At 41.9% G+C, this 50,460-nt stretch carries 45 protein-coding genes and 5 pseudogenes; 24 read left to right on the top strand and 26 right to left on the bottom strand.

Annotated features, from left to right (window positions below):
• The first annotated feature begins 382 nt into the window (after positions 1-382).
• Positions 383-2,485 (top strand): NAD(P)H-quinone oxidoreductase subunit 5, encoded by a 2,103-nt coding sequence (locus tag V7K97_RS07715; RefSeq protein ID WP_334800246.1) that lies wholly within the window; start codon positions 383-385, stop codon positions 2,483-2,485.
• Between the two features lie 370 nt (positions 2,486-2,855).
• Here the strand turns inward: V7K97_RS07715 and V7K97_RS07710 are convergent, their stop codons facing one another.
• Positions 2,856-5,984 carry an NACHT domain-containing protein gene (locus tag V7K97_RS07710; protein WP_334800243.1) on the bottom strand — a complete coding sequence of 1,043 codons (3,129 nt, stop codon included), beginning with the start codon at positions 5,982-5,984 and terminating at the stop codon, positions 2,856-2,858.
• 119 nt (positions 5,985-6,103) lie between these two features.
• On the opposite strand from V7K97_RS07710, the gene V7K97_RS07705 reads away from it, so the two are divergent.
• A complete protein-coding gene (locus V7K97_RS07705) occupies positions 6,104-7,246 on the top strand; it encodes an IS4 family transposase (RefSeq protein ID WP_334800253.1) in 1,143 nt (380 codons plus the stop codon).
• Here the strand turns inward: V7K97_RS07705 and V7K97_RS07700 are convergent.
• Positions 7,211-8,014, bottom strand: a complete 804-nt coding sequence (locus tag V7K97_RS07700; RefSeq protein WP_334800242.1) for a hypothetical protein — start codon at positions 8,012-8,014, stop codon at positions 7,211-7,213. The two genes, V7K97_RS07705 and V7K97_RS07700, sit on opposite strands and share 36 nt — an antisense overlap.
• 88 nt (positions 8,015-8,102) lie before the next feature.
• Entirely contained in the window at positions 8,103-8,360 is a 258-nt protein-coding gene (locus V7K97_RS07695) for a hypothetical protein (protein WP_334800240.1), read from the bottom strand.
• Positions 8,361-8,726: 366 nt separating this feature from the next.
• On the opposite strand from V7K97_RS07695, the gene V7K97_RS07690 reads away from it, so the two are divergent.
• Entirely contained in the window at positions 8,727-10,304 is a 1,578-nt protein-coding gene (locus V7K97_RS07690; protein ID WP_334800239.1) for an NAD(P)H-quinone oxidoreductase subunit 4, read from the top strand.
• A 74-nt stretch (positions 10,305-10,378) separates the two neighbouring features.
• Here V7K97_RS07690 and V7K97_RS07685 read toward each other — a convergent pair.
• From V7K97_RS07685 to V7K97_RS07675, 3 genes and pseudogenes are all read right to left on the bottom strand, one after another.
• Positions 10,379-10,621 (bottom strand): annotated as a pseudogene (locus tag V7K97_RS07685) (DUF4351 domain-containing protein); the annotation flags it as partial.
• 197 nt (positions 10,622-10,818) lie between these two features.
• Positions 10,819-11,784: a DUF4351 domain-containing protein gene (locus tag V7K97_RS07680; protein WP_334800252.1), complete on the bottom strand. Its 966-nt coding sequence runs from the start codon at positions 11,782-11,784 to the stop codon at positions 10,819-10,821.
• Positions 11,785-11,811: 27 nt separating this feature from the next.
• On the bottom strand, positions 11,812-13,749 hold the full coding sequence (locus V7K97_RS07675; protein WP_334800238.1) for a GAF domain-containing sensor histidine kinase: 1,938 nt from the start codon (positions 13,747-13,749) through the stop codon (positions 11,812-11,814).
• A 40-nt stretch (positions 13,750-13,789) separates the two neighbouring features.
• On the opposite strand from V7K97_RS07675, the gene V7K97_RS07670 reads away from it, so the two are divergent.
• From V7K97_RS07670 to V7K97_RS07660, 3 genes are all read left to right on the top strand, one after another.
• A complete protein-coding gene (locus V7K97_RS07670) occupies positions 13,790-13,990 on the top strand; it encodes a hypothetical protein (RefSeq protein ID WP_334800236.1) in 201 nt (66 codons plus the stop codon).
• A gap of 244 nt (positions 13,991-14,234) precedes the next feature.
• Entirely contained in the window at positions 14,235-14,957 is a 723-nt protein-coding gene (locus V7K97_RS07665) for a Uma2 family endonuclease (RefSeq protein WP_334800234.1), read from the top strand.
• 151 nt (positions 14,958-15,108) lie between these two features.
• A complete protein-coding gene (locus tag V7K97_RS07660; RefSeq protein ID WP_334800249.1) occupies positions 15,109-15,831 on the top strand; it encodes a hypothetical protein in 723 nt (240 codons plus the stop codon).
• Positions 15,832-15,868: 37 nt separating this feature from the next.
• Here V7K97_RS07660 and V7K97_RS07655 read toward each other — a convergent pair whose 3' ends face one another.
• The 5 genes and pseudogenes from V7K97_RS07655 to V7K97_RS31955 all read right to left on the bottom strand — a co-directional run bounded on the left by V7K97_RS07655 (position 15,869) and on the right by V7K97_RS31955 (position 17,049).
• On the bottom strand, positions 15,869-16,027 hold the full coding sequence (locus tag V7K97_RS07655; RefSeq protein ID WP_334800232.1) for a type II toxin-antitoxin system HicA family toxin: 159 nt from the start codon (positions 16,025-16,027) through the stop codon (positions 15,869-15,871).
• A gap of 46 nt (positions 16,028-16,073) precedes the next feature.
• Positions 16,074-16,274, bottom strand: a complete 201-nt coding sequence (locus V7K97_RS07650) for a type II toxin-antitoxin system HicB family antitoxin (RefSeq protein ID WP_114084373.1) — start codon at positions 16,272-16,274, stop codon at positions 16,074-16,076.
• A 139-nt stretch (positions 16,275-16,413) separates the two neighbouring features.
• Positions 16,414-16,623, bottom strand: coding sequence for a ParE family toxin-like protein (locus tag V7K97_RS31960; protein ID WP_442936884.1), 210 nt, complete (start codon positions 16,621-16,623; stop codon positions 16,414-16,416).
• Complete coding sequence (locus tag V7K97_RS07645) at positions 16,613-16,834, bottom strand: hypothetical protein (RefSeq protein WP_334800231.1); 222 nt, start codon at positions 16,832-16,834, stop codon at positions 16,613-16,615. Before V7K97_RS07645 ends, V7K97_RS31960 begins: the two co-directional genes overlap by 11 nt.
• Positions 16,831-17,049: pseudogene (locus V7K97_RS31955) on the bottom strand (hypothetical protein). The gene V7K97_RS07645 and the pseudogene V7K97_RS31955 overlap by 4 nt, the downstream one beginning before the upstream one ends.
• A gap of 268 nt (positions 17,050-17,317) precedes the next feature.
• Between V7K97_RS31955 and V7K97_RS07640 the strand changes: the two are divergent.
• The 4 genes from V7K97_RS07640 to V7K97_RS07625 all read left to right on the top strand — a co-directional run bounded on the left by V7K97_RS07640 (position 17,318) and on the right by V7K97_RS07625 (position 19,390).
• The gene (locus V7K97_RS07640; RefSeq protein WP_334800229.1) at positions 17,318-18,280 is read left to right on the top strand and encodes a hypothetical protein; all 963 of its coding nucleotides are present in this window, start codon (positions 17,318-17,320) and stop codon (positions 18,278-18,280) included.
• An 11-nt stretch (positions 18,281-18,291) separates the two neighbouring features.
• Positions 18,292-18,696, top strand: a complete 405-nt coding sequence (locus V7K97_RS07635) for a hypothetical protein (RefSeq protein ID WP_334800226.1) — start codon at positions 18,292-18,294, stop codon at positions 18,694-18,696.
• A 183-nt stretch (positions 18,697-18,879) separates the two neighbouring features.
• Positions 18,880-19,122 carry a CopG family ribbon-helix-helix protein gene (locus V7K97_RS07630; RefSeq protein WP_334800225.1) on the top strand — a complete coding sequence of 81 codons (243 nt, stop codon included), beginning with the start codon at positions 18,880-18,882 and terminating at the stop codon, positions 19,120-19,122.
• Positions 19,112-19,390, top strand: a complete 279-nt coding sequence (locus V7K97_RS07625) for a type II toxin-antitoxin system RelE/ParE family toxin (protein WP_334800224.1) — start codon at positions 19,112-19,114, stop codon at positions 19,388-19,390. The genes V7K97_RS07630 and V7K97_RS07625 overlap by 11 nt, the downstream gene beginning before the upstream one ends.
• Positions 19,391-19,422: 32 nt before the next feature.
• On the opposite strand, the gene V7K97_RS07620 is transcribed toward V7K97_RS07625, so the two are convergent.
• From V7K97_RS07620 to V7K97_RS07585, 8 genes and pseudogenes are all read right to left on the bottom strand, one after another.
• Positions 19,423-19,500: a hypothetical protein gene (locus V7K97_RS07620; protein ID WP_334800248.1), complete on the bottom strand. Its 78-nt coding sequence runs from the start codon at positions 19,498-19,500 to the stop codon at positions 19,423-19,425.
• Positions 19,501-19,576: 76 nt separating this feature from the next.
• Positions 19,577-20,416 (bottom strand): annotated as a pseudogene (locus tag V7K97_RS07615) (RNA-guided endonuclease InsQ/TnpB family protein); the annotation flags it as partial.
• Positions 20,417-20,851: 435 nt separating this feature from the next.
• On the bottom strand, positions 20,852-21,226 hold the full coding sequence (locus tag V7K97_RS07610) for a hypothetical protein (protein ID WP_334800223.1): 375 nt from the start codon (positions 21,224-21,226) through the stop codon (positions 20,852-20,854).
• Between the two features lie 268 nt (positions 21,227-21,494).
• A complete protein-coding gene (locus V7K97_RS07605; protein ID WP_334800222.1) occupies positions 21,495-21,713 on the bottom strand; it encodes a BrnA antitoxin family protein in 219 nt (72 codons plus the stop codon).
• A gap of 11 nt (positions 21,714-21,724) precedes the next feature.
• On the bottom strand, positions 21,725-22,057 hold the full coding sequence (locus tag V7K97_RS07600; protein ID WP_334800221.1) for a DUF5615 family PIN-like protein: 333 nt from the start codon (positions 22,055-22,057) through the stop codon (positions 21,725-21,727).
• Complete coding sequence (locus V7K97_RS07595) at positions 22,054-22,278, bottom strand: DUF433 domain-containing protein (protein WP_334800220.1); 225 nt, start codon at positions 22,276-22,278, stop codon at positions 22,054-22,056. The genes V7K97_RS07600 and V7K97_RS07595 overlap by 4 nt, the downstream gene beginning before the upstream one ends.
• Positions 22,279-22,291: 13 nt before the next feature.
• On the bottom strand, positions 22,292-22,570 hold the full coding sequence (locus tag V7K97_RS07590; protein ID WP_334800219.1) for a LapA family protein: 279 nt from the start codon (positions 22,568-22,570) through the stop codon (positions 22,292-22,294).
• 58 nt (positions 22,571-22,628) lie between these two features.
• Positions 22,629-24,068 (bottom strand): phosphoglucomutase/phosphomannomutase family protein, encoded by a 1,440-nt coding sequence (locus V7K97_RS07585; protein WP_334800217.1) that lies wholly within the window; start codon positions 24,066-24,068, stop codon positions 22,629-22,631.
• A gap of 147 nt (positions 24,069-24,215) precedes the next feature.
• On the opposite strand from V7K97_RS07585, the gene V7K97_RS07580 reads away from it, so the two are divergent.
• Entirely contained in the window at positions 24,216-25,070 is an 855-nt protein-coding gene (locus V7K97_RS07580; protein WP_334800216.1) for a PD-(D/E)XK nuclease family protein, read from the top strand.
• An 805-nt stretch (positions 25,071-25,875) separates the two neighbouring features.
• Here the strand turns inward: V7K97_RS07580 and V7K97_RS07575 are convergent.
• On the bottom strand, positions 25,876-27,645 hold the full coding sequence (locus V7K97_RS07575) for a WD40 repeat domain-containing protein (protein ID WP_334800214.1): 1,770 nt from the start codon (positions 27,643-27,645) through the stop codon (positions 25,876-25,878).
• A gap of 377 nt (positions 27,646-28,022) precedes the next feature.
• Entirely contained in the window at positions 28,023-28,418 is a 396-nt protein-coding gene (locus tag V7K97_RS07570) for a hypothetical protein (protein WP_334800212.1), read from the bottom strand.
• A gap of 376 nt (positions 28,419-28,794) precedes the next feature.
• On the opposite strand from V7K97_RS07570, the gene V7K97_RS07565 reads away from it, so the two are divergent.
• Positions 28,795-29,208 (top strand): hypothetical protein, encoded by a 414-nt coding sequence (locus V7K97_RS07565; protein WP_334800254.1) that lies wholly within the window; start codon positions 28,795-28,797, stop codon positions 29,206-29,208.
• Positions 29,120-29,380, top strand: a pseudogene (locus V7K97_RS07560) (NAD(P)H-binding protein); the annotation flags it as partial. The gene V7K97_RS07565 and the pseudogene V7K97_RS07560, both read left to right, overlap by 89 nt.
• Before the next feature lies 1 nt (position 29,381).
• On the opposite strand, the gene V7K97_RS07555 reads toward V7K97_RS07560, so the two are convergent.
• On the bottom strand, positions 29,382-30,455 hold the full coding sequence (locus tag V7K97_RS07555; RefSeq protein WP_334800210.1) for an aromatic ring-hydroxylating dioxygenase subunit alpha: 1,074 nt from the start codon (positions 30,453-30,455) through the stop codon (positions 29,382-29,384).
• 134 nt (positions 30,456-30,589) lie between these two features.
• Positions 30,590-31,783 carry a pyridoxal phosphate-dependent aminotransferase gene (locus tag V7K97_RS07550; RefSeq protein WP_334800209.1) on the bottom strand — a complete coding sequence of 398 codons (1,194 nt, stop codon included), beginning with the start codon at positions 31,781-31,783 and terminating at the stop codon, positions 30,590-30,592.
• Between the two features lie 522 nt (positions 31,784-32,305).
• Here V7K97_RS07550 and V7K97_RS07545 point away from each other — a divergent pair.
• Positions 32,306-32,818 (top strand): hypothetical protein, encoded by a 513-nt coding sequence (locus V7K97_RS07545; protein WP_334800208.1) that lies wholly within the window; start codon positions 32,306-32,308, stop codon positions 32,816-32,818.
• A 592-nt stretch (positions 32,819-33,410) separates the two neighbouring features.
• Entirely contained in the window at positions 33,411-33,665 is a 255-nt protein-coding gene (locus V7K97_RS07540) for a hypothetical protein (protein ID WP_334800207.1), read from the top strand.
• 41 nt (positions 33,666-33,706) lie between these two features.
• On the opposite strand, the gene nrdJ is transcribed toward V7K97_RS07540, so the two are convergent.
• Positions 33,707-36,976 (bottom strand): ribonucleoside-triphosphate reductase, adenosylcobalamin-dependent, encoded by a 3,270-nt coding sequence (nrdJ, locus tag V7K97_RS07535; protein WP_334800205.1) that lies wholly within the window; start codon positions 36,974-36,976, stop codon positions 33,707-33,709.
• Between the two features lie 190 nt (positions 36,977-37,166).
• Positions 37,167-37,298 (bottom strand): hypothetical protein, encoded by a 132-nt coding sequence (locus tag V7K97_RS07530; RefSeq protein WP_334800204.1) that lies wholly within the window; start codon positions 37,296-37,298, stop codon positions 37,167-37,169.
• A gap of 198 nt (positions 37,299-37,496) precedes the next feature.
• On the opposite strand from V7K97_RS07530, the gene V7K97_RS07525 reads away from it, so the two are divergent.
• The 4 genes and pseudogenes from V7K97_RS07525 (at position 37,497) to V7K97_RS07510 (ending at position 39,585) form a co-directional block, all read left to right on the top strand.
• On the top strand, positions 37,497-37,838 hold the full coding sequence (locus V7K97_RS07525) for a KGK domain-containing protein (RefSeq protein ID WP_334800203.1): 342 nt from the start codon (positions 37,497-37,499) through the stop codon (positions 37,836-37,838).
• Between the two features lie 68 nt (positions 37,839-37,906).
• Positions 37,907-38,965, top strand: coding sequence for a tRNA lysidine(34) synthetase TilS (tilS, locus tag V7K97_RS07520; protein ID WP_334800201.1), 1,059 nt, complete (start codon positions 37,907-37,909; stop codon positions 38,963-38,965).
• 55 nt (positions 38,966-39,020) lie between these two features.
• Positions 39,021-39,200: pseudogene (locus V7K97_RS07515) on the top strand (type II toxin-antitoxin system HigB family toxin); the annotation flags it as partial.
• On the top strand, positions 39,184-39,585 hold the full coding sequence (locus V7K97_RS07510; protein ID WP_334800198.1) for a helix-turn-helix domain-containing protein: 402 nt from the start codon (positions 39,184-39,186) through the stop codon (positions 39,583-39,585). The pseudogene V7K97_RS07515 and the gene V7K97_RS07510, both read left to right, overlap by 17 nt.
• Before the next feature lie 257 nt (positions 39,586-39,842).
• Here V7K97_RS07510 and hmpF read toward each other — a convergent pair whose 3' ends face one another.
• Positions 39,843-41,591 carry a pilus motility taxis protein HmpF gene (gene hmpF / locus V7K97_RS07505; RefSeq protein ID WP_334800197.1) on the bottom strand — a complete coding sequence of 583 codons (1,749 nt, stop codon included), beginning with the start codon at positions 41,589-41,591 and terminating at the stop codon, positions 39,843-39,845.
• Positions 41,592-41,976: 385 nt separating this feature from the next.
• Here hmpF and V7K97_RS07500 point away from each other — a divergent pair, with 385 nt between their 5' ends.
• The 5 genes from V7K97_RS07500 to V7K97_RS07480 all read left to right on the top strand — a co-directional run.
• A complete protein-coding gene (locus V7K97_RS07500; RefSeq protein ID WP_334800196.1) occupies positions 41,977-43,155 on the top strand; it encodes a response regulator in 1,179 nt (392 codons plus the stop codon).
• Between the two features lie 423 nt (positions 43,156-43,578).
• Positions 43,579-43,944 carry a response regulator transcription factor gene (locus V7K97_RS07495; RefSeq protein WP_069073698.1) on the top strand — a complete coding sequence of 122 codons (366 nt, stop codon included), beginning with the start codon at positions 43,579-43,581 and terminating at the stop codon, positions 43,942-43,944.
• Between the two features lie 13 nt (positions 43,945-43,957).
• A complete protein-coding gene (locus V7K97_RS07490; RefSeq protein WP_334800194.1) occupies positions 43,958-44,488 on the top strand; it encodes a chemotaxis protein CheW in 531 nt (176 codons plus the stop codon).
• A 14-nt stretch (positions 44,489-44,502) separates the two neighbouring features.
• Positions 44,503-47,445 (top strand): methyl-accepting chemotaxis protein, encoded by a 2,943-nt coding sequence (locus tag V7K97_RS07485; RefSeq protein WP_334800193.1) that lies wholly within the window; start codon positions 44,503-44,505, stop codon positions 47,443-47,445.
• A 143-nt stretch (positions 47,446-47,588) separates the two neighbouring features.
• Positions 47,589-50,460 (top strand): Hpt domain-containing protein (locus V7K97_RS07480; protein WP_334800192.1); only part of this gene is annotated, 2,872 nt, incomplete at its 3' end.

Genomic DNA, 50,460 nt, shown 5'->3' with positions numbered 1-50,460 from the left:
ATGACCAGTGACCAAATCTAAAACCATGCTTAACACCCCACCCAAAGACCTTTGGGTGGGTTATTTTATCCTAAAGGGTGTGTGTCACAATTATTTAACTGGTTCCCAGCCTGGAGGCTGGGAAACCATTCTGGGGGGCTGCCGCCTCCTCTTTCTTGACCAGAGGCAGCAGCCCCTGGGAATGAGGTGATGGTGTATGTGGCATTGGACTAATGACAAATGACCAATGATCAATGACAAATGACCAGTGACCAAATCTAAAACCATGCTTAACACCCCACCCAAAGACCTTTGGGTGGGTTATTTTATCCTAAAGGGTGTGTGTCACAATTATTAACAGTTTCGACACGCTAATCAAGAATTCTAAAAGTAGGCGTCAGTGATGGAAGTAATCTATCAGTATGCCTGGCTGATTCCGGTGTTCCCTCTTTTTGGGGCAATGCTGGTCGGTCTAGGGTTAATCTCGTTGAATCAGGTGACAAACCGCCTCCGCCAGCTTAACGCTGTGGTGATTATCTCCATGATGGCAGCAGCTATGGGGCTGTCCTTTGCCTTGCTATGGAGTCAAATTCAAGGACACGCGGCTTATATTCGCACCTTTGAGTGGGCGGCAGCAGGTAATTTTCACCTGAGCATGGGCTACACTATTGACCACCTAACAGCCCTAATGCTGGTGATTGTCACAACGGTAGCCTGCTTAGTCATGCTTTACACCGATGGCTACATGGCTCACGATCCCAGTTACGTGAGGTTTTACGCCTATCTCAGTTTATTTGGCTCCTCAATGTTAGGTTTGGTGGTCAGTCCCAACCTAGTACAGATTTATATCTTCTGGGAACTGGTGGGGATGTGTTCTTACTTGCTGGTCGGCTTTTGGTACGATCGCAAGTCAGCAGCCGATGCCGCGCAAAAAGCATTTGTCACCAACCGCGTGGGCGACTTTGGTTTGTTACTCGGCATTTTGGGGCTGTTCTGGGCAACGGGAAGCTTTGATTTTAATATCATGGGCGATCGCCTCGCCCAACTCGTAGAATCAGGTTCGATCAGCAATTTTCTCGCTGTCCTGTTGGCGATTTTAGTTTTCTTAGGGCCAGTGGCGAAATCAGCCCAATTCCCCCTCCACGTCTGGCTACCAGATGCGATGGAAGGCCCCACTCCCATTTCTGCCTTGATTCACGCAGCAACAATGGTGGCGGCGGGTGTTTTCCTCATTGCCCGGATGTACCCAGTATTTGAAGACGTTCCAGCCGCAATGAATGTCATTGCCTTTACTGGGGCGTTTACGGCGTTTTTGGGGGCAACTATTGCCATTACCCAAAACGACATCAAAAAGGGCTTGGCTTATTCCACCATTTCCCAACTCGGTTACATGGTGATGGCAATGGGAATAGGTTCCTACAGTGCTGGACTATTCCACCTGATGACCCACGCCTATTTCAAGGCGATGCTGTTCTTGGGTTCCGGTTCAGTAATTCACGGCATGGAAGGAGTTGTCGGTCACGATCCCGCCTTAGCGCAAGATATGCGCTTGATGGGTGGATTGCGAAAGTATATGCCCGTCACATCAATTACCTTTTTGATTGGTTGCTTGGCAATTTCTGGTATTCCGCCCTTTGCTGGCTTCTGGTCAAAAGATGAAATTCTGGGGAAAGCTTTTGAAGCTAACCCATTCCTCTGGTTGATTGGCTGGCTAACTGCCGGGATTACTGCTTTTTATATGTTCAGAATGTATTTCTCGACATTTGAAGGCGAATTCCGGGGTAATGACGAGAAAATCAAGCAAAAACTCAAAAAGGCGACAGCGACAATTGTCCTGGAATTAGAGTCACAAGAACCAGCCCCGAATTTTGGGCCTGGGGCGATGAAGAAAGGAGAATTGGCCGCAACTAGTCAGCATCATGACTCCCATGACTCCCACGGGCATCACAGCGACTCACCTCACGAATCGCCGTGGACAATGACCCTGCCGTTGGCACTGCTAGCAGTGCCTTCGATTTTGATTGGTTTGGTGGGAACTCCTTACGCCAATTATTTTGAAGAGTTTATCTTTCCTCCTAGTGAAACTCTCTCCGAAGTTATAGAAAAGGCTTCCGAGTTCAATCCGACAGAATTCTACATCATGGCGGGTGCCTCAGTGGGAATTTCTTTGGTTGCGATTACCTTAGCTTCGTTAATGTATTTGCGCCGTAAAATTGACCCGGCGGCGATCGCTGCTAAAATCCAACCACTTTACGAGTTATCCCTCAACAAGTGGTACTTTGATGACATTTACCATCGGGTTTTTGTCCTCGGCTTGCGTCGCCTAGCTAGACAAGTTATGGAAGTTGACTTCCGCGTTGTCGATGGTGCTGTTAACCTCACAGGCTTTTTCACCCTTGTTAGCGGTGAAGGTCTGAAGTACCTAGAAAACGGTCGCGCTCAATTCTATGCCTTGATTGTATTTGGGGCTGTTTTGGGCTTAGTGATTGTCTTTGGTGTTACCTGATTTTAATCGGGGTGGGCGAATGTCCGCCCCTACATTATTTCTTGATTTCCTGGTTTGGTTGCCAGATGCCCGCATTAGGGAATAATTTATTTTATAGATTACTGCAATTAACTTTTATTTCTACAACATCCAAACTCTCTTCTTGAGCTAGTGACAAGTTATTTACAAAATATAGTGACTTTAAATTTAATAAATTGCATTTTGGGTTGTGTGCAATGGCTAGAAGCAACCCAGGCATCGCATTTATTTTTTTGGACATACTCAGATATAAGTATCCTAAAGGAATAATAAAGATGGTTGAGCAACGGATCAATACCAGTCTTTATTCAGCGTATAGAGACAGTATACTCAAGCCTTGTAATTGTCTATTCTAGATTGAAAACCATTTATCCCTACGTGCTATCTCCCCTACAGCAATCGTTTGAGATGCCACAACATCCTTACATATAGCTTCCGCTGCTGCAACCAAAAATCCAGGATAACGATCAGGGTGTTCAGCAATCTCCTCAGCAAGATCAATTGGCAAAGACGTTTTTTCTGCTCTTCTAGCAATGCGATGTGCAAACCAGTAGGAAGCATATTCCTCTGATATTGATCCTTTAGCATAACTTTGAGCAATCACTTCCAAAACAGGATGCCAATCAGTTTCATTTGTTTGAAGAAGATCAAGAGCCAACTCTTGGCGGAATTTTAGTACTAATGGATCACATCCAGCATACGCACTAAGATATGAACTGTAGAACTTTATTTTACTTTGATCTCTCGCACGTAGAGCAAGTAAAGTAACTGTCTTTGCATCCAAATTTATTGGCATTGAGTCAACGTTAAAGTGGATAATTCGATTACCTAAGTCTTCTGTTAAAAGAACAGCATTTTCTACGGAATAATATAACCTCTGCCAATTTTTAGAGGATAATTTTCTAATGTAAGGATCAATAAAATTAACCAGACTTCCTAATGTTGTTGAACTACCCCAGGTTACAAGAACTAATGTAATAAACATGGCATCCATTTCGTCAACCACTTTTTCCAATTGTTGTTGCCACCAAATTGGTCTACCAGCTTGCAACCTTGCATAACGTGTTCGTCGGCATAGGGATTTTGAGTGTTCAAGAAGTTCAGGGAAATCTTTGCATGTTTCACTTTTAGATTTAATTCCACTACCTAGGTTTGCGAGATCAAAAAAAGACCAGTTATCACCCCAAACTTTGCGACACATTTCAACAAGATTGTCCCAAGGGGTAATATCAGTTGCCCATTCTTGTACACTACGCTGCGATTCGTGTTCGGCTGTTTCTAAAATCTCATAACAATTAGCAATTTCTTGAAATTCAAGTATCGATTTAACATACTTTCTACTCAGAATAGGGTGAAAGAAAACTCTTCCATGATTGACTATGTGAATGTCATGTTCCCAAAATTGAGATAATTTAATGTTAAAAGTTCTTGCTTTAAAAGCTAATGCATATCGGCTTACGTCAATAGAGTGACAGAATAGCTCTATGATGCTATTTATCTTGATATTTCGGCGATTATCAACTACAATATTTCTTTGTAAAATTTCCTGTATAGTTAAAATAAAATTTTCTTTAGTCATTTCACAATAATCAAATCGCCTAATCTTAAAAAGAATAGACAAGCATTTTGAGCGATTAAAATCATCTGAAAAAATTATTTTTAAGTCAGCTAAACTAATTTTATTTAAAATACCTAAATAGTATCCATACTCAAGCCAATCACCTTGTTGAATATTATTCAGATTACAAAAATATCTTTTCCATAGAGTTAAAATTTCATCTACTGTGGCATTTACTCTGATTAAATCTATTATTTCTAAAGCATAGTCTTTAGGAGGAATTTTCTGCAGGCTTTTGAAGCAATGACTGATTAGTTCTTCTTGTCCACAATCTTTTGGAAGTATGAGAGGGTTTCCTAAACCAAGGCGGCGGCTATTGGAGGGTAATACATATCGCAATCCAATCCCATCCAGTATCAGTTCAACAACAGCTTTAACAGATTTAGGATGTTGCTTAAATACCCAGTCAGAAAGTAGAGTAGCTGCTAATATCCTTGGATGACTAATTAGTCGATATCCTTCCTGTTCAATTAAATCTTGTAACCTGTCAATCAGTGAAGGTAGTTCACCTTTGGTATAGCAGCCAGCATAAAATCTCGTAACGTTGAACCAGTAAAAATTACGTGCTATGGCATCAAAACGATCAGGCAATGTCCCCGTTTTTTCATTTCCAGTTGGAGAATAAGGAGCAGTATCATAAAGGTATCGCGCCGTGAAGTACTCTCGCAGTGGTTGAACTTCAAATTCATACATACCTTCAACACGTTGTACAAGTGCCATTATGCGTTCTACCATGCCCCTAAATAATTCATCTAATAATGATTTAGAATGACCTTCATCATCAAGATATTTTGAAAGAAGTTCATAAAGTTTGTCTTTAGAGATGCTTCCATTGCCTCCCTGCTCTGCTTCTGTATGAAGTATCCAAGCAAAATATCTTTGAACATTTATTAAAAGTTCTCGGTGGTCACGAACTATAGGGGTCTTTGCTGCTTCACGATCTAGAAAATGCTTTATATAATCATCGTAAAGAGCCGTTCTTTTTTCTGGAAGCGATAAACCTTGACTACGAATAAGGCTTAGTAATATTGTCAACTGCATTGGATTTTTAGATAAATCGCGCAGATGTGGTTGATTTAGCTTTTCTTTTATAACCTTTCTAATTTCCGCAGCTTCTTTATTATCAAGCTTTCGTGCCTTAATCCAATTGGTTGTATATTCGTCAATCAGAGTACGAGTTAGGGAATCAAGCTGATAGTGTGGAAACTTATCCTGTGGAAGACCAGGCGAATTAGCAAATGCTGCTGGGCGACTTGTTACAACAACTTGAAGTGATTCAGCTATTGTTTCAAGACGATTTACACCAATAACAATCTCATTAACAACTTCCTGCCTTTTGAAGATATCAGCAACTTCATCAAGCCCATCAAAAATAAGTAGTACTGGACTGAGTTTCATTACAGCACGCAGATCACTGACATCAAACTCACCACCGCCTGAATCATGCCGTACTAAAGCGGCAAGAAATGATTCTAAAGATTTTTGCCAATTATAAGGAAGTTCTTCTTCTTCATCAAGTGAAAAAGGATTTTTTTTATCAAGCCAAGTTGCCAAATCTCTCAAATCAATTTTGAATGGTAGACGAACTGGAGAGTATCTATGTATAGGAGGCAATTTTTCTAACGTTTCATCCTTATAATCTGTCGATAAAGAACGTAATACTTCATCATTGCCCAATACTCGCATTCGATGTACTTGGCACACATATTGAGCTATTGTCGATTTACCTTGTCCAGGCGCACCCTCGATAACTATTATAGGGATATTTTTTTGAACCAAGATATGGAGTAGAAATGTTGCTGCGCCAACTATTTCCCGTTCTTCTGATCTAATATTATTAGAGTACAAATTAACATCACTCAAAGTAGTATGTACCTGACGGGGCGACAAACAAGACTGAAAACAAGACCGTGTAAAGAATGTAACGATGTATGGTAAAAAAAGATAGGTCAGATATTGTCAATAAGACCTATCTAATGAAAATGATACCTTTATTCTATCAAAAGCACTTAAAAAGTCAATTGAGTCTAGCAGAATACCTGTTTCTCCAAATTTTGGTGAACATCTTACAGTCAATTAAAAATGTGAATTTAGAAAGGTTAGCGAATGGGATACCTTTGCCAATTAAATTTGAGAGTAGAAGAAAAAGAATACAAAGATTTCTCTCATTACCAAATTTAACAATTGAAAAAATTTGGTTTCCCATTATAAAAGAATGGTTATCAATATATTTTACTAATGAAAAAATAATTTATGTAGCAATTGATAGAACTAACTGGAGTCGAATAAATTTGTTTATGGTGAGTGTCATTTGGGATAAAAGAGCATTTCCAATCTATTTTAAATTATTGCCCAAATTAGGGAGTAGTAACATAGATGAGCAACAAAAACTATTGTCTCAAGTAAGTCCCCTTTTTCACAACTATAAAATATGTGTATTAGGTGATAGAGAATTTTGTTCTGTAAAACTCGCTAAGTACCTTCAATCATTGGGTGTATACTTTTGCTTGCGATTAAAAAAGAACGAATTTGTAGAGGTTGAAAAAGATATTTTTCAGGAATTAAACAGTCTGGGATTAGAACCAGGAGTATCATTTTTTATTCAAGGTGTAAAGGTAACAAAGACTCGCGGTTTTATGAGCTTTAACGTTGCTTGTAAATGGAAACGTAAAATTAACGGAGTAGCACCGAAAGAAGGATGGTTTATCTTAACGAATTTTGAGGCGTTAAAATTGGCTATTTCTGCCTATAAACAAAGATTTGATATTGAAGAAATGTTTAGAGATTTCAAGAAGGGAGGCTATAATTTAGAGGATACAAATGTAACTGGTGAACGCTTTATTTCTCTAGTTTTATTGATAGCAATTGCTTACTCTTCTGCAACAATTCAGGGTCAACAAATCAAACGTAAAGGAATACAAAAATATATTGCTCGGATCAAAGAACATGGTCGAACGGAACGGAGACATAGTAGTTTTTATATCGGCTTATATGGTCAAACTTGGGTCAATTTCAAGGATGTTTGTATGGATTTAGTCACGGAATTAATGAAATTAAATCGCAATAAATATAAGTATTATCAACAAGGTCTAAGAGCTATGAAGCTTATAGAGTCTGTCTTGTAGCTGATTTTGTCCCCCCTTCAGAGTATGTACTTGAGTATTTCTATTTCTTTCAATATTTGAAGCAACATGATGATATATTCTATATGACTTAATTGATTTCTTGCTATTTGTATCTATTTGCGGAGGAGAAATTGGAACATCTATAAATAAATCTAACAGCCTATTTTGCAGTTCTACTTGCCTGAATTTAACCTCTTGCTCTTGACAAAATTGATGTTTGACAAAAGAACGAATTGCATCAGACCTGCGCTCACTATTTTCTGAAAGCCTAGACTCAATAACTGATCTAATTAAGTCTGGGCCTGTCATCAACTCAGGATATACCCACTTTAAATCCCAAGAGCTATCCAGTCTGCGGTTTAAATCATCAAGCCACCAGCACATGGATGGTACACCAAGCTTATTAAGTAGTTGATTAGCTTTATCTATGGAGCCTGAGTCAGGATGTGCAGTTCCCGGAACATTAGTAATCAAGATAAATTGAGTTGCTCCCTTAGGAATTTGCTTCTTAAGTTTTGGTGCTTCCTCCTCTAATATTTTTACCAACCATTTATGAGGATCAGGTAAAGCAAACGGTCGTTTTACCAACTTGATTTGGTACATTATAAAACTGCGGTCAGAATCCATTCCTAAATAGGCCACCGCATCTCGTCCCCCATCCGGTTGTGCAACCGGAAAACATTGGACGTTGGGATATTCTTTTGTCAGTAGTGCTTGGCAGAACTGCTGAAACTTTTCTGGGTCAAGATTATGAAATGGGTAATCCATGTATCGATAACACTAAATAGTTGTTTAGTCAGAATTTTGAGACAGCGTTTGAAGCGATATGTAAAACGAACGAACTTCTGCCATAAATCTAGGCTTTGATATCGTCCCAAAGCTCTGAAACTGGGAAAGTTTGTCCTACTGCTGCTTGTCGCACAGACTCTTGCAGGTCGGCTAATATTTGTGCTTTTGGCTCTTGTTCATCAATCCAAGTTAAACTACTGACATTATCAGAATTTATCAAACTTATAAGCTGTTGCCAAAGTTCTAGAGGGACGAGTACATCTGTTGTTTCTCCATTTACGTTGGTGACATAACGAATTTGACTTTCAATTTGTGCGATCATCATCTGGTTATTTCTCCTGTTATGCTTTTTTTGCATCAAATCGCTTTTTTCAACAACCACCAAACAGCATAGTGTATTTTTAGCGATGGGTTGGATTACGCGTAGACGCGGAGCGGCTTGTCGTAGACATCGCACATTCCTTAAATTCTAGTTCAGCGGCTTTTGTTAGGGTAAATTTTTGACTTGATTACCAGTATTTAAACTGATATTCTGCATTCCCTCAAGTCAAAATAGACTCCTCGGATACCAAATGGGGGATTGCCAATTTAATTAAATCAACCTAACAATGAAGGAAAAATTGCTAAAAAGCTGTTAGTTAATAACTAGTGACTTTTTGCCAAACATGATTTTGATAGCAGATTGATTGTGATGAATATAGCTAATTTCCCCTGGCTGACGACGATTATTCTGTTTCCGATAGCGGCGTCGCTACTTCTTCCCATCATCCCTGACAAAGAAGGCAAAACAGTGCGCTGGTACTCCCTCATCGTCGGGCTGATAGATTTTGCACTAATTGTTTACGCTTTTTATACTGGGTATGATTTCTCCAATCCAGATTTGCAGTTGGTGGAGAGTTACCCCTGGGTACCCCAATTGGGTTTGAATTGGTCAGTAGGGGCAGATGGCTTGTCCATGCCCCTAATTATTTTGACTGGATTCATTACCACGCTGGCGATTTTAGCAGCTTGGCCTGTTACCTTCAAGCCCAAGCTATTTTTCTTCTTGATTTTGGCGATGTATGGCGGTCAAATTGCCGTGTTCGCTGTCCAGGATATGCTGTTGTTTTTCCTGGTGTGGGAACTGGAACTAGTACCGATATACTTTTTGCTGTCGATTTGGGGAGGCAAAAGACGACAATATGCAGCGACTAAATTTATTTTATACACCGCCGGCGGGTCGCTGTTTATTTTGTTGTCTGCCCTGACAATGGCATTTTACGGCGATACGGTGACGTTCGACATGCGATCGCTCGCCCTCAAAGATTTCGCCCTCAATTTGCAACTTGCCCTCTATGCTGGCTTCCTCATTGCCTACGCCGTCAAGTTGCCGATTATTCCCTTGCACACCTGGCTACCTGATGCCCACGGTGAAGCTACAGCGCCCGTACACATGTTATTGGCAGGTATTCTGCTGAAAATGGGCGGTTATGCCTTAGTTCGGATGAATGCCCAAATGCTCCCCGATGCCCACGCTTTCTTTGCACCAGTATTGGTGGTTTTGGGGGTAGTTAATATCATCTACGCTGCCTTGACATCCTTTGCCCAGCGCAACCTGAAGCGAAAAATTGCCTACTCCTCAATTTCCCACATGGGCTTTGTCATGATTGGTATTGCCTCCTTCACCGATTTGGGATTGAGTGGGGCAGTTTTGCAAATGGTTTCCCACGGGTTAATTGGGGCGAGTTTGTTCTTCCTAGTGGGCGCAACTTACGATCGCACCCACACCCTAATGTTGGATGAAATGGGCGGTGTCGCTAAGAGAATGCCGAAGATTTTCGCTATGTTCACTACCTGTTCAATGGCTTCTTTAGCATTGCCAGGGATGAGCGGTTTCGTAGCAGAATTGATGGTATTTGTGGGCTTTGCTACTAGTGATGCTTATAGCTCTACCTTCAAAGTCATTGTGGTGTTTTTGATGGCAGTTGGAGTGATTTTAACTCCAATTTATCTGTTGTCCATGTTGCGAGAAATTTTCTACGGAGAGGAGAACAAAGAATTAGTTTCTCACCAAGCTTTGATAGATGCCGAACCCCGTGAAGTATTTATCATTGCCTGTTTGTTAATTCCAATTATTGGTGTTGGTTTCTATCCAAAATTGCTGACTCAGATGTACGACGCTACAACTGTACAATTGACGGCAAGATTGCGTGATTCCGTGCCGACATTAGCACAGCAAAAACAAGAAACACTAAAGGTTTCTTTGAGTGCGCCGTCAATTGGTAATTAAGTTGCGATCGCTAGTTTAGTTTAGTTTAAATACTGATTACTTTGAGGGCGGGTTTTCTACCTGCCCTTTTTATTTTAAGCTGATTTATTTGTTTGCAACCAGTTAAATAAATCTTCCATAACAGTAAAATCTAACAAAGCTTCGCCAAGGTTTTCTAACTGATTTAAAGAAAGAGATTGGATGCGCTCTTGCAATTGTGGTGATAATTCTCCCACTCGTCTTTGTAATAACCTTAAAATCAGCCATTGTTCACCTTCTTGTTTACCGCGCTCGTAGCCGATGCGCTCACCTGTAGTTACGTACCTCATAGTCCACTCCCAATACGGTTCGGATAAGGTTACTCCCAATACGGTTCGGATAAGGTTTTTTGATGACACGCCGCTAATCGCAAAGACGCGATAAATCGCCGTCTTTACAATAATCAGTCCTTTGTCAAGACGGCGATTTATCGCGTCTCTTGCCTTAACCGAACCGTATTGAGTCCACTCCTGCTAAAATTTCATAAAAATAGATTTTAAGCTGATTTATTTGTTTGTAACCAGTTAAATAAATCTTCCATAACAGTAAAATCTAACAAAGCTTCGCCAAGGTTTTCTAACTGATTTAAAGAAAGAGATCGGATGCGCTTTTGCAATTCTGGTGATAATTCTCCGACTCGTATTTGTAATAACCTTAAAATAAGTTGTTGTTCACCTTCTTGTTTACCCTCTGCTTTCCCGCGTTCGTAGCCGATGCGCTCACCTGTAGTTACATATCTCATAGTCCGCTCCTGCTCAAATTGTTTAAACTCTTCCCAAAACTGATTTTCCAATGCCTTTGGTAATATCATAACCCAATCGATAAATCGATATAGGTTACGAATATCCTGCTCTTCTAAACCCAAATCATATAGTCTGCGAATTAAGCTAAACTTCCATATTTTACGTTGTTCAGGTGATGAGCGTGTCTGCTGGGTTTTCAAATGCGCCATGACGACAGTTGCAAATGGATTATCGCTATTTTCTAACTCGTGAAAGCGATTTTCATAATCCAAAAGTTTAACACTGCCAAATTCAAAAGTTAAGCGAGTATTGGGATAATTGTAACTGTAATTGCTTGGTCGCCATTCGCGGTTTGAATCACAGAGAATTGCAAGGCTAATTGCTGGTCGATCAAAGCGGTCAAATATGCGAAAGTTGTAGGTAAACATCCGCTTGGAAAAGTTATCTTCTTTTTGTGCTTGAATTTCAACATAGACTAATAACCAAAGTTCTTCCCCTTGGGTTTGCCAAACTTTGACTAATTGATCGGCATATCTCTTACCCTGTTCAGCTTCACGAGCTATTTGTTGAAATTCTTTATCTAGAAATTGGTATGGACGTTCCCAATTAATTAATGCATAAGTTTCTGGAAAAAAGAAATCCATTGCTTGGGGAAAATAAGCTTCGATAATTTCTTTCCAGGGGCTATCAAAATCAGCACGATTGCTAACATTAGTCATGTCATTTGTCATTTACCTAAAGTAGCATCAAATTCGGGATAGAGTCGCAACATTTGTAGTAGCTAGTTTACAGCTTTGGCAAATTGGAATCTCAACCCAAAATTCTGCTCCTTGTCCTGGTTCCGAAATACACCAAATAGCTCCATCGTGTTTTTCTGTGACAATCTGAGCGCTAATTGCCAATCCTAATCCTGTGCCTTTACCTGCGGGTTTTGTGGTAAAGAAAGGGTCAAATAGTCGTTGCTTAACTGCTTCGGTCATGCCAGGTCCATTATCTGCAATTTGTACAGTTATGCGATCTGAGTTGCGTAACTCAGTACGAATTAAAATCTGGCTGGGGTTAGCTTTTATGTCCTCAACAGTTCGCTGATTATTATAACTATCCAAAGCATCAATAGCATTACCAATCAGATTCATAAATACCTGATTTAGTTGTCCGGCATAGCACTCCACTAAGGGAATATCACCATATTCCTTGACTATTTCAATTCCGGCATTTGCAGACGTTTGTTTGAAGCGATTTTGTAAAATTAGTAGTGTGCTATCAATACCTTCATGAATGTTGACAGGCTTCATATCCGCCTCGTCAAGTCGAGAAAAATTCCGCAAGGATAGAACTATTTCCCGAATGCGATTAGCTCCCATTTTCATTGAAACTAATATTTTCGGGAGATCCTCAGCCATAAAGTCAAGGTCGATGGCTTCTATATAAGCTTGTACTTCAGGTGTTGAATTAACATTAGACTTTTGATAGAGTTCTACCAGTTCTAACAAGCCCAGGGTATATTCATTTACATGGGTCAAATTGCCGTAGATAAAGTTAACTGGGTTATTGATTTCGTGAGCTACACCAGCCACTAATTGACCTAAACTCGACATTTTTTCGGTTTGAATTAGTTGAGCTTGAGTCTGTTTGAGATTGTGCAGAACTTGGTTGAGTTGTTCTGCTTGAGTAGTAGCAGCAACGGTAGCAGCGCGGCTTTGATTATACAATTGTGCCTGGTCAATAGCGATCGCTAACTGGTCAGCCACACCTCGAATCAGTTCTACCTCATCATCGCTCCAAGAATGCAGCGCTCTACTATGTTCGCAGACAATCACACCTAAGGGACCCGACTGAGTTTGAACCGAAACTGTGAGTAGAGACTTAAAGCCCAAACTCACCAATAAATCCCGATTCCTGGAATCAAGCCAGGAATCTGTCGCAATGTCATCGAAGCAAAGCAAATTCCCTCTTAAAACAGCCTCACTCAGTGCTTCCAGCTTCTGAATAGGAGAATCGCCTAAAGGTTCTGGCAAGTCGGGAGCGCAGGCTTCCTGACTCAGCTGAAAGCTAGTAGATTCATCTTCTATTTGACACCAAAGAAACTGGCATCGATCAATCTGGAGCAGTTCTCGAACTTCACCCACTACTGTACTCAAAATCGTATTTAGATCCAGCGAGTTGCGAATTTGACTGGATAGACGAGTTTTAAGAATTTTCTCCCGCTCAACTAGCTCTCGCAACTGGGCTTCAGACTGCGTTAACTCTATTTGCGCCATCTGACGATTAACACTAGCTCTTGCTAATAGCCAAGAACCAATGCCAATTAGTCCTACTAACCCGGCATATAGGAGTAGCAATTGACTCAAAAATCGGTTTGATTTAGTCGTCAACATCTCTGGGGACACCCATGAGACAATCTTCCAGTAATAGGACTTGGTATCAATTTGATTTTGGCTTGGTGCAAAAGCCTGTCCTGCTCCGGTACTAGATTTTTGCCCTTCCACAAGGGGGTAAACTGTAGCAAAAGTGAACATTCCCTCAGCAGTTTGGAATTGTCCCGATTCTTTTTGAGAAATTTGCTGCCATGCTTGGGGAAAAGTTTTGCCAAAAGTGCGGTTTTTGCGACCGCTAAACATAAATCCCCATTCATCCTCAGGCTTCGCCCCTTTTAACCAGTAACCATCGGCATTCAGCAGCATTCCTTGGCTAGAGGCGTTAGTGAGAACTTGATTAAAATTCGTGAATGAATCTGTGGTGACATATCTGAATACTCAAGTACAACTCAAAAATCGGGCTAAAAATCAGCGAAGTTCCAGCTGCGCCACGTTTTCTGAGTCAAGGTTGAGAGAAAACTTTTTCTCCTTGGTAGATATAGGTAATCAGCCCAGCTACCAAATTCACCATGAAATTCAATACTCTGCGACTTCTGGAATGTTCTAGTTGAACAATATTCCACCCTTTTTTGTTATTGTCAGTTAGACACTCTGGTAATCAGTACCGAAAAACCACGAATCTGATGTAAAGATTTTACACTTCTAAGTATTTTCATACGGAGAAGAGAGACATCAGGCAATGTTTACGATGGCTACGCCGACGCTAAAAATGGTTCTTTATTCTGGCGCTGCGATCGCACATCAATAGATTACGTACAATCTATCTAGAATCAGATTTGGCAAAACCGCTCATGTTAAACTACAATCCACTGCATTGTTTGCCATCTTCCGAAGAATTACCCGACTCAGATGATACCCCTGTGGATAATGAACTCCAAAATTTAATTCCCGGCTTGCTGAAAACGACATTAGCTTTGGCTTGGTGCGATCGTTGGGATTGGTTCTTTGGTGTTGATATGGGTGTTTATTATCACCCAGATAAACCAGCTATTGTCCCTAATGGGTTTCTCAGCTTAGGAGTTAAACGCTTCATTGATGAGGATTTGCGCCTAAGTTATGTACTGTGGGAAGAAAATAAACCACCGATTTTAGCATTAGAAGTTGTTTCCCAAATATATCGGGAAGAATATACCACCAAGAAAGAATTTTATGCCAAAGAATTAGAAATTTTATACTACGTTGTATATAGTCCCCTTCGGCGTAAAAATCCACCTTTGGAAGTGTATCACCTAGTTGATGGGGAATATATCTTAATATCAGGAAATCCCGTTTGGCTACCAGATATTGGTTTAGGAATTGGGCGAGAACGGGGAATTTATCAAGGTATGGTGCGCGAGTGGTTGTACTGGTATGATGAAGAAGGGCAAAGATTGCTGACACCAGAAGAACGCATCAGGGAAGCAGAAGAACACACAGCTTTTGAACAACAGCAACGTGTGGAAGCAGAACAACAAGTGAAAATGTTAACGGAAAAGTTGAAGGCACTTGGTGTTGATCCAGAAACTTTGTCATAGATTCACCAAATTTTGTAGTTTTCGCTGCCTTAAATGTTAATTTGCTTCCTGGTTAGGGAATTATATCTATAAAGTAACTCATCGCTTGACGGTACAAATCGTCAAGGCTGGTTGCTCAATAAATATATTTACCAAAACCTTCATCGAAAATATGGAAGTTAAATTAGGATTTGGAGCAGTACCAAAACCTCAATATGTCTTTGTCAGCAAAGAATCAGATCACTGTTGGTATATGCTGGCTGAAGATGAAAGACGCATCCCAGTTTATGAGAGAGCTTTGACTGGAGCGATAACAGGAATAGAAGTTAACAAAAGGGTTGAAACTAGGTTTGGAGTAGTTGAAAAAACTGATTTATATATTTTGGCAGACAAACCCTATATTATTCGTTCAGGAAGTGAATCTTACTTCTCTAAAAGTTTGTTGTTATCTTTAGATATTCTTACTCCTGAACAACTGCGTAATCTACTAACGATTGCTGTTAGCCCAGGAGATAGTAATGTAGTTTTTTGTAATATTTACGATCCAGTCACTTATCGCTCTGTAGGTGTTAGTTGGGATGGACATAAGGAATTAGACTGGCAAACTCTAGGGCAAAAAGTAAGTTTGAAAATTAATAAAATTCACAATTTCAATCAAGATAAAAATCAATCTCAACCAGAAACAAGTGACAATATAAAAACGGTTGAAACACGTGATGTTTTTATAGCTCAAACTGACACATATTTGACCCAATTAAATTGGACTCCAGAGCAGGGAAGGGATTATTTGCAGCAAAAATATGGCAGGCGATCGCGTTCACAACTCACTGATACAGAAATTCTGGACTTTATTGATTACTTGAAGCTACAACTAACCCAAAGTTACCAAACTTAGGTGCTGTTATGTGAACTTTGGATAATTACGATCGCTTTTAGTCCAAATCTTCTTCGGTAAGTCCAGCATCTTTCATAATACTTTTCAAAGTTCCAATCGGTAAATCTCGATTACTATGAACCGCAACGGAGAGGATAACATCAACACCTTCTTTTACGTAAATATGATGACGCCAGTAATCCGTTTCAATTCCCAACCCTGCCGTTCCAAAATTTTACAAAGTGCTTTACCTGAAACCGCTTTCATAGCGATATTTCAACCAACTGTTTCTCCGGGTCAAGTTCTTCTCGTTCGCTAGCAACTTCCAACCAACCTTGAATTGCATCTTGCAGCATCTCTAACAAATGTTCGTAGCTGTCTCCCCAAGTGTGACATCCTGGTAGGGCAGGTACAGAAGCACACCACACACCGTCTTCTTGCCAGATAACTGCTTTAATTTTCATTACCAATCATCTCCACAAGATTGCGACTAATATTCTAGCGTCAAGCCAAGTGCTGCATCTACGCCCGTCGGAGACATAGCTTGTCCATTCTACTTCCTGAGACAATGCCTTTCTTAATCAGATGACACGCCCTCAGCAACTAGAACTGAAATAGTAGGTTGTCGTAATCTGCATGAGTGCCAATCCAGTACCACACAATACCACTTTCGTTTCGCACACCAACAGCACGATAATTTTTGCTAACACGGACAGAGTATATATAGCGGTTCTCGCTTGGATGCAGTACAGTTTTGACCTCTCTCCAAACCTCTCTCCTAAAAGGAGAGAGGCTTTGAATCTTACTCCCCAACGCTAGAAGGGAAGGGGCTGTTCTTGTTAGGTCTGTATTCCATGCAATTGGGAACCGCTATAGGCTCTCTAGGATGCACTTGCTTGAAACGAAGACCAGGATGCCAGGGATCTTGCTTAAACTGCTTATAGGCTTCGCGTGCCTGTTGCTGAACCTGCTGAGGAAGATTAGCAAATAAGTAGCGAAACTGAGCGGTTGTTCTGGATTTCACAAGGTTTCTGGATCTAGCTCTTGGGTTTTGCCTGCTTGGTCTTCAGCTAAGGCTGCCACTGCAAGTTCAGCTAGTACATCATGAGACTTTGCAAATACTTTTTCCCAATGGGCTTCGTCTTCCAGTTCTTCCAGAATGAGCGCAGCAATTGCATCTTACTCTGTTTCAGGAAGCTGTTTTACTCGTGCGATCGCTTGTTCAAGTAGCTTGGTCATAGCTGTTATGCTGCTGTCAAAAAGACCTGCTGAGTATCTATTCTACGCTTTTAGGGGACATTGAAGCCTGCGTACTCCACAGTAATATGCGATCGCACTCAACACGAAAAGGATTGACAACTGCATTCATTGCAGTCTCAAATTTATACCTTCTGAATGTTCATTAGTTAGTATCTCCGGGAAAGATAAGTATAAGGTGATGCATTGTTTTTATGGCGAACCCGTAGACAAATAATAACCAAATACTAATCACAATCAGGAGTATTTCATGATTCCACTGATTTTGGGTGCTATTGCTTTAGGAACCGCCGCTTTCGGAGCGGTAAAAGGTGCTGAAGGTGTTGGCAATATGAATGAAGCAAAGGAAATTGGTGAACGTGCCGAAAAGCGTCACTCCTATGCAGTTAGTGAGTTGAAAGCAGACTGGGAGGCGACTAACAAGCTTGCAGAAGAGTATGGTCAACTTCAGCTTGATGTGATGATAAGTACAGTTGGGCGCTTTGTTGACTTTATCGAACGAAATATTGGTAAAGCAAAACAAAGCGAGAAGGAGTTTTTAGAAGGGCTGGAAGGAATTTCAGTTCAGCAGATCAAGGAGTACAAAGCCGCCGCAGTAGAAGCCGAACAGTTTTTCAACGGTGGCACTAAGGCGATTGGGGCAGCAGCAGCAGGATACGGTGGTGCAATGAGTCTTGCTACCTCTGTAGGAGTAGCCAGTACTGGGACACTTATAGGAGGACTTAGCGGTGCAGCAGCCTGGAATGCAACTCTTGCATGGCTAGGCGGTGGCTCATTAGCTGCTGGTGGTGGAGGTATGGCCCTTGGTTCTCTTGTGTTAGGTGGTATCACTGTTGGCCCTGCTGTCCTTATTGGAGGTTTTGTGCTTGCTGGTGAAGGCGAAAAAGCATTGACAAAGGCATGGGAATATAACGCTGAAGTCAACACTGCGATCGTTAAAATTGAAGCAGCAAAAGACTTTATGCAACAAGTAAAACGGCGGATTACTGAGTTACAGGGTGTATTTGAATGTCTGAATAAATCTGCTATTTTAGGTCTTCAAGAACTTGAATCTTTACCATCATTCGACAAAAACAGGGACGCTAGTAAGTTTCAAAAAGTCGCACTTTTTGTTAAGGCACTTGCAGAAATCATGAAAACTCCTGTTTTAGATAGTGAAGGGCAGTTGAATCCTGTTACTGCGAATATACAAGCCAAATATCATACTTTGTGAGGTAATTAGGAATGTCGGTCAAAAAAGTTACCACAGTAGTCAAGGAATTTCTCAATCCTGCTGAATCCTTACAGCAAATGGTTTCAGCTTATACTGAATACAGAATAATTGCCGAACAGGAACAGACAAATAGACGGGAGATTGATGCTTGGGAAAAAGAAACAATCACCAAGATTAACGCCCAGCGAGAGTTGCTGATGGCGTATCTAGATCGCTCTTTTGATGAACGTGCAGAAAACTTTCGCGCTTTGTTTGCTGTCGTTGATAATGCGATCGCAGCCGGCAATAATGAACAACTAGCCCTTACCTTAAACTCAATCACAGAAATAGCTAAATCTAGCCCCTTCAAAGAACTTGCAAATTTAGCTTCTGTTCGCGCCGCCCTGGATGATCCAGATCACGAATGGACATTTTGATTTTATAACAGTGCGATCGCTCTCCCAAAATATTTCAAAAAAGCCTACGTTGCTAGGCTTTTTTCATGTAGTACGAGGCTTACAGGCTACAAGCGCTCTGAGATAATAGCGATCGCTACTATAATCATATTGCATTGCAAGATATTGCAATATAATATATTGCAAGACAATTTTCACAAGACAATGAGCAAAGAAAATATTACGTTTCGGATAGATAGCGATCAGAAAGCTGCACTTGATGCGATCGCAGCAGGGATGAATCGCGATCGCAGCTACGTACTTAATGAGGCGGTAGCCACTTATCTAGAGATGTATCAGTGGCAAATCGAGGAGATTCAAAAGGGTATTGCTGAAGCGGATACTGGAGATTTTGCCAGTGATGAGGAAGTCAAAGCGACTTTTGCAAGACTTACTAATGGAGATTAAGTGGCTGCGTCGTGCGCTTCGTAATTTGGAACAAGCCCATAGCTACATTCTGAAAGAGAATCCAGAAGCAGCGCAGGAAGTGATATTGAGGATTCAACTTGCTGCCAATCAACTTGAGAATTATCCTTTTATGGGGCGAACTGGACGTATAGAAGGTACAAGGGAGCTAGTAGTTTCTAGCACGCCATATATTGTTATTTATCGAGTCAAAGAAGAGTCAGTAGAAATTCTTCGAGTTTTCCACACGTCAAAGCGCTATCCAGATTAGCACCACTAGCCACACAGTCACAAATAAAGTTATCAAATATCGCTTGCTTCCGGTAGCCAGTCTTCATCCAACACTAACTCTAAAAAATATGGGCACTCTTCTGGAAACACAGATAGAAGTATTCCCGTTTGCTTGGCTGCTTGCCGACGTGCCCTTGGCTAATTTGTGGTTGGCAATCATGCCCGATACATTCAGATCCTCAATCCTAATGACAGCAGCTTTCCGGCTGATGTCAGTCGTCATTTTCTGGGTTGTATCTTGCCTGATGTTGGCAATGTGAGCGTGTTGTCTACTCAGTTGAATGTAGTATTTTTTAGCGTTACTTGATGCCCTAATTTTTAGCTTTTTGTTTCCAAGTGTCTTTTTGCGATTACGCCACTGCAACTTACCCAGCTTGATTTTCGCTTTTTTAGTGGTAAGCGGCATATCGTAAAAAGTACCATCAGAACAAGTAGCTAAAGTTTTCGCGCCGAGGTCTAAACCCAATTTTTCGATTGGGTGAATTATTGGGGGAATCTTTTCGGCATCAAGAGTAAAGGACACGAACCATTTATCAGCAGTTCTGGATACAGTAAATGTTTGAGAACTACACATAAAATCAATTCGCTCTTTTAACCTAAGTTCCTTCAATGCTGGTAACTTTATTAGCTTTCCGGGATTGATGACAACTCGATTGGTGAATGGCAGCGCTGGCTTACCTTTTTCAAGATAAATACCAGCAGTTTTGTACAAGGTAAATGAGTCCCCTTTTTTCTTTAACTTCTTTTTAGGGAAGTCTGATATACCTTTGCGCCACCTCGAAAAAGCATTCTTCAAGTCGATAAATGCTGACTGATAAACTGTGGACGGATATAACTTCATCCACGCATATTCAGGTCTTTGCATTGTGACTTGAGTTAGAACTTTCTTGATTGCATCGATGCGTTTAGAGTCCGAAGCTTGTACATCTTCAAAACTCCAGGACGCAGTTAATAGTTCTAATCCATAGTTGTAAACAAACCGTTTAAAACCAGCATTGCCGCGCATCAAGGAGGTTTCAACATTATTTAGTTTTAATTCTCGCTTGATAGCAAACATAGCTAAACTTTTGCAAACTTCCTTACTTGAACAAGTATACCCTACTTTGAACAAGGATCAACACCTTGAGCAATTAACTTTACCTTTTCCTTGTATTTGCGTAATCCATACAAGCGACTAGAAAAGCAATGTACGATTGACAACAAATCTTCAACGAAGAGGCAGGGGGCAGGGGGCAGGGGGCAGGGAGCGGGGGGAAATGACCCCTGACTCCTGCCTAGTTTGCGGAGCGGAACATGTTCTTAGGGACTTCCAAAGAAAAAAATATTCCAAAACTGACGCAAAAACCTCTGTATTTCTCCTCTCTCTGTGTTCTCTGCGCCTCTGTGGTTCGTTTATTTGCATAATTTATTTCTTGGAAATCCCTTACGTCCCCCACTTCTGCTAAGTGGTTCTCGTATTGGAGGGGTCGAATCCCTTTTCTGTTCTATCCCCCTTGCTCCCTGCTCCCTGCCCCTTTTCCTCTTTTTCAACCAGTTCTTCATGGGGTGACAATGCCTCACTATTGGCTACTACAACCGTTCCCCCTCCCCAGATAATGATTTGTTCTACTAAGTCAAAACCAAAGCGGCACAGTCTGTCTTTGTGGGCTACATACACGCATTTGATTTCCCCTTGAATTGCCCATTGAATAATTTGCAGAAACTTTTTACGCTTAAAGTTAAGCCCACCGCCTATTTCTTCGATTCTGTCAGTGACTACTACTGCGAGTGCAACACAAAACCTATCCATAGATTCAACTTGGGCTTTGTAGATCATCTTTTTGTCCATGTGATGAAACACGGCAATAGATAATTATTCTTGTTGGAAACTTACCGGACTTGAGATTTCGAGCCAGTGCTAAGTGTGATTCTGTGTAAATTCTTTGATTGCCTAGCGTCCATTAGGCGCGTTAGTTTCCCTTCTGTCTCCCACCGCCTTAATGTCGATGAAGAAACACCGATTAATCCGCCAAATTCTGCAACCTTCCACATAAACTTGTCTAAAATACCTAATTCTAGATAAGTTTAGCAAAGTTTTCTGTCATTTAGTTTATCTCTTCTAACGGTTCACGGCGCTGCTGAATATACTCACGCAAGGCATCGTTAATCAAAGTTTGGTAATTTCCCCCACCTGCGGCGTGAACTTGGTCACGAAACCATGCTAGTACTTCATCATCTAGGCGAATTGTAATTCGAGTTTTGCCTGTTGGTGTTGATTCAATCGCTCCCCGCTTGCCCTGGCTAAAATCATACTCAGCTTCCATAATTTCCAAATCTAATACAGTGTCAAAACTCCCAAATCTGGATTTTTGTCAAAAGCTTGGATATCCCCTATATGCGATCGCAAAATCTCTTCAATCTGTTTGGTTGAACAATTACCATAACGAATCCAAATCACTTTGGGAGGAAATCCTCGCAAAATGCTTAACTCATTAAAATCAGCATCTCTCGTGATAACAGTAAATCCACTTTGTTGGGCATACTCCCAAACAGTTAGATCATCTGCTTGATCTAAGCCTATAAGAAAAAGATGCTGAGAGTTTGGGTATATATCAGCCAGTCGATCAACTAACCGAGGTGATAAGTTATGGTCAAATAATAACTTCATGCTTGCATTGTCAGCATTTGCCGTTCTCGATCAGCCGCATAGCTTAGGCAAGCCAAAATATCCTCTTGTGTCAAATAAGGAAAGTCATCAAGCACTTCCTCGTAGGTCATGCCAGAGGCCAGATAAGATAAAACATCGTATACAGTAATTCGCATTCCTCGAATACAAGGCTTACCACTTCGTTTTCCTGGTTCGATTGTAATAATGTTTTGATACTGCACAGCTATTCAACCCTCAAAAGTCTTCATCATCAACAAAAAACTCCGCATCGTCTTCTAATCGAGAATTACCCCGCCCAGAACCAGCAACTCCCCAGAGTGGTTGCAGCAGTGCCATGCCAATTAACCCTATACCGGCACTAAAAGCCATCACTAAACCCATTGGTATCTGAATCGATTGGAATGTTAAGAATTTTAACGATACGGGTGTGGCATTTTGAACTGAAATTACCGCGATCGCTATTACCCAAACCGCTACAACTAGAGATGTCAAAAAAGGAGCGAAAGTTTTCATATCTTAATAAAATTTAGGAGTTAATAATTCTTAACTTATAACTCCTAACTTTGAATTATTAAACAGCTACTGCCTCTAGTTTAGCAATGGCAATCTCTAACTCTTGGGCGATTCGGGTGAGTTTTTCGGGAGTGTTGGTTTCTAGATAGACACGTACCAGAGGTTCTGTACCGGAAGGGCGCAATAAAATCCAGCTACCTTCTTCTAAATACAGCTTAATACCATCTTTACGCCCCACTTCCTTGACTTTAATTCCTGCTACCTCTACAGGTGGATTTTTAGTAAAGCAGTCGATGACGGCGGTTTTGTGCGCCTCTGACAGGTGCAAGTCTAGGCGGTTGTTGTAAAGTGGTCCATCGGCTTCGGCGATCGCTTCTGCCACCATCTGACTTAAGGGTTTGCCTTCATAAGCGATCGCTTCTGCCACCAGCATATCCGCTAAAATCCCGTCTTTTTCGGGAATATGCCCGATAATACTCAAACCGCCTGATTCTTCTCCACCAATTAATACGGTAGTTTCGCGCATTTTTTCGCCGATGTATTTAAAGCCGACTGATGTTTCGTAAATTTCCAGCCCATTTTTAGCAGCGAAATTATCCAGCAGGTGGGTTGTAGCGACGGTGCGGACGATCGCGCCAGTTTTACCTTTATTTTTGATTAAATGACGTGCTATAACTAGCAACACAGTATTGGGAGTGAGGAAAGTTCCTTGTTCATCAACAATACCAAAGCGATCGCTATCTCCATCTGTCGCCAAACCCAAATCGGCGCGATCGTGGATTACTGCTGACACTAACTCAACTAATTGTTCTCCCTTGGGTTCTGGCATTCCACCCCCAAATAAAACATCCCTCCAATCGTGGAAACTTTCTAACTGAACGCCACAATCTTGCAAAACTTCATCTAAATAGCCGCGAGAGGTAGAATACAAAGCATCATACTTTACCTTTAAATTAGCGCTTTTGATTTTTTCTATATCAAGTAGGGTGTAGATAAATTGTAGGTAATCAGGTTTCGGATCGAAAATTGAAATTGAACCTGATGGGCTGCTTCCAGGCAACTCATCCGATGCACTTTCTATATTTGCCACAATAGTATCAGTAATCTCTGGTGTGGCAGGCCCAGCATAATCGGGGATATATTTAATTCCACAGTACCGTGCTGGATTATGGCTAGCAGTAAACATCAACGCCCCTGCGGAATTTAGGTAACGGGCGTTGTAGGCAATTACTGGTGTGGGGCAATCCCGATCAGTAATTTTCACAGTCCAACCCAATTCTGCCAGGATTTGGGCGGCTGTTTGGGCAAACTGGTCAGCTAAAAAGCGAGTATCGTAGGCAATAAGTACTGGTCTATCTTTTGTATAGGCTTTTCCTAAATAAATGGCGATCGCCCTTGTTACTTTCCGCACATTGGGGAAAGTAAAGTCATCGGCAATAATCCCTCGCCATCCATCAGTGCCAAATTTTATCTTGCTAGAATTGCTACTAGTACTCATTAGTGCTACTTGCTTCCGTACATTATCAGTACTATTAAAAGCTTCCGGCAAAGCGTGTCTAGCAGCAACTATCCCCCGAAGTTGTTTTCTAAGGAAGCCTTAGCTTAAACTTCTTCCCACCGTATTTTCTCTCACTGTTTCTGAGCAATGTCAACCCCCGATCGACCTTTTGCCAGTTATCACCTTTGGTCTCTAGTTGCCCCAGCGACTGGGCAAGAACGCTGGCATTGCCAGATGAGACGGGGGTTTATCAAAGCGCGGCAACACGAACCACAAGTTAAAGTGCTTTTAGGGCAAGCCACCGCACCCCAGAGGATTGGGATACTCGCCCAAAAAGGCGTTTATGAGTTTCATCATCACAGGCATCTGTTGAAGCAATCAGATGGTGTAGAAAGAGTTGCACGGCTACTGAAATTAGCCAACTCCAGCGTTCAAGTGCAGCAACGCGTGCTGCAAATTTTGCAAAAATATCATAATGCGCCGTTGCTTTTGGATAAAGATATTATTCAATTAACTCCGGGTGATGAAGGTTTTCCTAAACCGATAGTAGTTGAACAAGAAGATTATTGTTTCCGCTTATATGCGGCTATGGACTGCGTTTTCATTGAATCTGATAGCACTTTACATATTTTAGATTTCAAAACGGGTAAGTCGGCTTTTGACCGCCGACAGGCATTAGTTTATTTGTTAGCTGCTCGTTATCTTTATCCTGGACGGGAAGCTGTTGCATCATTTTATAATTTAGAAATATGTAAAAAATCTGAGTTAATTAGCATCAATAATTGTGAGTTAGAATCGTTAAAATTGGAGTTAGCGAATATTGCCCACAAGCACCAGCACGATTTGCAAAAATATCAGGAAGAAGCTAGTAATTTTAGTAAAATCTTTCCTCCAAATCCTGGATCTCACTGCCGCTTTTGCCCATTTAATTCAATATGTGAATTTGCCGATTTTAAGCAGCATCAATCGTATCCACTGCCCAGTTTAAGAGTTAGCAGCTAATTGGTTTACCGAAGAAAGGCAGAGGGCAGGAGGCTAGAAAATATATTTTTTGCCCTCTGCCACAGGGTTATGAGAGGCCTAAATTTATTTATGCAAAATAAAAAAATATGTGTTTCGAGACGCGCAGCGTAAAAGGTTGTTTGAAAAGTAGTTATATCATGTCCGCTTGATTACTTATTAAACCCGAAGAACCCCACGCCGCCAAAGCTACGCTTTGTCTCCCCTCCCGAAGAGCTCTTAGAGGTTGTTTGAAAAGTTGTAAAGTATACTCAAAACCCCGCTTCCATTCCTCTCCCCGAAAGGTCGAGAGGCTTTGAAACCCCCATTCCCTTGTAGGGAAGGGGGGCTGGGGGGTTAGGTTTTTGAGGCTTAGATGTTACCAAAAAAACTTTTCAAACATCCTCTTAGGGGTTGGGGGTGGGGTGCAATGACTGGGGGAATCATAACTATTTATACGGACATGATATTAGGTGTGATTTTAGGCACTCGCTGATCCCCCCTAGTCCTGCTTTTTAAGGGGGGAACCGGAATCAAAGTCCCCCAATTTATCGGGGAGCCACTGCGGTCTTCTCCCTTGGCGCTAGCCTCTCCCTTTGGGAGAAGGGGAGACGCTAAGAGCGTTAGCGAGTCCGCGTTCGCTTTTAGCGTCTCGTAGAGAGCGTCTGGGGGTTTCCCCCATGAGCAAGTGGCGTGGATTTAGGGGGATCTCCAAGGGTTAGGCGTATAAAAAAAACTTTTCAAACAACCTCTAAGAAATACCATGTCCTTATTAAATCCCCTGAATTTATTTGTCACTCCTTAACTCCTAACTTCTCTGCCAAATTTTAATTGTCTTATCCAAACTCCCGCTTACCAACATCTCACCGGAAGTTGTGAAGGCTAATGCTGTGACTATATTCCCATGACCTGTAAAGGTACCCAACAATTCCCCGGTTTGGAGATGCCACAGTTTGATGGTTTTATCAGCACTACCGCTAGCGATAATTTGTCCATCGGGACTTAAAGCGATCGCATATACTCTATCTTGATGTCCTTTAAGAGTATGCAATAATTCCCCAGTCTCCAATTGCCAGATTTTAATGGTTTGATCCCAGCTACCACTCACCAGCAGTTTACCATCTGCACTGATTGCTAAGGAGCGCACGATGTGAGAATGACCCATGAGGGTATGCAGTGGTTGTGTGTCCTTTAAACTTTTGATCCCCATCTGGGGTGAGGTGCGCCAGACTTTGATTTTGCGATAGCTACCTATAACCAGAGTTTGACCATCTCGGCTCAAAACTAGGGAATGAGCAGCTGTATCATCTAAAGAGAGTGCGATCGCAACCTGACGATGCATCAAATCCCAAAACAGAATTTTTCTGTCATCTCCGCCTGTCGCTAACATTCTGCCATCTGGGGTGAAGGCAGCACACCGCACTACCCCATTATGTTTGTGCAAAATATCTATCAAGTCTAAAGCGCCGACATGCCAAAGCTTAATTGTGGAGTCTGCACCACAACTTACTAAAGTCTGGCCATCGGAACTAAAAGCCAGGGAATTCACTTCATCCACCAGCCCAGATATCACCCAAGGATACTCTGATAATGTCTCGATTAATTCACCCTTGCTTAAATCCCAGAGTTTCGTCTCGCCACGACTACCACTTGCCAATATGGGTAAAGGGTTGCCATTCTTACACCCGGAACTGAAAGCTAGGCAATTAATCCCTCTGTTGTGTCCTTGTAAAGTCTGCCAACATTCCCAGTCGCCGACTAGATCCTTGAGGCAATGGTCTGATGGTAGAGTTTGTATTGTATCTGCGATCGCTCTCTCATTAATTAATGGCGACGTGTCTTTCTTGCCAATAAGTGATTCTAAATACCAACTCAACCCCCCTGCATACAACAAGTTACTCGGAGTTACATACAGTTTTGGTTCAGTAAGTTCAAGTTGATTTGTAGGTAAAAAGCCTGTTATTATACTTTGCTTCTCGTAACCTAAATTACCTGTAGATGGATAAAACAAACATAGAAAAATTAATACTTGGTGATTTTTCAAATCCTCTTGAGTAACCGACCACCTAATTTTGTCTTTCTTAATCCTATTAAAACTTTCTCCATCAGCAACGTAAACTTGAACACTTAGCTGAGGATGATCTTTGAGTACATAAGAGAATTTGCTTTCACCAGACAAATTTCCCTCATCATCTAAAATCATGTTTTGCACGGTATCTTGTGACACCTTTTTTACCAATTTGCCCAAGCGTTCAGTAATTACTCGATCAACAATATGCTCCCGTAAAAGATAATCTTGGGCTTGTTCCTGGAAGTGTTTAGGAAAAGGTATCGTCCAGTCGGGAGGTTCAGGATATTCCGGCGGTGTGGGCGGCGGATTTCTGGCGAGAACTTCTGCTTGTTGGCGAGAAAGCTCTTGGAGTCTAGCCAATGGCTCGCCCCAAAATGCGATCATCTCAGTGTGACAACCTTTAACTTGACTTTCTAGCAAAGATAAGTCATAAGTTTTAGGTTTTTTCACACGTTGAAGGAAGTCAGTTTGTTGAGCTTTGAGTAAGCTAATCCAATCCATCTGCATTCCTGCGGCAAACTATACCAATGCAATTACTCAAGTTTATAACCTTAGTTTATTAAAAATTCAGTAATCTTAGCAGTCTAGTAAAACATAGCCATTAGCAGATGTTTCTGGGAAAGAGATAGCAATTAGACGTTTCATGAACTGATGCAGCTGAAGTATATAGAATTAGATGATGTCTGTTAATTCTAACGGACAGGTCGAAGGAGATACTGTTTCCCTAGAAACAGTTATCGCTGCCAAGAAAAGTTTAATCTGAGAGCGATTTCAAAGGTTGCGGTAACGTCAAGTCAACAAATGCCTACACAAAAACGACTTAGTAGCGATAATTCTGGGGTAGATCATCTGAAATCGCCATAAATGTTGAAGATTGGCTAAGTTTAACCTTTGCGTTTTGGTTGTCTGGGTGTAGTACTGACATTAGATGAGTCGCCAAAAGTATCTCTTGCTTCGATCTGTTTAATTTTCATTTGCAAGTTCAAGTCATCACTGCTAACAATTGTTTCTAAATTCGCTAATCTTTGCTCTAACAGTTCTATTTGCTGCTGTTGTAAATAGTTAGTTTTTGATTTTTGCTCATCAGAACGCCAGACAGCAACTGTCCCAACAGCTGCGCCACCAATGGCAACTAAAGGAAGAATAGCACCGCTTCTAGTAACGGCTGACAGTGGGACACAAACTCCGAGAATGGCTACTGTAATTAGCCAAATTCTTGTGGTGGCAGATAATCTGACATCTTGGTATTGTTCTAGATTAGGTTGAGATTTTTTAGCCATAATTAAATCCATTGAAAAGTTATTTGCTACACTGGCACAATTGTTTCCTGAAATACTTCCTACATTTGGGTTAGGTATAATTGCTATTCTAATATTTTTGCAATTTATAGTTACTCAATAGACATCTGCTGAAAAAGAATGTAGAGACGTAGCACTGCTACGTCTCTACAAGGGTTCTGGTAACGCAGATTTAATTTCTGGAGATGTCTAATATAGACCTAACCCCCAACCCCAACGCTACAAGGGTTGGGGAGTCAGATTCAAAGCCTTTTAGGAGAGATGTAAAAGTCTGCTATGTCACTATATTTGGGTTGCTACGAGCAGTTGTACTAGGGCAATAGAAAAATTTTCTGCAAATGATCTTAGGAAGAACCAGATGACAGTCCGTGCTTTTTTCCAAGCTGCTAAAATCGAGGGTTTCCAGTCTCCTTACGATACCATTCACCTGAAAATTTTCTATCCAGCCCAGATGTTGAGGCGTAAAGTAGAAATAAATAGGGAAATTTTGCCAGTTGATTTAGAAAAGGCACCTTTTCCAGTAGTGATTTTCTTCAACGGCTTTAACTGTGATGCTCAACAATATCAATGGTTGGCGGTTAGACTCGCTGAAGGTGGATTAGTGGTGATTCTCTTTAACTGGATTGCGGAAACTATACCAGGAATAATTAGTCTGACTCCAGGGGTTGATTTTGAAAAGAGTAGACAAAGCCGAACAACACTTAATTGCCAGTGGACTCACCTATACAATCATCCGTCCAGGTGGACTCAAGTCAGAACCAGCAACCGGTAATGGCGTTTTGACTGAAGATCCCCAGATTATTGGTAGCATCAATCGTGCAGATGTGGCGCAGTTAGTTGTTCGCTGTTTAAATAGCCAACGCGCCAATAATAAAATCCTGTCAGCCGTAGACCGAAATATGCTATTTGAGCAAACAGAATTTGCAGAATTTAATTTGGAGTAATTTAACCACGCCACCGGAGTATTTGACCCTTAACAGGATTCACAAATTCTCGTCCTTCAGCGACAGATCGGGCGTACTCCCGCTTCAACTGGTAGTACCACTGCGCCTGTATATCTGAGTCCTTAATCAGTCGCAGTACAGGATTATACTTAAGTCCAATCTGTTGCTTTTCCACAACCGTTCGATCTTGGTCAATGAAACTCCCCGCCAGGAGATGTATTAGTGGCTTGAAAAATCCCACCCAAGGAAGTGTCCAGTAAAGAAGAAAAGTTACCTCAGTTTCCGTCTCTGAAATCGGTGTAACTGCTGTCAAATTAACGACTCGATTATTGCCAATTGTGGTTTCTTCTATTCTGACTCCAGGTAAACGAAAAGAAATCTCCGTTTCCGGCACACCACCACCAATCAGCCAGTACAATCGACCCCCATTGGCTGGTAATCGGTGTCTTCGCATGGTGAAGCCATAGGGCGAAGCATCAAATTGCTTCACTTCTTCATGCAATTGCTCATTTCGCCACCACCAAGCACGATGAACATAAGGTGAATGAGCCGGGTCCATCAAACCTACCACTGCATGATCCACAAAACAGGGGAATTTCACGACCTTTACGAATTGGGGCGTTGGCGTAGCCCCCCGTAGCGATCGCTCATCAAATCCTGGAATCACCGGAATCTCCATATCCAAAGCAGGTTGAGGGTTATCGGCATCAGCCATATATATCCAGATATTCCCTTGGGCTTCCCGGATTGTGTATGATTGTACGTCGAAGCGACTCAAATCCATCTCCTGTCCTTCTACAAGAGAAGGTATTGCAGTACACCCCCCACCAGAGTTAAAGCGCCAACCGTGGTAGCAGCATTCCACTTCCTGCCCATCGAATCTACCACAACTCAAGGGCACACCGCGATGAGGACAAATGTCTGTCATCGCAGACACTTTGCCATGCCGATCGCGAATTAGCAGCACTGGCTCTCCCAAGAAAATGCGGCTGATCATCATACCTGGCTTAATCTGATTACTAGGCAAACCATAGTACCAAGTATTACGCAAGAAAAAATTATCGTTATTTTTCATAACGCCTTTGTGAAATCTTTGGGTTAGAGGGTATAGTTTAACATTTCAATGTAATTCTGAATCCTGAATTTTTACATTTTGGATTGAAGGAAAAATCTAAAATCTAAAATCCTAAATCCAAAATTGGATGACTCCTAACTCCTAACTATATTTTGCAAACCTTGCACTAATCTATCGATACCTTCTTTTGCCGTCTCTTTTTGGAGCGCCCCATAAGCAACTCGTAGATAGCATCCATTATCCATGCCAAAGGTTGTGCCTGGAATAACTGCTACTTTATATTCCTGGATGAGTCTTTTAACTAATTCCAAAGCATCCATTTGGCTATGAACTTTCAGGAAAAAATAAAAAGCGCCATTGGCGGGTGTAATGGTACATAAACCTTGTAGACGATTCAGGGAGTCTAGTACTAGTTCTCGCACTTGAGCAATCGCCCCAATATTACTCTGCAAATACTCTTCTTTTGCTTGCAATGCTCCTAAAGCTGCATATTGGGAAACTACTGGCGGACAAATCAAAATCGTATCCTGGACTTTTTTGACGGCGATAAGTAAGTGTTTGGGAATCACCATGTAGCCAATGCGCCAACTTGCAAAACCGTAGGCTTTGGAAAGGCTATAGAGAGAAATGGTGTACTTGCTACTACCAGCAAAGGCCGCAGGTGAAATATGTTTTACTCCGTTATATGTAAAGTATTGATATGCTTCATCGCTGATGTGGTAAATGCTGTGAGTGCCTCCAGCACAGCTTCGCTGAACGCCACAAATTTGATTTACTTCGCGTAATGTCGCTTCATCATACACGACTCCAGTGGGATTATTTGGTGAAATTGTCACCACAGCCCGTGTTTTGGGAGTAATTGCTTGAGCGATCGCTTCTTTTCGCAGTTGGTAATTTTCATCCGTCGCCACTAACACGGCGCGACAACCAGCCATTGCGATCGCCATTTCATGGTTGAAATAGTAGGGCGTATTCAGAATAATTTCGTCGCCGGGGTTAGTGATCGCCAGAATGGTATTCATAAATCCCATATTGCTCCCTGCTGTGACGACGATGCAGTTTTCCTCATTGATTTCAATCCCGTTGAAGGATTGCAATTTTTCTGCAAGTGCTGTCAGCAACGGGGGAATTCCCTCAACTGGTTTGTATAGATTATTGGTTGGTTCGGCCAGGAATTTGGATAAAAATTCTATCGCTTCCGGTGGTGGGTTGTAAGAAACAACACCTTGTCCTAGAGAGATTGTACCAGGAGAATTTTTAATCAGTTCCCCAACCACAGGAATAATCGGCGATTGCACCGCGTGCATACGAGAGGTTAGGGATTCCATGTTTCGATGCTTATAGACCTGGCTTTAGTATCTTTGGAATAGGATAAAAAGTCTAGCCTTGCCTTGCGATCGTTAAAGAAGGTACTTTTGGGACTTGCAGTATCAAATAGACAGGCAACTAGTACACTGTGGCGGAAGTTTGCCGACCTTTAACCAGTTGCTCAAGCTGCTTGTCTGCGTCTTGTCTAGTTAATTGAGGTTAATTGAGATGGTACTTAGATTTACGCAGTTATGTACTAGTATTTTCCCTGATCGATATGATAAGATTGTACGATATACTACGCGAACATACCCTTTTTGCAAGTAAAAAATAAATTATTCCCTTGTGTTCTCTGCTTTTCTTCGGTAAAGGTTTTATCCGTAATACGGAGTTGCTGATATCGTTTCTTTGTGAAGTTGCATATATCTACCCCCGGCTACGTTCCCCTTGCCAAGGGAAGACTACATAGGGGTTTTGTTATGTGTATCTTCACACAGAATTGGTATGAGTCAGAAACAATAGAAAACCAAAAGAGTAAGAGAATGCGTCTGAAAAAGCTAGTCAGCTATGGAATTTTTGTGCTGATGCTCGTCATCGGCTTCAGTTTCACCGGAATTGCCCGTGCTTTTGACTATCCACCCCCAACTGGGCAGGTTGCGATCGCCCAACAGACGAGCGATCTCATGTTCAACACGTTGTTCGCAGCGCTGACGCAGGAGTTCAACGAGACTACGGTGGATAACGTGGAGCAGGGTAAACACTCCATCTCGCTGATATTTAACGATCAAAACAAAGATATGCGGTTAGTCGGCACCGTTGGCCCGCTTCGGCAAAACGATCGCCCCAGCGACGACTTTGAGCGTCAGGCAAACACGCTGGCGATGGCGGGGCAGCCATACACGTCCGTACAACGTGTGAATGCTCAATGGTACTATCGACGATCGATCCCCCTCAGCAACTTTAGGGCCGAATGTGCGCTCTGCCATGTCAATTTCAAGCCCGGCCCCACACCAGACCAAGTGGGTGCGCTCATGCTCAGAGTGCCAATCAACTAGTAAGTGATTTCCAAAAAATAAATAAATGAGTAATGAGTAATAAGTAATGAGTAATGGGTATTACTTATTACTTCAAAATTAAAGACAGTTGGAGTCGGGGATTTAAACCCCAACTCAACTGATACTACGTGTAATGGTTGGGGTCTTAAACCCTTGAATTTACGATAAATTGGGGGACTTTGATTCTTTTCCCCCCCTTTTTTAAGGCAGGGCTGTTTCATTCGTTCAGATCAGAATTTTGTCAAGAGTATCAACCAGAAAATTTAGTGAGTTGGTAATCGAAAAATTACTGTTTCAATCGGTAAATTTAAGTGCGATCGCCTGGTTTTTGACCCAATTAGAGTGTTTAAAAACCTGATTTTTTTGACTGATACGCTTGTAAATTAAGGTCTTTTAGGGAATGAATCAGCCCTGCCTTAAAAAGGGGGGCTAGTAGTCTGTCAAGCTAGTTTTGAGGGGTTCGTAGTTGCGCTTTAGCGCTAAAGCGCAACTACGAACTAAATTAATACCCCTCAATTTAAACTTGACGGACTACTAGCCCTGGCGATTAGAAATCGCGGCTATACAAACTCTCGTCCGCCTACGCGGACTAATGCAAAATCAAGGTTTTGCCTGTGTAGCCAAGCCAGTGCGTTGGGCGGCTCCGCCGACTTGTTCGCGTAGCGTCTCCCCCTGGGAGAAGCACCTGGCGCGCGACTTCCAGTCGCCTGGTGCAAGATATCAGTTTGGCATTGCATTGGGCACTTGTACTGAGCGTACCCCTCCGGGGATCTTGCTACGCGTAGCGTCTCCAAGAGTTGCCGTTGGCGCAGCCTCTCCAAGAGTTGTATTGGGCATTGATTATTAACCCCCTCATCTCCCTCATCCCCACTCCCCACTCCCCACTCCCTATGAGCTTGGTTGCTGATCGGGAAACATACACTTATCAGAATCACAACCACTAGGGCCTGCCTCTGTCATTTCGCCTAAATCGTAGCGGCTTAGTACTGCACAGAAGTCATCTGTTTTGCGCCGCGCTTTCACCTCTTGAGTTAAGCGATCGTAGGTTGATTTGTCTATTGGTTCAAACGGCAAACGTGGGAATGATTGCAAATCGTCAAAACGGGCTAAAAGAGCGGCTGAAATATATCCCTCATCATTCTGGATGGTTTCGTAGATGCGCTGTCCCAAAGGCTCGATTTCATCAGAGCGAAGTTCTAAAGTAGCTGATGTGTTATGAGTAACGTACCAACGCTGAACCTGGAGGACAAAATCAAATTGGGATAAGACTGAAAACTTAGAAATATCAATTTCATCAGCCCCAGATAAATCAGCCCAAGTTACAGAAACAGGGATTTCTACTAGCCACTCAGTCACCCGTGGATCAAAGGGATCGTTGAGCAAATTGCCTTGTTCATCTTTGTCTGATTGAGAGGGAATGACATTGTAACCATAGTCAATACAAGCTAAGGCTACTGGGTCATTTTTCCCAAAAGTGATCCGGCGAATGAATCTTTGGGCCTTGGGGGGATGCCATCCTGAACTAGCGTTAGTTAATAAAGCCTTAGTACCACTAGGTTGAACTGTGGTACAGCGATTTGGACGTTTGAGATTATGGCGATCGCAATAATCCCAAACCACGCGATGTACAATATCTCTCCAAGAACTTAGGTATTTCTCTTCCTCACGCTTGAAAGCTAATCCTTGTAGAGTTCCAGGTCTTCCTGCTTCCCACCAGCGCAGCCAATCAACACCAAAGGCATGGACAAAGAAATCAAATAAGCCAGTAAAAGAAACTCCCACAATTGGGTCTAATTCACGGCTGTATTGATAGCGTGGTTCCAGGAATTTGTGATTTAAAAGTGCTGCTACAGATAGCGCCCCAGCAGTGAAAGCTTCCTCTTGTTCTTTGTAGTTATGTGGGTCGATTTGATTCAGGTGAACCTCTGACAAATTGCAGTTGCCAGTTAGGGTATTACCAAATACTCCTTTGTGATGTTCTGGTTCATTGAAGCAATAAGTATCGTGCAAACCTGGTAATTCTTCCACACCTCTGACTATTTGCCATTTACCTTTGTATTTGGCATCACACCCTTTGCTCACATCCAAACGCTGGCAAGGAATTTGTCCACAGTCAGTAATTTGCAAGTAGTATAAATCTTCACTGCGAATACCATAGTTAGTTACTGAACCTTTATGAGCGCAGAGATTTAAAGAAGAACGGATACCGCATTTAGTTAGTAGTAATTGCACTCGATACGCACGTTCGGAATTAGAGATGTAAATCCTAATGCCATTACTATGTGTATTTGTGCCATCTGTATCGCCTAAACCAGCGATAAAGTGCAAAATTGCTTGGCGATTCCAACTAGCAATTACATTCAGTGACTCTGGATTTGTTTTTAAACTCTTTAAAAATTCTCCAGAAAAACCTAAGTCTGTTACATCTGTAAAAGTCGGTGAGTAGTCATAGTTTCTTTTAGGAGACTTACTTCCAATTACAGATAAAGTTGCTTTCTGTTCATAGAGTCTAACTTTGGCATTACCATTTTTGTCTGTAGTTCCATCTCCTACAGCTATTCCCAAAGTATAGGCATAACTTGGATCGATGTTTAATCCATCTTCATACCGAATAGTAAAAGGCTCAGTATGGATGGCATATTTACTAACATCCATCAAATCCTTAGTTTGCACTTCTTTGTATTCTTTATCAAATCTATCTTTCACAAAGAAGCGATGATATTCGGTCGCATCCAAGTAAGTACCATCTGCAAATTTGACTCGATACAGCTTGCGTTCGCTACCAGTTTTAAATGGTGTTACTTGGCTCCATTTTTGACCATTCCAAATCTCAATTTCACCTCCAACAACATCTTTGATTTTATGCATTCCATCTCTAGTGATGAGCAAGGTATCACCACTCACACAATGGAAGTTAGCGCCTACTATTTCACCACACGGATTTAAAGCATATCGCTGCAAACGATGTTCTAGCTCATTAGCATCAAGATTTGGATAACGTTCTTTGAACCACTGTTTTGCTGTTCCCTGTTCGTAAGCTTTCAAGAACTCAATTTTTAAGTTAGGAGTTGGTAGCAAATCAATGTTCGATCGCGCCACAGCTTCACCAGCCCATTGAATCGCTCCCTCGCCACTGTAATATTGTTTGCCGACAGCACCAATACATTCTTCTAAGGTCGGTTTGCGGTGAAAAACTCTCGTATGATTGGCCATTCTTAGAGCATCACGCTCTGGATCGATTCGCCAATTGCCACTTTCATCTTGCTGCCATAAATTATCTTTGGCATCGGCGAACAAACTATCTTCGTTAGAACCTTGCCTCATCCCAGCTGATCGCCTAATGTTACCTGCAACAATTGTGACAGCAGCTTGATCAATTAATAGGCAGGATTCAACTGAATTTAATTGCCGCCCTAAAGCTTTATTCAAAATAGATGCACAACGCTGATAAAGTCCGGGCAATTTTACAGGATTAGCAACTCCTCCAAAACCGTTGAGAGTTTCTCCGGATTTTCGGACATCACTGATATCAACTAATACTTCAACTTCTGCTGAAAATTGTTCATTAGTGGAGAGTTCTAACAGGGTTTGATATGATTCAACCCAACCTTCACGGCTATCTCCAACGTGAATAGTGACCTTATTGCCTTCTATATGAGTTTCAGTATATTCACGCCGTTGTTGGACAGGAGTGCTGCCAATTTCACCTTTTACAGTGACATTCAGTTGATTACGGATGGAGGGCAACTTGTTAATAAATTGTGGTTCTAGGACGGCTCCAGTACCACAGCCCATCATTGCCAGATCCATCATTAATCCGAAGGCACTCCAGTCTTCAAGATTGGTGGAGGTGCAATTATAAGCCCCGGAAAAGTTCTTTGGCTTGGTTATCCAGTCTGTACCACCAACCCATAGCCAGCGTCCACTGGGCATAGCTTTTAAGTTACGCTGCATCCTAGATAGGATGGCAACTTCTTCTGGAGTTAGTTTTCCTAACTCGATTAAGCCGAGTATAGTGCGATCGCACACCTCATCCCATGTTTCCCTTAGTCCCGCCTTGGTGCGGCGGCTATAGGTTCTAAAAAATACGGGATTAGCAGCCGGTGCCGTTTCTGGAAACCTTGCACTCTGGCGTGTTCTTTCGAGATTCTGAACCATATATTAAGTGTCTTGCGTTCTTCTTGCATGCGGACAGATTATGACTATACGCTAAGTAGTTTTAGTATTAAAGATTGTCAAATTGTCCACTTTACGCTAGCTCTACTCTGCACTAATTACAACAAAAATTTATGATGTATAATGTCTCTCACTGAAACAGTGCTGAGTAAAATTAATTGCAATCAATACTCTATAGAATGGCACTAAGAAAAGATACAGCCCTTGCTCTAACTGCTTCCCAGCCTAGAGGCTGGGAACCGATTCTGAGAGGGCTGCCGCCTCCAGTAGCTTGACAAGAGGCAGCAGCCCATTCTAAATACATTCCCAGCCTCCAGGCTGGGAACGAGATGACACAAGCCTTTGGGCTTTTCTTAGTCCCATTCAATACTCTATACTTAGAACTCTTTATTACTTTCCCACAACTAGGATTGACAGTTAAACAAGTTGTGGCTGCAAGTCAAATCTAAGCAATTAATTCCGATCTCTTGGGAACTATAAATTGAGTTACAAAAGATTGATTATGAATGATGAATGGGAAACTCTAAATTCTGATGATGATGTTGTGCATTTTCACCAAGAAGCATTTGAAAATTTACCCCGCACTCAAATAGTCTTTCAGTTATTAAAGGAAGTCAAGAAAATTTGGGCAAAACACTGTACATTGTCAGCATCAAGAGTATTTGGGGAAGGATTTGAATGTTGTGTTTTAATACCTGGTCAACAATGGCGAACAGGTAAAATTAGAGTACGCCTAGAATTTTGCCCTGATGAAACTGAAATCGAAGATAATTTATTAAATATCAAATATCAAAGCTCTCCGCTTGACGATCTTCGGCAGCAACTCAATGAAGGTAAAAACTAATACGCGAGTTTACAGACATTGATATAATAGAGAATTATCTGTGTCTGTGTGCGCTGAAAAAAAATAAAATGGTATGGACTGCTCTACACGCAAAAATACATCGCACCATCCGATCGCGGCACTTATTTGACCGCAACCAGCGCCTATTAATCGCTGTCTCCGGTGGACAAGATTCTCTGTGTTTAATAAAATTACTTTTAGATTTACAATCCAAATGGGGATGGTCTTTAGGTATCGCTCACTGCGATCATCGCTGGCGTTCTGACTCCCAAGCGAATGCTCACCACGTTGAAAACTTAGCGAAAACTTGGGGTACATCCTTTTATTTAGAAACAGCCAACAAACCGATAAATAGTGAAGCGACTGCACGCGATTGGCGCTATCAAGCTTTAAGTGCGATCGCACAGGCAAATAATTATCAATATATAGTTACAGGACACACCGCCAGCGATCGCGCCGAAACTCTCCTCTACAATTTAATTCGCGGTACCGGTGCGGATGGCTTACAAGCCCTGACTTGGCAACGCCCTCTAACTACAGAGGTTATGTTAGTACGTCCACTTTTAGAAATCACGCGAATACAAACAGAGCAATTTTGTCAAGAATTTAAATTACCAATTTGGGAAGATTCCACCAATCAAGATTTGCAATATGCCCGCAACCGCATTCGCCAAGAATTAATACCATATTTGCGAGATAATTTCAACCCCCAAGTAGAATCAGCTTTAGCCCAAACAGCAGAACTTCTCCAAGCGGAAGTGGAATATTTAGAAAAAGCTGCCCAGCAGTTACGGGATGGGGCATTGGGCACTTGTACTGAGCGAAGCCGTTGGCGCAGCCTCTCCAAGAGTTGTATTGGGCATGGGGCATGGGGCATGGGGCATGAAGAAGATTCTCTTACTCTTCTTCCCTTGAGGCTAAATCGTCGGGTGTTGCAGAAAGCACCACTGGCGTTGCAACGCCGGGTAATGCGTCAGGTATTGCAGCAAATATTGACTGATGCCCCTAGTTTTGAACACATCGAAAAATTAACGGCTTTAATTATAGCGCCTAACCGATCGCAAACTGATCCCTTTCCTGGTGGTGCGATCGCTCAAGTAGAAGGCGACTGGATCTGTTTGAAATAATTATTTAAAGTCTTTTTGCGATCGGGGACGATGCACATTATTAGTTTTAGTTTAAGTACAGCAGGTTTTTTCTAAAGCTGAAGCTGTTAGTAATTTTACAGTTTTCAATATTAAAGGAAATAAATATCGCTTGATTGTTAGTATAGATTATGAAGGGCAGTTAATTTATATTAAGTATATCCTCACCCATGCGGAATACGATAAGGAGAACTGGAAGAATGACCCTTACTTTTAATCCAGATAAATACAAAGAACTATTAACAGCTTATCTTCCCAAGCTGATAAAAAGTGAAGCTGAAAATGAGCAAGCTTTAGCGATAGTAGAAGATTTAATGCACCGTAGACGCACCCCGGAAGAAGACGAACTTTACCAGTTATTAATTACTTTAATTGAAAAATTTGAGCAAGAATATTATCAGCCAAGCCAGCAGAATAATCCTCTATCTATGTTGTTATTTATTTTAGAGCAATCTGAGAGAAGTAGAGATGATTTAGTAGCAGTTTTAGGAACAGAAGATTTGGTTGATAATATTTTAAATGGACAAGAGAAGATAAATACAGAACAAGCGCGTAAGCTAGGAGAGTTTTTTCATGTAGAATCTAGTTTATTCATGGAATAACTAAGCTCGTAGTTCGTACTTGGGCTTTAGCACAAAAAAATAAGTTAGGGCTGAAGCCTGATCGCAAACTGATCCCTTTTCTGACGGTGCGATCGCTCAAGTAGAAGGCGACTGGATCTGGTTGAAATAGTTAGGAATTAGGAGTTAAAAGTTATGAGTTTTTGGTTTTCTGTGTTGAGATTTGAGTTATGAAGTTTCTTGAATTCATCACTCCTAACTCATCACTCCTAACTCCTAACTTGTTAAGACGCCAGTAATTATGGCTGAGGCATTAAACTGTGGAGAGTCTGACGCAACTGCGCGATCGCTTGGACTTGATCATCACCAGTTTCCTGGAATTGATCCAACGATTCGCCAATTCCTTGCAGCTTTTGCCGTAATCCATCTAAAGAATCCTGAATTGGTTGTAATGCTTCTTGATAAAGATTCACTCGACCAAAGTATTCAGCAGTTGTTCTTCGTAGAGATAGCAAGTTTTCCTCGATCGCTTTCAGTTCACGACGCTTTTCATCTAGATCGTGAGTTTGATTGTCAATCATTCCCTGATTTAGCTCAATACCAGAACGAATCTGTTCAATCTCACGTTCCAGCTTTTGGATTTCCTGTGAATATTGTTGTCGCTGGGTTTCAATTTGTAACAGAATCGGTTCTAAATTAATTTTGTTCTTACTTTCTTCTTCCTCAGCAACAGTATGTCCTTGCCGTCTCAGCAGTACAGCTTGGTGTTGCTTGAGAAACTTCTGATGCTGTAGCATGTTGCGGCGTTGTCCCACCAAACTGGAATTTAGCATCTGATAGAGGTCTTTTTCATCCGTTAGTTCCAGTTCCAAATTAATGTGGTCACGGTCAGATGCCTTATTTATTTTAGTTTGGAGTTCTTCTATAGCTTCTTGTTTATATATCAGTTCTTGTTCTTGATCGTGAACAAAGCTAGCGTCTATTTGCACCTTATGCTGCAAGTCTTGCACTATTTTTTGTAGTTCTTCTAAAGGCAATTTATTCAAAGCTTCCACATCAACTTGCTGGCCGAGAACTACATCACCAGATGTTGCAGCTAAAGAGTGCATCTGTTGATATAACTCTTCGGCGTTTCGTAACTGCTCTTTGATGATCCGAGCATACTCTTGCTTGTTGGTAAGGTTTGCTGTATTTATCTCCAATTGGGCTGTTTGCTGAACTAGAGAATTTTGTGCTTCTTGTAATGCATTTTGGCGATCGCTAAAACTTTGTGACAAACGCTCTACTTCTTCTTGCTGTTGAGCGATCGCGGTTTTTTGCTCCTCTAGTTTTTGCCAGTGCGGGGTAAGAGTAGCTTGCTGCTTTTCGACCAATTCAAGAGCTAAATGCAGATGTTCTCTGACTTTTTCCGTGGGAACAACACGACTAGACAAGCGATCGAGCAACTCACTCATTACCCGACTTTGCTCTTCATCCAAAACCGTCCCTGATTTAAAATCCGCAAGACTTTCCTCTAGGCGACGCTGTTCACCCCGTAAATGATCCCAAGCGCCTTCCAACTCCTGGCGGTTGCGATCAATTTCTGCTTGTAATCGTTCAATTTCCTGGCGTGAGGTGTCAACTTCCTGTTTTTGCTCCTCCAGACGTTGCGACTCATCCTCCATTTCTTGCAACTGTTCTGAGCGTACCTCCATGTCCATTTCACGGCGATTCAACTCTTGCGCCTGAAAGGTTAGCGACTGTTTCCACTGATCAATCTCATCTTCCTTGAGCTTAAACTTCTCCAACTGGCGGGAAAAATTCTGCAAAATGTTGACTAGTGGCCGCCCTGCTTCTTGAACCCGTTGCACTTGACGATTCGGATTCAGTTCAACCAATACCAGAGCGCCATCATTTAACTTACTTGCGTCCTCAGCGGCAATCACTTCTTCTGACACAGTACTCCAATTCTGGTCAGTTCGCTGACAAGCTAGCAGTTTCAGTTCGGTTTTGGCACCGCCACCGAGTAAACCACCTTTCTGTTTTTGTACTTCTGCTAAATACAGCACACCGTTAGTCCTTTATTGATGCACTTAAACTTCATTTTTTGGGATATATCTTAAATAATTCTGTTAACTTGTCTCACTGAACCGAGGTTTAGGAGAACAAGACAGACAAAACTATAGACGCGAGATATTACGTCTTGATACTTATACAAGCGAGCTAGTCGCGCCTTTATATTTTGTACTGATGACAGTGATGATGACTTCCGTGTTAACACTAGCTTTGTCAAAGTGTATTACGAAAAATAAAGGTTTATAGTTTAATGTATTCTCCTGTGAGAACAAGGAAGAGAGTAAAAATCTTTCCAATACTACATAATCAATACTTAAAGAAGAAGTCAGAATTCCGAATTTAGAATTCAGCAATACTTAAGGAGTACTTTTTAGATAAATGCAGGGAAATTTAATTGAAATTGATATTTGCAGTATCCTGCAATTGATTGAGTTGGGACAGCGAACTGGGCAACTATGGGTGGAAGCTTATAGCTCTCACTATAACAACAAACTGGGTGGAGAGGGAGTAAGCATTTATCCCCCGAAACAACAGTCTTGGTTCGTATTTTTCTTGAATGGTCAAATAATCTATTGCCAAGAAGGTGAGAGTAGTTTCGCCAGAATTGGCGATTATTTACGTCATTACCAAGTTGAAATGCGACTCACCGACAAACAAATTGCCTCCCTACCACCAACCGACGCGCCAGAGTATGCCTATCTTTGGGCACTCTTGGAGCGGAATATTATCAACCCAAAAATCGCTGGTAGTATCATTCAGGGCTTGGTGCATGAAACTCTCTTTGACCTACTGAGTTTACGCCAAGGCAACTTCATTTTCCATCAGGGTGTGGCACTTACCCCGCAATTAAACACTTTTGAGATTTCTCCATTTGTGACAAAAATTACGAAGCAGGTGCAAGAGTGGAAGCAACTCTATCCACACATTCAGTCCCCAGAACAATTACCAGTACTATCTGACAAAGTTCAGCTACAATCTTCCCTACCAGAAGCAACCGTGAATAAGCTACAACATTGGGCTGATGGTAAAACATCCTTGCGTCAACTGGCTCGCTATCTCAACCGAGATATTTTGACAGTCGCTAAGGCAATATATCCTTATTTGCAACAAAGTTGGCTACAGTTAGTATATTCAGAGACCAACAAAACAGATGCCCACACGGATAGTTGGGAATTGAAGGGAAAACCGAGGGGGCGGATAGTATGTATTGACGATGCGATCGCCATCGGTGAGACTATAAATTCCATCTTACAACCACAAGGTTATGAAGCGATCGCTCTCACCAATCCTTTGGAGGCATTGAGTCTAGTTTTTCAACTCAAACCGGATTTAATTTTATGCGACATTGCTATGTCGGAATTGGAGGGGTACGAGGTTTGCGCCATGCTGCGACATTCAACAGCATTTCGGCTCACGCCAATTATCATGCTTACCGGAAAAGATGGGTTTATTGATCGAGTCAAAGCTAGCATGGTCGGGGCAACAGATTATTTAACAAAACCGTTTACAGACACTGAGTTACTTATGCTCGTAGATAAATATATCAACAACCAATGAAAATAGGGCATTGGGCACTTGTACTGAGCGTACCCCTCCGGGGATCTTGCTACGCGTAGCGTCTCCAAGAGTTGCCGTTGGCGCAGCCTAAGAAGAGAAGTATTGGGCATGGGGCATTGATTATTTCTCCCTCACTCCCTCACTCCCTCACTCCCTCACTCACTCCCTCACTCCCTCACTCCCTCACTCACTCCCTCACTCCCTCATCTCCCTCATCTATGGGGCATATAAAGAGATCAAAGATTTGTTGATCTACTAAAAGATGAGTTAAAAGATGTTATCACAGAGTCAGCTAACTTCGTGAAATGTCAATATCCAGGAAAATAGTGAGAACATACAATTAATTTATACAGTTAATATTTGCGGAGGAATCAGGGAATGTTCCAATTAGGAACGTCTACATCAGGAGGTAAATAGATACTTATGAGTACAGTTCTGATTGTGGAAGACAGTATCGCGCAAAGGGAGATGATTACAGACCTCCTGAAAGCAACTGGCCTAACAGTCACCCACGCCAGTGACGGATTAGAAGCATTAGAGGCAATTCAAATAGCACCTCCCGATTTAGTGGTATTGGATATTGTCATGCCCCGGATGAATGGCTACGAAGTTTGTCGGCGGTTAAAATCCGATCCAAAAACCCAAAATGTCCCTGTGGTTATGTGTTCTTCCAAAGGCGAAGAATTTGATCGCTACTGGGGGATGAAGCAGGGTGCAGACGCTTACATAGCCAAACCGTTTCAACCAACCGAGTTGGTAGGAACAGTCAAACAACTGCTGCGAGGATAAGGATAAAAACAACATGGTCAGCAAACCGGACTTTTTAGGTGGCAACGGTCAAGACCACTTCCGACCAGAATTACAAGTAGAAAGTCCTGAAGGTGAGTTACATTTGAGGTTTTACATTCCCTCGCATCAGGAGTTTGCACTACAAGCGACTGGCATCCGGGAGGTAATTGAACTAAGTCCTGATAGAATCACCCCGATTCCTAATGCTTCTCCTTTACTTTTGGGTACTCTAAATTTACGAGGTCGAGTTATTTGGGTGGCCGATTTGGGTCAATTTCTGGGGGAAGCAAGTGCATTAAACACGGATAGAGCTGAAATTTCGGTGATTGCCATTGAAGAGCAAGACATAATAGTGGGTTTAGCAGTAGAGGAAATCGGTGGTATGGACTGGTTAGATGTCCAAAATCTCATGCCACCAACTGGTGTTCCAGATACTATGGCTCCCTTTTTACGTGGAGAGTGGTCATTAGGTGCTAAAAACAATCAGTGTTTACGACTGCTCGATCAAATGGCAATTGTACGGAGTGCTAGGTGGGCAGGATGAAATTGGAGGAGGAAATGGCAGCAAGTATTGATAATTACGAGCCAACATATCAACAGGCGATGACCGCCTATGTTCAAAGGGATTATGAGGTTGCCGCCACTTTAGTTGACCAAGTGGTGCAAAATTTACCAGATGACCCCAACTCCCATTTGTTAAGGGGTCACATCTACTATGTTTTACAGCAGTATGATGTAGCAAAAGAAGAATATCAACAGGTATTGGGCTTGACTAACGATCAAGAAATTATTGGTTTTGCCAATAATGGAATTGAGAATATCGATCAATATTTACACTCATTCAGTGGTGAGATTGATACATCAGGAAGTGAAGAACAAATAAATTCCTCAGAGATGTCTGATGCACTGGCATATAGCGAACCAGAATTAGAAGATTTGGGGGCTAGTGAAGAGTTTGACAGCAAGAACCTGGATTTGAACTTTTTTGGAGAGCATCAAGAGACTGTAAATGGGGTTGAAGAACTATCTTCAAAAAGTCCATTTGATCTGCCTACAGAAGATAGTATTAGAACAGTAAAAATATCAGATTCTTCTACACCTTTTGGTGACGATCCCTTTGCCTTGGATGAAGAAGAATTACAGGAACAAGGGTCAAATAGCAACTTAGAGGAAAACACAGAATTAGAATTGCCTGCTTTTTGGCAGGAAGATATCTCAGAAGATATTCTGGAAGAATCATTAGTAAATAGTCAATTCTCAGATAATGGGATAAATTCTCCTTACGGAAATTCAACTTTTGACAATAATAACTCTTCGTCTTCTAATTCACAAGCTAGTAATAGCGAGAATAATTTCCCTAATTTGTTGAGTGAGTCAAAGTCACCAGAGCAGAGTATTGGAAATTTAGAATATAACAAATCTAGTTTTGGAGACGAAACTTTACTGATTATTGCAGACGACCTGAGAAATGATTCAACAACAACAAACAAATTGGAATACGGCAATCAAGATAATTTGCCTGAAACCGAGGCACATAATTGGCTGAAACCCAAAAAATTGCAAGAAGAGGAAGCTTCTTTGCCAGTATTGTCTAAGGAATCTTCATCTTTTAGTAGCAATTTACCTCAGAACCAAAAGCAGCTTAAATCAGATAAATTCGCAGATCAAAATAGCTTTGATGGCGATGAAAATTTTGATATGGAAGCATTTGAGTCTGCCTTTGGCTCAGAGGGTTTAAGTTCTTATGAAGACTCAGCTACTATACTGAATGGAGAAAATTCTAAGAGCAATATCGAGTTTTTAGATGACTTTGAGGAATTTGACGATTTAGGCAATATTCCAGGGTTTGATATGCTCGAAGGAGATTCTAACTTCGGCGATCTGGCAATGCATTCTTCTCCAGCAGAAGCTCGTGATGGTGGACGCTCTCAAGTAGCAGAGGCTTTTTCAAGTAATACAGCCGATCGCGAAGAAGAACTATTCTCGATGACTGGTTCCCATGAAGCGGTTCCAGTCTTTAGCCAAACAGATGTCTCGAAACTAGAACCCAATGTCAGCATCGAACAAGGATGGTTAGCACCATTAGAGAATGCCTCCATTGAGAGGAAGCAATGGTTAATTGCTGGAAGTGTGGGCATTGTTTCGGCGCTGGTTGTCGCCACAATTAGCTTTGTTGCCACCACATTTTCGCCACCCCAACAACGAGAATCAGTACGCAATACAGGTTGGGCAATGTCACTAGCAGCTGGGATTGCAGGTTTTGCTACCGCAGGCTTCATGGGTAATCTGGCGCTTAAACAAATTCGGCGCACAACTGATGATCTGCAAAATCAGTTTGAGGCTGTACGTCAAGGAAATCTGAATGCTCAAGCCACAGTGTTTTCCGAAGATGAATTGGGGCATTTAGCCAGTGCCTTTAATGAAATGGCGCGGGTAATTTTCACAACCACAAGTGAAGCCCAACGGAAAGCCGATGAACAAGAGGAAGCCAAAGAAAACCTCCAACGCCAGGTGATTCGTCTCTTGGATGATGTGGAAGGAGCTGCTAGAGGCGATTTAACAGTCCAAGCTGAAGTGACAGCCGATGTCCTGGGAGCCGTAGCTGATGCCTTTAACCTGACAATTCAAAACTTGCGGGATATTGTGCAACAGGTAAAAGTGGCGGCGAAGGATGTGACAAAAGGTGCAACCAACTCCGAAACCTTTGCTAGAGCCTTATCGAGTGATGCTTTGCGCCAAGCAGAAGAGTTGGTAGTGACGCTGAATTCTGTACAGGTGATGACCGACTCGATTCAACGGGTAGCAGAGGCGGCGCGGGAAGCTGAAATCGTTGCCCGCGATGCTAGTACGATCGCTCTCAAAGGTGGCGAAGCGGTAGAAAATACCGTAGCGGGTATTTTAGAAATTCGGGAAACCGTTGCCGAAACCACTCGCAAAGTGAAGCGGTTGGCGGAATCTTCCCAAGAAATTTCTAAAATTGTGGCGTTGATTTCTCAAATTGCTTCCAGAACAAACTTGTTAGCACTCAATGCTAGTATTGAGGCGGCAAGAGCGGGAGAAGCTGGACGCGGGTTTGCGATCGTGGCAGATGAAGTGCGCCAGTTAGCAGATAAATCTGCTAAATCCCTGAAGGAAATTGAACAAATTGTGATGCAAATCCAAAGCGAAACAGGTTCAGTAATGACCGCAATGGAAGAAGGCACACAACAAGTAATTAAAGGGACAAAATTGGCAGAAGAAGCCAAGCGATCGCTCGAAAACATTATTCAAGTAGCGAATCGCATCGATATTCTTGTGCGCTCCATTACCAGCGACACTGTGGAACAAACGGAAACCTCCCGCGCCGTCGCCCATGTAATGCAATCAGTAGAACTCACCGCCCAAGAAACCTCCCAGGAAGCACAGCGAGTTTCAGGTGCCCTACAACACTTAGTAGGTGTATCCCGTGACTTGATCGCCTCCGTTGAACGTTTCCGAGTGGAAACTATGGAAACCAGATAAATTGTCATTTGTCCTTTGTCCTTTGTTATTTGCTAATGACCAATACTTCTCTGCGAGAGGCTGCGCCAACGGCAACGTTCAGCACAAGTGACCAATGACTAATGACTAATAACTAATGACTAATGACTCTTGACTAAAAAACTATGCTGCCGGAACAACAACAGCGGATTTTGGGTTACTTTATTGAAGAAGCCAGGGATCACCTGAATACCATTGAGCAAGGCTTGCTGAATTTAGAGGGGACCCTGAACGACCCGGAAATGATCAGTGAGGTCTTCCGGGCGGCTCACTCTATCAAAGGAGGAGCGGCGATGCTTGGATTGACTAGCATCCAGCATACCTCCCACCGTCTGGAAGATTGTTTTAAAATTCTTAAAGATAATCCGGTTCAGATTGACCAAAAGTTAGAGTCTTTATTTCTTGGTGTATCTGATACTCTAAAATCGCTGTTAGAGCATTTGAGCGGGCCTTATGGTCTTTCTGAAGATGCAGCTAATACTTTGATGTCTGAAACTGAACCAGTCTTTCAATGGCTGTATCAGCATCTGGAACTACTTGTACAACAAGCGAACAGTGGAGTAGCCGCAACAGAACTACACACAAATTCTGTAGAGAATGTCTCCACACTTACAGAACTTTTCCTGCGGCGAGATATTCCCAGTTTGGCAGAAGACACCCATCAGGAATCTTCAGACTCGGTAGCACCCCAACCCCAAGAGATGCGAGACACTCCCAGACTCGCTAACACGGCACGAGACGCTCGCGGACTCGCTAACGCTGCGCTATCGCCAGTTACCGCTCAAGAAAATAATAACTGGGGCGAGTTTCAAGCCCAAGTGATGCAAACACTGCGGGAAATGTTGCAACTATTTAAGCAAACCACAACCCCCTCAACTCGGCAAAATCTCCAGCAATGCTGTTACCAGTTAGTCAAACTTGGTGAGACTTGGAAGCTGTCCAAGTGGTGTGGTTTGTGTCAAGCAGCAGCCAGTGCGATCGCTAATCCCGAAAATACTTATCTAACTTTAGCTAAAATTGTCATTACCGAAATCAAGCAAGCTCAAGAATTAGTTCTGCAAGATAGGGAAGCCGAAATTGCAATTAGTCAGCAACTAGAAGCACTTTTGAGCTTGGCAGAAATTGAGTTATTAGAAATTACCTCTAATTTGTTTGATGAAGATTCTGCGCCTTTGACAGAATCAGAGCCAATTCCATCTGGTAACGCCGAACCGTTAGCCCAGACAACTGAAGAACTGAATCTAAACGAGAATAGTCGCGATCGCGATCGCCCCTATGTTCAGTTACAAGGAACACCACTAAATGCTGCAACTCACACCAGTCTTGCTTTCACCACACATGACGAAGCACATCCAATCAGTAACAATCTTGACCCCAATGGGCCAGAGGTAGGAATAGCTGAGTTAAATACCCTTGCCGATTTATTTGATGGTGAGAGTCCCGAACTAGATGAAAGCTGGCATCAAGAAGAAACCTTAGATACTGTTGCCACCGATGATTTTGGAATTGATTTCAGCAGCACTGACGCTGCTGATGGCGATTTATCCGATTTCCTCTCCTTTGATGAAGAGACAAGCAACGCGCAGCACCCAACAACCACGGCCACAACAGAAGATTTATCCCTGTTATTTGGCGACAATTTCCTAGAAAAAGAGAATTCAGAACCGCAAAATCAAGAGACATCTGCTAACACTCTCGATTTGAGTGATATTAACGAATTTAACATAAATTTAGACTCTTCTTCTTCGGAAAATTTACAAGAATTTATTGATATTCCTAGCGATCCAAACCAGGCTCCTGGCGAGATTTTCCAAAATAATATAGTTGATGATGATGAAGAACTATTACCAACAGTTGAAGCAATTCAACCAGAAACTGAGCCATTTGCCAGTGTAGAACTATCTACCAACCAAGAAAACAGTTTTGATAGCTTATTCTTAGAAACTAGAAATGCAAATTGGGTAGAAAAAATTAGCCCTAGTGACTACATAGAATTACCCCAGCAAACTGGCTTGTCTTTGGACAACTTATTTGCTGATATAGAAGAACAGACACTACTGCCGACAAGTGAACCAGAAATCGGTGATTTATTTGATATATCTCCAACCACAGCACCTGAGTTTTCTCAATCTGAAAATGATCCAAGCAACTTCTGGAACCAAGAAACCACGGAGGAACAGAAAGAATTCGATTCCTTAATTGAGCAGAATGTGGAAAGTGCTTTAGAGGAGAGTTTGTTTACTCCGGCGGCTGATGACATTTTTGCTGATAGTCAGCAGCCCATACCTTATCCTATAGGCAGTTTTGACATAGAAGAAGACTTTGATATTAATTTCCAGCACCAAGAACAGCTAGACTTGATATTATCATCAGATTCTGAAAGTAATTTATTTGATGAGTTAGCACCAAGTAACTCAACTATTTCCCCTGCAATCAACGATGCCTTTATCTCTGAAACGCCTCTGTTTGCGCCGCATCCAGAGGAAGAAATTATCAGGCCGCAACAGCCAGAAGCTTTAGATTTTGCTCCAGAATTTACTAATCAGCCTCCAGAGATATCTGCTGTTGATCTGGAAGTTAATTCATTAGGCTCCTTCGATGAAAATCCCCAACTGCTGTTTGAAGATGTCGCGAGAAATGATTCTACATATATTCAGATAGACACCACAGAGAATCCTGTGGATGAACTATCAGAAAATATCATTTTTGGGGAAACTTCCGATTCAGCATCATCCCAAGTAGAGTCAAGTGATTTGTTTGGCTCCTTCGATGAAAATCCCCAACTGCTGTTTGAAGATGTCGCGAGAAATGATTCTACCTATATTCAGATGGACACCACAGAGAATCCTGTGGATGAACTATCAGAAAATATCATTTTTGGGGAAACTTCCGATTCAGCATTATCCCAAGTAGAGTCAAGTGATTTGTTTGGCTCCTTCGATGAAAATCCCCAACTGCTGTTTGAAGATGTCGCGAGAAATGACTCTACCTATATTC

The organism is Nostoc sp., assembly GCF_036917815.1.
In the GTDB taxonomy this organism is placed as follows: domain Bacteria; phylum Cyanobacteriota; class Cyanobacteriia; order Cyanobacteriales; family Nostocaceae; genus Nostoc.
The sequence above is the reverse complement of the archived record's forward strand: the minus strand, read 5'-3'. Positions and strand labels throughout refer to the sequence as shown.

Bases quoted from the DNA above. Each gene is read 5' to 3' on its own strand.
- V7K97_RS07715 (WP_334800246.1), top strand. From the start codon at position 383: ATGGAAGTAATCTATCAGTATGCCTGGCTGATTCCGGTGTTCCCTCTT.
- V7K97_RS07705 (WP_334800253.1), top strand. From the start codon at position 6,104: ATGATACCTTTATTCTATCAAAAGCACTTAAAAAGTCAATTGAGTCTA.
- V7K97_RS07700 (WP_334800242.1), bottom strand. From the start codon at position 8,014: ATGGATTACCCATTTCATAATCTTGACCCAGAAAAGTTTCAGCAGTTC.
- V7K97_RS07695 (WP_334800240.1), bottom strand. From the start codon at position 8,360: ATGATGATCGCACAAATTGAAAGTCAAATTCGTTATGTCACCAACGTA.
- V7K97_RS07690 (WP_334800239.1), top strand. From the start codon at position 8,727: ATGAATATAGCTAATTTCCCCTGGCTGACGACGATTATTCTGTTTCCG.
- V7K97_RS07680 (WP_334800252.1), bottom strand. From the start codon at position 11,784: ATGACTAATGTTAGCAATCGTGCTGATTTTGATAGCCCCTGGAAAGAA.
- V7K97_RS07675 (WP_334800238.1), bottom strand. From the start codon at position 13,749: ATGCTGCTGAATGCCGATGGTTACTGGTTAAAAGGGGCGAAGCCTGAG.
- V7K97_RS07665 (WP_334800234.1), top strand. From the start codon at position 14,235: ATGTTAAACTACAATCCACTGCATTGTTTGCCATCTTCCGAAGAATTA.
- V7K97_RS07660 (WP_334800249.1), top strand. From the start codon at position 15,109: ATGGAAGTTAAATTAGGATTTGGAGCAGTACCAAAACCTCAATATGTC.
- V7K97_RS07650 (WP_114084373.1), bottom strand. From the start codon at position 16,274: ATGAAAATTAAAGCAGTTATCTGGCAAGAAGACGGTGTGTGGTGTGCT.
- V7K97_RS07640 (WP_334800229.1), top strand. From the start codon at position 17,318: ATGATTCCACTGATTTTGGGTGCTATTGCTTTAGGAACCGCCGCTTTC.
- V7K97_RS07635 (WP_334800226.1), top strand. From the start codon at position 18,292: ATGTCGGTCAAAAAAGTTACCACAGTAGTCAAGGAATTTCTCAATCCT.
- V7K97_RS07630 (WP_334800225.1), top strand. From the start codon at position 18,880: ATGAGCAAAGAAAATATTACGTTTCGGATAGATAGCGATCAGAAAGCT.
- V7K97_RS07625 (WP_334800224.1), top strand. From the start codon at position 19,112: ATGGAGATTAAGTGGCTGCGTCGTGCGCTTCGTAATTTGGAACAAGCC.
- V7K97_RS07610 (WP_334800223.1), bottom strand. From the start codon at position 21,226: ATGATCTACAAAGCCCAAGTTGAATCTATGGATAGGTTTTGTGTTGCA.
- V7K97_RS07605 (WP_334800222.1), bottom strand. From the start codon at position 21,713: ATGGAAGCTGAGTATGATTTTAGCCAGGGCAAGCGGGGAGCGATTGAA.
- V7K97_RS07600 (WP_334800221.1), bottom strand. From the start codon at position 22,057: ATGAAGTTATTATTTGACCATAACTTATCACCTCGGTTAGTTGATCGA.
- V7K97_RS07590 (WP_334800219.1), bottom strand. From the start codon at position 22,570: ATGAAAACTTTCGCTCCTTTTTTGACATCTCTAGTTGTAGCGGTTTGG.
- V7K97_RS07585 (WP_334800217.1), bottom strand. From the start codon at position 24,068: ATGAGTACTAGTAGCAATTCTAGCAAGATAAAATTTGGCACTGATGGA.
- V7K97_RS07580 (WP_334800216.1), top strand. From the start codon at position 24,216: ATGTCAACCCCCGATCGACCTTTTGCCAGTTATCACCTTTGGTCTCTA.
- V7K97_RS07575 (WP_334800214.1), bottom strand. From the start codon at position 27,645: ATGCAGATGGATTGGATTAGCTTACTCAAAGCTCAACAAACTGACTTC.
- V7K97_RS07570 (WP_334800212.1), bottom strand. From the start codon at position 28,418: ATGGCTAAAAAATCTCAACCTAATCTAGAACAATACCAAGATGTCAGA.
- V7K97_RS07565 (WP_334800254.1), top strand. From the start codon at position 28,795: ATGACAGTCCGTGCTTTTTTCCAAGCTGCTAAAATCGAGGGTTTCCAG.
- V7K97_RS07555 (WP_334800210.1), bottom strand. From the start codon at position 30,455: ATGAAAAATAACGATAATTTTTTCTTGCGTAATACTTGGTACTATGGT.
- V7K97_RS07550 (WP_334800209.1), bottom strand. From the start codon at position 31,783: ATGGAATCCCTAACCTCTCGTATGCACGCGGTGCAATCGCCGATTATT.
- V7K97_RS07545 (WP_334800208.1), top strand. From the start codon at position 32,306: ATGCGTCTGAAAAAGCTAGTCAGCTATGGAATTTTTGTGCTGATGCTC.
- V7K97_RS07540 (WP_334800207.1), top strand. From the start codon at position 33,411: ATGCAAAATCAAGGTTTTGCCTGTGTAGCCAAGCCAGTGCGTTGGGCG.
- nrdJ (WP_334800205.1), bottom strand. From the start codon at position 36,976: ATGGTTCAGAATCTCGAAAGAACACGCCAGAGTGCAAGGTTTCCAGAA.
- V7K97_RS07530 (WP_334800204.1), bottom strand. From the start codon at position 37,298: ATGTATTTAGAATGGGCTGCTGCCTCTTGTCAAGCTACTGGAGGCGGC.
- V7K97_RS07525 (WP_334800203.1), top strand. From the start codon at position 37,497: ATGAATGATGAATGGGAAACTCTAAATTCTGATGATGATGTTGTGCAT.
- tilS (WP_334800201.1), top strand. From the start codon at position 37,907: ATGGTATGGACTGCTCTACACGCAAAAATACATCGCACCATCCGATCG.
- V7K97_RS07510 (WP_334800198.1), top strand. From the start codon at position 39,184: ATGACCCTTACTTTTAATCCAGATAAATACAAAGAACTATTAACAGCT.
- V7K97_RS07500 (WP_334800196.1), top strand. From the start codon at position 41,977: ATGCAGGGAAATTTAATTGAAATTGATATTTGCAGTATCCTGCAATTG.
- V7K97_RS07495 (WP_069073698.1), top strand. From the start codon at position 43,579: ATGAGTACAGTTCTGATTGTGGAAGACAGTATCGCGCAAAGGGAGATG.
- V7K97_RS07490 (WP_334800194.1), top strand. From the start codon at position 43,958: ATGGTCAGCAAACCGGACTTTTTAGGTGGCAACGGTCAAGACCACTTC.
- V7K97_RS07485 (WP_334800193.1), top strand. From the start codon at position 44,503: ATGGCAGCAAGTATTGATAATTACGAGCCAACATATCAACAGGCGATG.